This window comes from Achromobacter sp. NPDC058515 (assembly GCF_042721735.1).
Lineage (GTDB): Bacteria > Pseudomonadota > Gammaproteobacteria > Burkholderiales > Burkholderiaceae_B > Achromobacter.
In genome coordinates, this window is record NZ_JBHXNI010000005.1 from 1 (window position 1) to 56,178 (window position 56,178).

General features: G+C 67.1%; 53 protein-coding genes and 1 riboswitch (1 of these 54 only partly in view). Of the genes, 29 read left to right on the plus strand and 24 right to left on the minus strand.

What is annotated here, in order from left to right:
• Positions 1–207: 207 nt before the first annotated feature.
• A complete protein-coding gene (gene metH / locus ACFWP0_RS10770) occupies positions 208–3,981 on the minus strand; it encodes a methionine synthase (protein WP_377842331.1) in 3,774 nt (1,257 codons plus the stop codon).
• Positions 3,982–4,435: 454 nt separating this feature from the next.
• On the opposite strand from metH, the gene ACFWP0_RS10775 reads away from it, so the two are divergent.
• The 6 genes from ACFWP0_RS10775 (at position 4,436) to ACFWP0_RS10800 (ending at position 11,422) form a co-directional block, all read left to right on the plus strand.
• Positions 4,436–6,481, plus strand: a complete 2,046-nt coding sequence (locus ACFWP0_RS10775; RefSeq protein ID WP_377841887.1) for a TonB-dependent receptor — start codon at positions 4,436–4,438, stop codon at positions 6,479–6,481.
• A gap of 53 nt (positions 6,482–6,534) precedes the next feature.
• A complete protein-coding gene (locus ACFWP0_RS10780) occupies positions 6,535–7,437 on the plus strand; it encodes a cobalamin-binding protein (protein WP_377841889.1) in 903 nt (300 codons plus the stop codon).
• Positions 7,438–7,582: 145 nt separating this feature from the next.
• Complete coding sequence (locus ACFWP0_RS10785; RefSeq protein ID WP_377841891.1) at positions 7,583–8,386, plus strand: thiazole synthase; 804 nt, start codon at positions 7,583–7,585, stop codon at positions 8,384–8,386.
• Positions 8,383–9,225 carry a bifunctional hydroxymethylpyrimidine kinase/phosphomethylpyrimidine kinase gene (gene thiD / locus ACFWP0_RS10790; protein ID WP_377841893.1) on the plus strand — a complete coding sequence of 281 codons (843 nt, stop codon included), beginning with the start codon at positions 8,383–8,385 and terminating at the stop codon, positions 9,223–9,225. Before ACFWP0_RS10785 ends, thiD begins: the two co-directional genes overlap by 4 nt.
• A 104-nt stretch (positions 9,226–9,329) precedes the next feature.
• On the plus strand, positions 9,330–10,010 hold the full coding sequence (locus tag ACFWP0_RS10795) for a protein-L-isoaspartate O-methyltransferase (protein ID WP_377841895.1): 681 nt from the start codon (positions 9,330–9,332) through the stop codon (positions 10,008–10,010).
• Between the two features lie 80 nt (positions 10,011–10,090).
• Positions 10,091–11,422 (plus strand): TolC family outer membrane protein, encoded by a 1,332-nt coding sequence (locus ACFWP0_RS10800; RefSeq protein WP_377841896.1) that lies wholly within the window; start codon positions 10,091–10,093, stop codon positions 11,420–11,422.
• A gap of 66 nt (positions 11,423–11,488) precedes the next feature.
• Here the strand turns inward: ACFWP0_RS10800 and rfaE2 are convergent, their stop codons facing one another.
• The 6 genes from rfaE2 to ubiE all read right to left on the minus strand — a co-directional run bounded on the left by rfaE2 (position 11,489) and on the right by ubiE (position 17,433).
• The gene (gene rfaE2, locus ACFWP0_RS10805; protein ID WP_377841897.1) at positions 11,489–11,977 is read right to left on the minus strand and encodes a D-glycero-beta-D-manno-heptose 1-phosphate adenylyltransferase; all 489 of its coding nucleotides are present in this window, start codon (positions 11,975–11,977) and stop codon (positions 11,489–11,491) included.
• 54 nt (positions 11,978–12,031) lie between these two features.
• Positions 12,032–12,910, minus strand: a complete 879-nt coding sequence (locus ACFWP0_RS10810) for a ferritin-like domain-containing protein (RefSeq protein WP_377841899.1) — start codon at positions 12,908–12,910, stop codon at positions 12,032–12,034.
• 182 nt (positions 12,911–13,092) lie between these two features.
• Entirely contained in the window at positions 13,093–14,646 is a 1,554-nt protein-coding gene (ubiB, locus tag ACFWP0_RS10815) for a ubiquinone biosynthesis regulatory protein kinase UbiB (protein WP_377841901.1), read from the minus strand.
• A 3-nt stretch (positions 14,647–14,649) separates the two neighbouring features.
• A complete protein-coding gene (locus ACFWP0_RS10820) occupies positions 14,650–15,288 on the minus strand; it encodes an SCP2 domain-containing protein (RefSeq protein WP_377841903.1) in 639 nt (212 codons plus the stop codon).
• Between the two features lie 181 nt (positions 15,289–15,469).
• Positions 15,470–16,477: a Tim44 domain-containing protein gene (locus ACFWP0_RS10825; RefSeq protein WP_377841904.1), complete on the minus strand. Its 1,008-nt coding sequence runs from the start codon at positions 16,475–16,477 to the stop codon at positions 15,470–15,472.
• Between the two features lie 179 nt (positions 16,478–16,656).
• Positions 16,657–17,433, minus strand: a complete 777-nt coding sequence (gene ubiE, locus ACFWP0_RS10830; protein WP_171665842.1) for a bifunctional demethylmenaquinone methyltransferase/2-methoxy-6-polyprenyl-1,4-benzoquinol methylase UbiE — start codon at positions 17,431–17,433, stop codon at positions 16,657–16,659.
• Between the two features lie 161 nt (positions 17,434–17,594).
• Between ubiE and phoB the strand changes: the two genes are divergently transcribed.
• From phoB to serA, 9 genes are all read left to right on the plus strand, one after another.
• Positions 17,595–18,293, plus strand: coding sequence for a phosphate regulon transcriptional regulator PhoB (gene phoB / locus ACFWP0_RS10835; RefSeq protein WP_006227196.1), 699 nt, complete (start codon positions 17,595–17,597; stop codon positions 18,291–18,293).
• A gap of 12 nt (positions 18,294–18,305) precedes the next feature.
• Positions 18,306–19,613: a phosphate regulon sensor histidine kinase PhoR gene (gene phoR, locus ACFWP0_RS10840; protein WP_377841906.1), complete on the plus strand. Its 1,308-nt coding sequence runs from the start codon at positions 18,306–18,308 to the stop codon at positions 19,611–19,613.
• 66 nt (positions 19,614–19,679) lie between these two features.
• Entirely contained in the window at positions 19,680–20,384 is a 705-nt protein-coding gene (locus ACFWP0_RS10845) for a heavy metal response regulator transcription factor (protein WP_377841909.1), read from the plus strand.
• Positions 20,381–21,781 carry a heavy metal sensor histidine kinase gene (locus tag ACFWP0_RS10850; RefSeq protein WP_377841911.1) on the plus strand — a complete coding sequence of 467 codons (1,401 nt, stop codon included), beginning with the start codon at positions 20,381–20,383 and terminating at the stop codon, positions 21,779–21,781. Before ACFWP0_RS10845 ends, ACFWP0_RS10850 begins: the two co-directional genes overlap by 4 nt.
• 70 nt (positions 21,782–21,851) lie before the next feature.
• Positions 21,852–22,337 carry a plastocyanin/azurin family copper-binding protein gene (locus ACFWP0_RS10855; RefSeq protein ID WP_377841913.1) on the plus strand — a complete coding sequence of 162 codons (486 nt, stop codon included), beginning with the start codon at positions 21,852–21,854 and terminating at the stop codon, positions 22,335–22,337.
• 1 nt (position 22,338) lies between these two features.
• Positions 22,339–24,117, plus strand: coding sequence for a copper resistance system multicopper oxidase (locus tag ACFWP0_RS10860; protein WP_377841914.1), 1,779 nt, complete (start codon positions 22,339–22,341; stop codon positions 24,115–24,117).
• Between the two features lie 12 nt (positions 24,118–24,129).
• Entirely contained in the window at positions 24,130–25,065 is a 936-nt protein-coding gene (locus ACFWP0_RS10865) for a copper resistance protein B (RefSeq protein WP_377841916.1), read from the plus strand.
• A 21-nt stretch (positions 25,066–25,086) separates the two neighbouring features.
• Entirely contained in the window at positions 25,087–25,545 is a 459-nt protein-coding gene (locus tag ACFWP0_RS10870; RefSeq protein WP_377841918.1) for a DUF411 domain-containing protein, read from the plus strand.
• 121 nt (positions 25,546–25,666) lie between these two features.
• Entirely contained in the window at positions 25,667–26,866 is a 1,200-nt protein-coding gene (serA, locus tag ACFWP0_RS10875) for a phosphoglycerate dehydrogenase (protein ID WP_377841919.1), read from the plus strand.
• Between the two features lie 153 nt (positions 26,867–27,019).
• On the opposite strand, the gene ACFWP0_RS10880 is transcribed toward serA, so the two are convergent.
• Complete coding sequence (locus tag ACFWP0_RS10880) at positions 27,020–27,886, minus strand: LysR family transcriptional regulator (protein ID WP_377841921.1); 867 nt, start codon at positions 27,884–27,886, stop codon at positions 27,020–27,022.
• A gap of 150 nt (positions 27,887–28,036) precedes the next feature.
• Here ACFWP0_RS10880 and ACFWP0_RS10885 point away from each other — a divergent pair, with 150 nt between their 5' ends.
• From ACFWP0_RS10885 to ACFWP0_RS10900, 4 genes are read left to right on the plus strand one after another with little or no spacing between them, the layout of a single operon-like run.
• Positions 28,037–28,468: a VOC family protein gene (locus ACFWP0_RS10885; protein ID WP_377841923.1), complete on the plus strand. Its 432-nt coding sequence runs from the start codon at positions 28,037–28,039 to the stop codon at positions 28,466–28,468.
• Positions 28,469–28,492: 24 nt separating this feature from the next.
• Positions 28,493–29,227, plus strand: coding sequence for a 5-oxoprolinase subunit PxpB (pxpB, locus tag ACFWP0_RS10890; RefSeq protein ID WP_377841924.1), 735 nt, complete (start codon positions 28,493–28,495; stop codon positions 29,225–29,227).
• Entirely contained in the window at positions 29,224–30,216 is a 993-nt protein-coding gene (locus ACFWP0_RS10895; protein WP_377841926.1) for a biotin-dependent carboxyltransferase family protein, read from the plus strand. The genes pxpB and ACFWP0_RS10895 overlap by 4 nt, the downstream gene beginning before the upstream one ends.
• A gap of 13 nt (positions 30,217–30,229) precedes the next feature.
• Positions 30,230–30,997: a LamB/YcsF family protein gene (locus tag ACFWP0_RS10900; protein ID WP_377841927.1), complete on the plus strand. Its 768-nt coding sequence runs from the start codon at positions 30,230–30,232 to the stop codon at positions 30,995–30,997.
• A 3-nt stretch (positions 30,998–31,000) separates the two neighbouring features.
• On the opposite strand, the gene ACFWP0_RS10905 is transcribed toward ACFWP0_RS10900, so the two are convergent.
• Both ACFWP0_RS10905 and ACFWP0_RS10910 read right to left on the minus strand, forming a co-directional pair.
• On the minus strand, positions 31,001–31,702 hold the full coding sequence (locus ACFWP0_RS10905; protein ID WP_377841930.1) for a GntR family transcriptional regulator: 702 nt from the start codon (positions 31,700–31,702) through the stop codon (positions 31,001–31,003).
• A 138-nt stretch (positions 31,703–31,840) separates the two neighbouring features.
• Positions 31,841–32,479 carry a trimeric intracellular cation channel family protein gene (locus tag ACFWP0_RS10910; RefSeq protein ID WP_377842332.1) on the minus strand — a complete coding sequence of 213 codons (639 nt, stop codon included), beginning with the start codon at positions 32,477–32,479 and terminating at the stop codon, positions 31,841–31,843.
• A gap of 223 nt (positions 32,480–32,702) precedes the next feature.
• Here ACFWP0_RS10910 and ACFWP0_RS10915 point away from each other — a divergent pair, with 223 nt between their 5' ends.
• Positions 32,703–33,572, plus strand: a complete 870-nt coding sequence (locus ACFWP0_RS10915) for a universal stress protein (RefSeq protein WP_377841932.1) — start codon at positions 32,703–32,705, stop codon at positions 33,570–33,572.
• 79 nt (positions 33,573–33,651) lie between these two features.
• On the opposite strand, the gene ACFWP0_RS10920 is transcribed toward ACFWP0_RS10915, so the two are convergent.
• The 10 genes from ACFWP0_RS10920 to ACFWP0_RS10965 all read right to left on the minus strand — a co-directional run bounded on the left by ACFWP0_RS10920 (position 33,652) and on the right by ACFWP0_RS10965 (position 44,474).
• Positions 33,652–34,785 (minus strand): efflux RND transporter periplasmic adaptor subunit, encoded by a 1,134-nt coding sequence (locus ACFWP0_RS10920; RefSeq protein WP_377841935.1) that lies wholly within the window; start codon positions 34,783–34,785, stop codon positions 33,652–33,654.
• A gap of 151 nt (positions 34,786–34,936) precedes the next feature.
• Positions 34,937–36,421, minus strand: coding sequence for a TolC family protein (locus ACFWP0_RS10925; RefSeq protein WP_377841936.1), 1,485 nt, complete (start codon positions 36,419–36,421; stop codon positions 34,937–34,939).
• On the minus strand, positions 36,414–37,745 hold the full coding sequence (locus ACFWP0_RS10930) for an ABC transporter permease (RefSeq protein ID WP_377841938.1): 1,332 nt from the start codon (positions 37,743–37,745) through the stop codon (positions 36,414–36,416). Before ACFWP0_RS10930 ends, ACFWP0_RS10925 begins: the two co-directional genes overlap by 8 nt.
• On the minus strand, positions 37,726–38,622 hold the full coding sequence (locus ACFWP0_RS10935; protein ID WP_377841939.1) for a hypothetical protein: 897 nt from the start codon (positions 38,620–38,622) through the stop codon (positions 37,726–37,728). The genes ACFWP0_RS10930 and ACFWP0_RS10935 overlap by 20 nt, the downstream gene beginning before the upstream one ends.
• 61 nt (positions 38,623–38,683) lie before the next feature.
• Positions 38,684–39,145, minus strand: coding sequence for a hypothetical protein (locus ACFWP0_RS10940; RefSeq protein WP_377841940.1), 462 nt, complete (start codon positions 39,143–39,145; stop codon positions 38,684–38,686).
• Positions 39,146–39,230: 85 nt separating this feature from the next.
• Positions 39,231–39,938, minus strand: a complete 708-nt coding sequence (locus ACFWP0_RS10945; protein ID WP_377841942.1) for an ABC transporter ATP-binding protein — start codon at positions 39,936–39,938, stop codon at positions 39,231–39,233.
• Between the two features lie 429 nt (positions 39,939–40,367).
• A complete protein-coding gene (locus ACFWP0_RS10950) occupies positions 40,368–41,615 on the minus strand; it encodes a muropeptide transporter (protein WP_377842334.1) in 1,248 nt (415 codons plus the stop codon).
• 106 nt (positions 41,616–41,721) lie between these two features.
• Positions 41,722–42,336 carry a methionine biosynthesis protein MetW gene (gene metW / locus ACFWP0_RS10955; protein WP_377841944.1) on the minus strand — a complete coding sequence of 205 codons (615 nt, stop codon included), beginning with the start codon at positions 42,334–42,336 and terminating at the stop codon, positions 41,722–41,724.
• A complete protein-coding gene (locus tag ACFWP0_RS10960) occupies positions 42,333–43,592 on the minus strand; it encodes a homoserine O-acetyltransferase (protein ID WP_377841945.1) in 1,260 nt (419 codons plus the stop codon). The genes metW and ACFWP0_RS10960 overlap by 4 nt, the downstream gene beginning before the upstream one ends.
• Positions 43,582–43,663: riboswitch (SAM riboswitch) on the minus strand. It overlaps the preceding gene by 11 nt.
• A gap of 55 nt (positions 43,664–43,718) precedes the next feature.
• Positions 43,719–44,474, minus strand: coding sequence for a GntR family transcriptional regulator (locus ACFWP0_RS10965; RefSeq protein ID WP_377841947.1), 756 nt, complete (start codon positions 44,472–44,474; stop codon positions 43,719–43,721).
• A gap of 181 nt (positions 44,475–44,655) precedes the next feature.
• Between ACFWP0_RS10965 and ACFWP0_RS10970 the strand changes: the two genes are divergently transcribed.
• The 5 genes from ACFWP0_RS10970 (at position 44,656) to ACFWP0_RS10990 (ending at position 49,326) form a co-directional block, all read left to right on the plus strand.
• Complete coding sequence (locus tag ACFWP0_RS10970) at positions 44,656–44,937, plus strand: UxaA family hydrolase (RefSeq protein ID WP_377841949.1); 282 nt, start codon at positions 44,656–44,658, stop codon at positions 44,935–44,937.
• A 28-nt stretch (positions 44,938–44,965) separates the two neighbouring features.
• Complete coding sequence (locus ACFWP0_RS10975; RefSeq protein WP_171665882.1) at positions 44,966–46,141, plus strand: UxaA family hydrolase; 1,176 nt, start codon at positions 44,966–44,968, stop codon at positions 46,139–46,141.
• Between the two features lie 151 nt (positions 46,142–46,292).
• On the plus strand, positions 46,293–47,306 hold the full coding sequence (locus ACFWP0_RS10980; protein ID WP_377841950.1) for a Bug family tripartite tricarboxylate transporter substrate binding protein: 1,014 nt from the start codon (positions 46,293–46,295) through the stop codon (positions 47,304–47,306).
• A gap of 45 nt (positions 47,307–47,351) precedes the next feature.
• Complete coding sequence (locus ACFWP0_RS10985; protein WP_377841952.1) at positions 47,352–48,287, plus strand: hydroxyacid dehydrogenase; 936 nt, start codon at positions 47,352–47,354, stop codon at positions 48,285–48,287.
• A 31-nt stretch (positions 48,288–48,318) separates the two neighbouring features.
• Positions 48,319–49,326: an Ldh family oxidoreductase gene (locus ACFWP0_RS10990; RefSeq protein ID WP_377841954.1), complete on the plus strand. Its 1,008-nt coding sequence runs from the start codon at positions 48,319–48,321 to the stop codon at positions 49,324–49,326.
• Between the two features lie 12 nt (positions 49,327–49,338).
• Here ACFWP0_RS10990 and ACFWP0_RS10995 read toward each other — a convergent pair whose 3' ends face one another.
• Positions 49,339–50,235 (minus strand): AEC family transporter, encoded by an 897-nt coding sequence (locus ACFWP0_RS10995; RefSeq protein WP_377841956.1) that lies wholly within the window; start codon positions 50,233–50,235, stop codon positions 49,339–49,341.
• 188 nt (positions 50,236–50,423) lie between these two features.
• Here ACFWP0_RS10995 and ACFWP0_RS11000 point away from each other — a divergent pair, with 188 nt between their 5' ends.
• A complete protein-coding gene (locus ACFWP0_RS11000; protein WP_377842335.1) occupies positions 50,424–50,639 on the plus strand; it encodes a LuxR C-terminal-related transcriptional regulator in 216 nt (71 codons plus the stop codon).
• Here the strand turns inward: ACFWP0_RS11000 and ACFWP0_RS11005 are convergent.
• Positions 50,629–51,168, minus strand: a complete 540-nt coding sequence (locus ACFWP0_RS11005; RefSeq protein WP_377841957.1) for a hypothetical protein — start codon at positions 51,166–51,168, stop codon at positions 50,629–50,631. The two genes, ACFWP0_RS11000 and ACFWP0_RS11005, sit on opposite strands and share 11 nt — an antisense overlap.
• 45 nt (positions 51,169–51,213) lie before the next feature.
• Here ACFWP0_RS11005 and ACFWP0_RS11010 point away from each other — a divergent pair, with 45 nt between their 5' ends.
• The 3 genes from ACFWP0_RS11010 to ACFWP0_RS11020 all read left to right on the plus strand — a co-directional run bounded on the left by ACFWP0_RS11010 (position 51,214) and on the right by ACFWP0_RS11020 (position 54,326).
• Positions 51,214–52,122, plus strand: coding sequence for an alpha/beta hydrolase (locus ACFWP0_RS11010; RefSeq protein WP_377841959.1), 909 nt, complete (start codon positions 51,214–51,216; stop codon positions 52,120–52,122).
• Between the two features lie 32 nt (positions 52,123–52,154).
• The gene (gene gshA, locus ACFWP0_RS11015; RefSeq protein ID WP_377841960.1) at positions 52,155–53,726 is read left to right on the plus strand and encodes a glutamate--cysteine ligase; all 1,572 of its coding nucleotides are present in this window, start codon (positions 52,155–52,157) and stop codon (positions 53,724–53,726) included.
• A 78-nt stretch (positions 53,727–53,804) separates the two neighbouring features.
• A complete protein-coding gene (locus ACFWP0_RS11020; protein ID WP_377841961.1) occupies positions 53,805–54,326 on the plus strand; it encodes a lipocalin family protein in 522 nt (173 codons plus the stop codon).
• Between the two features lie 39 nt (positions 54,327–54,365).
• Here ACFWP0_RS11020 and ACFWP0_RS11025 read toward each other — a convergent pair whose 3' ends face one another.
• Positions 54,366–55,310 (minus strand): succinylglutamate desuccinylase/aspartoacylase family protein, encoded by a 945-nt coding sequence (locus tag ACFWP0_RS11025; protein WP_377841963.1) that lies wholly within the window; start codon positions 55,308–55,310, stop codon positions 54,366–54,368.
• Positions 55,311–55,340: 30 nt separating this feature from the next.
• Positions 55,341–56,178: the 3' portion of a Bug family tripartite tricarboxylate transporter substrate binding protein gene (locus ACFWP0_RS11030; RefSeq protein WP_377841964.1), read on the minus strand. Its footprint extends 152 nt past the window's final position; the window shows 838 of its 990 coding nt (coding positions 153–990); its start codon lies beyond the right edge, outside the window; the stop codon is at positions 55,341–55,343.

Below are 56,178 nucleotides of genomic sequence, written 5' to 3' on the forward strand. Positions count from 1 at the left end.
ATGCAACCCCCCCCCCAAAATTTTCCCCCGTTGGGTAAAATTTCGCCCCGGTCTATCTTTAGACCAGCAGTGTTTGACCGATCCCGCCTGCCTCGCCAATTTCAAAGATCAGACGATCGGCGGCCCATCTGAGCCCCCGAACAATGAAAAAGCGGCCGAAGGGGATCCCCCCTTCGGCCGCTTTTTATCCGGGCTCACCCGCGTGGATCACCCCAGGTTCGGCGCCAGCGTGCGCTTCAAGTCCTCGATGCTGCGGCCGCTGCGCCGGGCGTAGTCCTCAAGCTGGTCTTCGCCGATGACGCCCACGTTGAAGTACTGCGACTGCGGGTGGCTGAAGTAGAAGCCCGACACGCTGGACGCCGGGTACATGGCATAGCTGTCCGTGAGCATCATGTCGATGTCCTCGCCGTCCAGCACGCGGAACATGTCCGTCTTCACGACATGTTCCGGGCAGGCCGGATAGCCCGGCGCCGGGCGGATGCCCACGTACTTCTCGGCGATCATGTCCTCGCTGGACAAGGCCTCGTCGGGCGCATAGCCCCACAGGTCCTGCCGCACGCGCGCATGCAGGCATTCCGCGAAGCCTTCGGCCAGCCGGTCGGCCAGGGACTTCAGCATGATGCTGGAATAGTCGTCCAGCGCCTTCTCGAATTCCGCTTCCTTCTTCTCGATGCCCAGGCCCGCCGTGACGGCGAACATGCCGATGTAGTCCAGCTTGCCGGAAGACTTGGGCGCGATGAAGTCGGACAGCGACTTGTTGCTGACGCCCTCGCGCTTGGCGCCCTGCTGGCGCAGGTTGCGGTACGTGAACAGCACCTCGCTGCGCGTCTCGTCCTTGTAGATCTCGATGTCTTCGTCGTTGACGCTGTTGGCCGGATAGAAGCCGACCACGCCGTTGGCGGTGAGCCAGCGGCCTTCGACGATGCGCTTCATCATGGCCAGGCCGTCGGCGTAGACCTTGCGCGCCTGCTCGCCCACGACCTTGTCGTCCAGGATGGCGGGGAACGGGCCGAACAGGCTCCAGGTCTGGAAGAACGGGCCCCAGTCCACGTACTTCACGACCTCGGCCAGGTCGTAGCTCTTGAAGGTGCGGCGGCCGATGAACTTCGGGCGCGGCGGCGTGTAGTTGTCCCAGTCGATCACCGGACGCGAGGCGCGCGCATCGGCCAGCGGCAGGATGGGCGCCGCCTTGCGGTTGGCGTGGCGGCGGCGCACCTCTTCGTATTCCTCGGCCAGCTCGGCCAGGTACTTTTCCGATTGATCCGACATCAGGTTGGTGGCCACGCCCACCGAACGGCTGGCGTCCGGCACGTAGATGACGGGGCCGTCGTAGTTGGGCGCGATCTTCACGGCCGTATGCACGCGGCTGGTGGTGGCGCCGCCGATCATCAGCGGCAGCTTGCGGCTGCGGAAGTACTCGTCGCGCTGCATCTCGGAGGCCACATACGCCATCTCTTCCAGGCTGGGCGTGATCAGGCCGGACAGGCCGACGATATCGGCGTTCTCTTCCTTGGCCTTCTCCAGGATCTGCGCGCAGGGCACCATCACGCCCATGTTCACGACTTCGAAGTTATTGCATTGGAGGACCACCGACACAATGTTCTTGCCGATGTCGTGCACGTCTCCCTTGACCGTGGCGATGACGATCTTGCCCTTGGCGCGCACGTCGCCGCCGGCGGCCGCGATCTGGCGCTTTTCTTCCTCGATGAAGGGGATGAGGTGGGCCACGGCCTGCTTCATCACGCGGGCGGACTTCACCACCTGCGGCAGGAACATCTTGCCCTCGCCGAACAGGTCGCCCACCACGTTCATGCCGTCCATCAGCGGGCCTTCGATCACCTCGATCGGGCGGCCGCCGCGCGCGGCGATCTTCTGGCGCACTTCCTCGGTGTCTTCCACGATGAAGGCGGTGATGCCGTGCACCAGCGCGTGCGACAGGCGCTGCTCGACGGAGGCAGCGCGCCAGGCCAGGTCTTCCTCTTTCTTGGCGCCCGAGCCCTTCACGCTGTCGGCGAACTGCACCAGCCGCTCGGTGGGCGTGCGCTCGTCGCCGGGCTCGGTCTTGCCGACCGGCTCGGGGCGGTCCAGCACCACGTCTTCCACCAGGTCGCGCAGCTTCGGGTCCAGGTCGGCGTACACGCCCAGCTGGCCGGCGTTGACGATGCCCATCGTCATGCCTTCCTTGACCGCGTAGTACAGGAACACGGTGTGGATGGCCTCGCGCATCGGCTCGTTGCCGCGGAACGAGAAGCTCACGTTGGACACGCCGCCCGAGATGCGGGCGTGCGGCAGGTTCTCGCGGATCCAGCGCGTGCCTTCGATGAAGTCCACCGCGTAGTGGTTGTGCTCGTCGATGCCGGTGGCGACCGCGAAGACGTTGGGGTCGAAGATGATGTCTTCCGGCGGGAAGCCCTCTTCCTCGACCAGGATCTTGTAGGCGCGTCCGCAGATTTCCTTGCGGCGCTCCAGCGTGTCGGCCTGGCCCAACTCGTCGAACGCCATCACGACCACGGCCGCGCCGTAGCGGCGGCACAGGCGCGCATGGTGGCGGAAGGGCTCCAGCCCTTCCTTCATGGAAATGGAGTTCACCACCGGCTTGCCCTGCACGCACTTCAGGCCGGTCTCGATGACTTCCCACTTGGAGCTGTCGATCATGACCGGCACGCGGGCGATATCGGGCTCGGAGGCGATCAGGTTCAGGAAGCGGTGCATGCAGGCCACCGAATCCAGCATGGCCTCGTCCATGTTGATGTCGATGATCTGCGCGCCGTTCTCGACCTGCTGGCGGGCCACGGCCAGCGCCTCGTCGTATTTCTCTTCGCGGATCAGGCGGGCGAACATCTTGCTGCCCGTCACGTTGGTGCGCTCGCCCACGTTGACGTAGAGCGTGTCCTCGTCGATGTTCAAGGGCTCAAGGCCGGACAGGCGGGTCTTGACCGGGATGTCCGGCACGACGCGCGGCGTCAGCGCCGTGACTTTCTCGGCGATCGCGCGGATGTGGTCGGGCGTGGTGCCGCAACAGCCGCCCGACATGTTCACCAGGCCCGCGCGGGCAAATTCTTCCAGCAGGGCCGAGGTGTCGGCCGGCGTTTCGTCAAAGCCGGTCTCGGCCATCGGATTGGGCAGGCCGGCGTTGGGATAGACGCAGACATAGGTGTCGCAGATCTTGGACAGCTCGGCCACGTAGGGGCGCATCAGCGCGGCGCCCAGCGCGCAGTTCAGGCCAATGGTGACCGGACGCGCGTGGCGCACCGAGTTCCAGAAGGCCTCGACCGTCTGGCCCGACAGGATGCGGCCGGAGGCGTCGGTCACGGTGCCCGAGATCATCACCGGCAGACGGATGCCGCGCTGCTCGAACACTTCCTCGGTGGCGAAGATGGCCGCCTTGGCGTTCAGCGTGTCGAAGATGGTTTCGATCAGGACGATGTCGATCCCGCCGTCCAAGAGGCCGTTGAGCTGTTCGATGTAGGCGACGCGCAGCTCGTCGAAGGTGACGTTGCGCGCGCCCGGGTCGTTCACGTCGGGCGAGATCGACGCCGTCTTGGGCTGCGGGCCCAGGGCGCCGGCCACGAAGCGCGGCTTGTCCGGCGTGCTGTAGGCGTCACAGGCCTCGCGCGCCAGCTTGGCCGACGCCAGGTTCAGCTCGTAGGCCAGCTCCGGCAGGTCATAGTCGCCCTGCGCGATGGTGGTGGCGCCGAAGGTGTTGGTCTCGATGACATCCGCGCCGGCTTCCAGGTACTGGCGGTGGATCTCGGAGATCACGTCGGGCCGCACCAGGGACAGCAGCTCGTTGTTGCCCTTCACGTCCTTGCCGTGGTCGGCGAAACGCTGGCCGCGGAAGTCCGCTTCGCCCAGCTTGTAGCGCTGGATCATGGTGCCCATGGCGCCGTCCAGGATCAGGATGCGCTTGCCCAGCAGGCGGGCGAATTCGCCTCCCTGGGTATAGGCTTCGGGCGGGTAAGGCAGGCGTGGATACGACACGATCAGGTCCGGCAAGGGGTTGGCCACGGCAGCGCGAATGTGGCTAAAAAGCGAAAAACGCTGAAAAAACAAGCCCTGATCGTAACAAATTGGGCTCTGCCGTGCCTCGCGGTGATACAGTTTCGGCCCCGAACCGGTGCTTTCGGCGCAACGGGCTGGCAAGAACGCAACACTTGCCCGCCGCGCGCGAAAGATAAACGGGAAACAGGAAGATGCCCGCCAGGGCCGCCGCGCCGCCCACAAGGCGGCGCAAGAGGTCCCGGCGTCCAGCCTGTGCTGCCCCCGCAACGGTCCCCATGCGCGCAATGCGCCCATGGCAGCCCGATACCGGCCAGTTCGCTCGTCAGGATGCTCATTCAACGCCGCCGGCCGCCCCATGGCCCGCCGCGATGCCTGGGCGTCCTCCCCATCGTGATTGACCTGCGGGGTCGCGGGTCGCATCGAGGTTATGTAGATGAAAGTCCGCTCCATCCGCCGCTACGCCGGCGCCCTGCTCTGTTCCGCTCCGGCCATCGCCGCCGCCCAGCAAGCCGCCCCCGCCACTCCCGAACTCGACAGCATCACCGTCACCGCCCAGCGCGTGCCGACGGACGGCCGCACGCTGCCGGTGTCCATCTCGGTCATCACCGCGCAAGACATCGCCGCCAGCAGCGCCCGCACCATGCAGGACCTGCTGTCGACCCAGGCCGGCATCCATCTGATCAACACCAGCAGCTCCAGCGACAACGCCATCGTCGACCTGCGCGGCTTCGGCATCACCGGCGCGAGCAACACGCTGATCCTGATCGACGGCGTGAAGCAGAACACCAACGACCTGTCGGCGCCCAGCCTGGGCGTGGTGCCGCTGGACCAGGTGGAACGCGTTGAGATCGTGCGCGGCAGCGGCTCCGTGCAGTACGGCGGCGGCACCACCGGCGGCGTGATCAACATCATCACCCGCTCGGGTTTCTCCAAGGAGCCGGTGACCGCGCGCGCCACCGCCACCTTCGGCAGCTACGGCCTGCGCCAGTACGACGCCGCCGTCGCCATGAACAACGAAAAGGTCGGCGTCGACGCCTACATGCAGTCGCTGCACTCCGATGGCTACCGCGACAACAGCGGCGAGCGCCGCGAAGGCGGCGGCGGCGGCATCACGTTCCGCCACGACGACGGCTCGATCCGCCTGTACGGCCGCACGACCACGCAGAAGCTGGAACTGCCGGGCCCGCGCTCGGTCAACCCGACCACGGGCGTGAACGAGTTCGAGGACGACCCGCGCGGTTCGAAGAACGACATCGACTACGTCAAGACCACGACCACCACGTTTGGCCTGCAGCTCGAACAGGCGATCGGGGCCGGCACGCTGTACACCGACCTGTCCACCCGCGAAAAGAAGCTCAACGGCCTGTCGTACGACGGCTTCGGCGACACGCTGCGCGACCAGAAGCTGGAAGAAAACATCGCCAGCGTGCGCTACCGCCTGCCGATCAACGGCGGCCACAGCCTCGTCTTCGGCGCCGACGCGCAGGAATCCAAGACCACGGCCAACCAGAATGCGTACTACGACTTCGAACCGTCGAAGTGGCAGTCTCGCCAGCACCAGTACGGCCTGTTCGCCGAAGGCCAGATCCGCGCCACCGACAGCACCTACGTGACGATGGGCGCGCGCCGCCAGTACGCGTCCGACGACCTGGACGTGATCACCGGCTCGGGCACCGCCTCCGACCACAGCAACCACCTGACCGCCTGGCAGTTGGGCGTGCGCCAGGACCTGTCCGCCGGCTTCGGCGTGTACGGCAAGGTCGGCCGCAGCTTCCGCCTGCCCAATGCCGACGAACTGCTGTCCGTCCAGTCGCCGCTGTCGCCCCAGACGTCCACCGACAAGGAACTGGGCGTGACCTGGCAGTCGGACACGAGCAGCGCCCGCCTGTCGTACTTCCGCTATGACCTGACCAACGAAATCCAGTACAACCCGCTGGCCGACGGCATGTGGGGTCCGGGCACGGGCGCCAACACCAACCTGGATCCGACCCGCCGCCAAGGCATCGAACTGGAAGGCCGAACCGCCGTTTCCAGCAGCGTGACCCTGGATGCCAACGTGACCTGGATGGAAGCGCAGTTCCGCTCCGGCACCTACGCCGGCGTGGACCTGACGGGCAAGACCGTGCCGCTGGCCCCGAAATGGCTGGCCAACGCCGCCGTGACCTGGCGCCCCACCGACGCCTTCCTGTGGAACGTGTCGGCGCAATACGTGGGCAAGTCGCGCATGGACAACGACCAGGCCAACCAGTTCGACAAGGAACTGGACGCCTATGTGCTGTTCAACACGAAGCTGGCTTACAAGTTCACCCGCAACATCGAAGGCGCGGTGGGCGTGAACAACATCTTCGACCGCCAGTACGCCACCTACGGCATCCGTGGAGGCAACGCGTCGTTCGAAATGCTGGGCCCGGTCGCCAACTACAGCCTGTACCCCGCGCCCGGCCGCAATTTCTACGCGTCCCTCACGCTGCGCTACTGACCGTGGCATTCCGATATAGTCGGCCTTGCCCGCCGACCCTATCGAGACTCCGCATGACACCCGACCGCGCCCTGACAACCGCCGGCCTGGCGCTGATACTGGCGCTGGGCTCGGCGCTTGCCCGGGGCGCGCCGGCGGGCGGGACGACCATTCAGGTCCAGGACGACCGCGGCCGCGGCGTCGTCCTGGCCGCGCCCGCCCGGCGCGCCGTCACGCTGGCCCCGCACGCCACCGAACTCGTCTACGCCGCCGGCGCGGGCGACCGTCTCGTCGGCACCGTGCGCGGCAGCGACTACCCTCCCGCCGCCCGCGCGCTGCCCGTCATCGGCGACGGCACGCAGCCCGACGCCGAACGCGTGGCCGCCGCCCGCCCCGACCTGCTGATCGCCTGGCAGCCCTCCGCCGCGGAGCCGCTGGCGCGCGTGATGGAAAAGCTGGGCATCCCCGTCTTCTACAGCGATCCGCTCACGCTGGACGCCATACCCGGCGCCGTCGAACGCATGGGCGTGCTGTTCGGCACCGAACGCGAGGCGCGCGCCGCCGCGCAGGACATGCGGGCGCGGCTGGACGCCCTGAAGGCGCGCTATGCCAGCCGCCGGCCGGTCCGCGTCTTCGTGCAGGCCGGCCTGGACCCCATCTTCACGCTGAACGACGCCAGCATCGTCAGCGACGCGCTGCGCATCTGCGGCGGCGTCAACGTCTTCGGCCAGGCCGTCGTCGTGGCGCCCCAGGTCACCCTGGAAGGCGTGCTGGCCGCCCGTCCCGAGGCCGTGCTGGCCGGCGTGAGCCGGCCGGAAGACACGCGGAAGAACCTGGCCGCCTGGCAGGCCATGGGACTGCCAGCCGCCCGCCAGGGCCACGTGTACGGCGTCGACGCCGACGCGCTGTACCGCCCCGGCCCGCGGCTGATCGACGCGGCCGAGGCCATCTGCGCCGACCTGGACCGCCTGCGCTGACGCGCCGGGCGCCATCTTCAATTAGTGGAACGCCGCATTTCACCGGCCGCCCCTGCCGCGGGGCGTCGTGCTTTATGATTCGTGCAACGAACAGCCAGTCCCCGCGGGCCTCGCATCGTGCGCACCCGCCCTTTGAAACACCGCCATGACCACACAAGACACTCTCACCATCGCCGGCCGCGCCTACTCGTCGCGCCTGCTCGTCGGCACCGGCAAGTACAAAGACTTCGAACAGACCCGCGCGGCGCTGGACGCCAGCGGCACGGAAATCGTCACTGTCGCCATCCGCCGCACCAATATCGGCCAGAACGCCGGCGAGCCGAACCTGCTGGACTACGTCCCGCCGTCCAAGTTCACGCTGCTACCCAACACCGCCGGCTGCTACAGCGCCGACGACGCCGTGCGCACCCTGCGCCTGGCTCGCGAGCTGCTCGACGGCCATGACCTCGTGAAGCTGGAAGTGCTGGGCGACCCGCACACCCTGTTCCCCAACATGCCCGAAACGCTCAAGGCCACCAAGACGCTGGTGGACGAGGGCTTCAAGGTCATGGTCTATTGCACCGACGATCCCATCCAGTGCCGCATGCTGGAAGACATGGGCGCCGTCGCCGTCATGCCGCTCGCCTCCCTGATCGGCTCGGGCATGGGCATCCTGAACCCCTGGAACCTGCGCCTGATCATCGACCAGGCCCGCGTGCCGGTCGTGGTGGACGCCGGCGTGGGCACCGCGTCGGACGCCGCCATCGCCATGGAACTGGGCTGCGACGCCGTCCTGATGAACACCGCCATCGCCGCCGCGCGCGACCCGATCCTCATGGCCAGCGCCATGAAGAAGGGCGTGGAAGCCGGCCGCGAGGCCTTCCTGGCCGGCCGCATGCCCAAGAAGCTGTACAGCGGCGCGCCCAGTTCGCCCACCGAAGGGCTGATCACCGGCGGCCCGGCCAAATGAGCTCCCGCCAGCAGCCCGCCAGCGGGCGTCCCATTCCCAACGCGCTGACCATCGCGGGGGTCGACCCGTCCGGCGGCGCCGGCATCCTGGCCGACGTCAAGGCCATGAGCGCCCTGGGCGCCTATGGCTGCGCCATCATCGCCGCCCTGACCGCCCAGAACACCAAGGGCGTGACCGGCATCTCGCCGGTGCCGCCCGCCTTTGTCGGCCTGCAGATCGACACGCTGTTCGCCGACGTGCGCATCGACGCCGTCAAGGTCGGCATGCTGGGCCAGCGCCAAGTCATCGAGGTGGTGGCCGAGAAACTCGCCAAGTGGGCCCCGGCCCATGTGGTGCTGGATCCGGTCATGGTCGCCAAGAGCGGCGACCTGCTGCTGGAAAACGACGCCGTGGGCGCCATGCGCGAAGCCATGCTGCCCCAGGCCACCCTGCTCACGCCCAACCTGCCCGAAGCCGGCGTGCTGCTGGAAGAGCGGCCGGTCGAGACCGTCAAGGAAATGCGGCGCGTGGCCGAACGCCTGCGCAACAAGCTGGCGCATGCCGGCGAGCGCTGGGTGCTGGTCAAGGGCGGCCATCTGCCCGGCAACGAGACCATCGACCTGCTGCACGACGGCGACCGGATGATCGAACTGCCCGGCCACCGCATCGAAACGGCCAATACCCACGGCACGGGCTGCACGCTGTCGGCGGCGCTGGCCGCGCTGCTGCCCCAAATCGGGGACGTACCTGAGTCCGCCAAGCGCGCCAAGGCCTACCTGACCGAGGCCATCCGCCATGCGGAGCGCCTGTCGGTGGGCTCGGGCCACGGTCCGGTGCACCACTTCCACGCCTGGTGGTAGCGGGGCGCCGGCGCGCCTGAAACATCTGCGGGCCGGCCGAGCCGTCACAGGACGCTACGAATCGGTACAATGGTCAGTTGATTCCTCTGTTTTTTCTGACCGTCATGAACGCTTCGACCCTGCCCGACGTAGAACAAGCCCGCTTCAATATGGTGGAACAGCAGATCCGCCCGTGGGACGTCCTGGACGCCAACGTGCTGCAAGCGCTGTTCGATGTGCGCCGCGAACAATTCGTTCCGCCGGCCCTGCGCGCGCTGGCATTCTCCGACCTGGAGCTGCCGCTTGAGATCAACGCGGTCAATACGCGCCAGACCATGCTCGCCCCCAAGGTCGAGGCCCGCCTGGCGCAAGACCTGCACTTGACCAAGTCCGACTGCGTGCTGGAGATCGGCACCGGCTCCGGCTACCAGGCCGCCCTGCTGGGCTATCTGGCGCAACAGGTCACCTCGGTCGAGATCGACAGCCGCCTGGTGACGTTCGCGCAGCAGAACCTGCAGATGAACAATGTCACCAACGTCAAGGTTGAAACCGGCGACGCCCGCAACGGCTGGGGCTCGACCGAGTACGACGCCATCCTCGTCACGGGTTCCGTGCCGGTCGTGCCGGACGCGCTGAAGTATCAGCTGCGCGTGGGCGGCCGCCTGGTCGTGATCGTGGGCCAGGCTCCTGTCATGACCGCCTGTCGCATCACCCGCACCACCGCAGCCAGCTTCGAAACGGTGAACCTGTTCGAAACGGTCATCAAGCCGCTGCGCGGCGTGGCCGTGTCCCAATTCAAGTTCTAAACCTCCAACCCCGCCGCCCCGCAACCGGCCCCTGACAGGGCCGGCGATCCGCCCCGCGGCCCGGCGTATCGTTAAAAATCATGCGTGTCCGACTGCTTACGGCTTTACTGGTTTTTACCTGCGCCGCAAGCGTCGGCCCCTTGACCGCCTCCGCCCAGAACCTCATCCAGGTCTGGCAGGCCGCGCTGGGCAATGATTCCGCCTACGCCGCCGCGCGCGCCAACTACCGGGCCGGCCTGGAAAAAGAACCCCAGGCCCGTTCGCTGCTGCTGCCGCTGATTTCCGCGGAAGCCGGCGGCGCCTACCAGGAAACCCGCAGCACCCGCGGCCTGGCCTACGCCTACAGCGGCGGGCGCGGCGTCTGGGACCTGGCGCTGACCCAGCCGCTGTTCGACTGGGGCCGCTGGCAGAACTACGAGCAGTCCAAGCTCATCGTCGCCGACGTCGAAGTGCAGTTGCAGCAGGCCTTCCAGGACCTGCTGCTGCGCGTGGCGGACGCGTATTTCAACGTTCTCTACGCCCAGGACACGCTGACCGCCACCGAGGCCGAGAAGGCCGCCGTGGGCGGGCAGCTCGAGTCCGCCAAGCGCAACTTCGAGCTGGGCAACGCCACCATCACCGACACCTACGAGGCGCAGGCGCGCTACGACCTCGTGGTGGCCCAGGAACTGCGGCTGCAAAACGACCTGGACGTGCGCCGCGACGAACTGGCCAAGATCATCGGCACGCAGCCCGGCGCCCTGTCCGAGCTGCCCTACGGCGTGCAACTTCCCGCGCCGCAGCCCGCCCGCGTCGCGGACTGGAGCAACCAGGCGGAGTCGTCCAGCCTGGAGGTGCTGCGCGCGCAGCTGCTGACCCGCATCGCCGGCCGCGAGATCCAGATCGCCAAGAGCGGCCACTACCCCACCCTGAACCTGCGGGCCACCAGCGGCAGCGCCAGCGACGCCGTCATGCGCAACGCGGCGCCCGGCAAGCCCATCGACAATACGGTCGGCGTGGTGCTGTCGATTCCGCTGTACGCGGGCGGCGGCGTGTCCTCGCAGGTCACGGAAAAGGTTCAGCTGGAACAGAAGGCCCGGTACGACTTCGAAACGGCGCGCCGCCAGGCCATCCAGGCCGCCCGCCAGTACTACACCGGCGTCACCAGCGGCCTGGCCCGCATCCAGGCGCTGGAGGCCGGCGAAAAGTCCAGCCGCGCCGCCGTGGAGGCCAACCGCACGGGCTACGAGGTGGGCGTGCGCATCAACCTGGACGTCCTCAACGCCCAGCAGCAGCTCTACGCCACCCAGCGCGACCTGGCGCTGGCGCGCTACAGCACCGTGCTGTCCGGGCTGCGCCTGAAGGCCACCAGCGGCATCCTGGCCGAGAGCGACCTGGAAGCCATCAACCGGCTGCTGCGCGAGCCGCGCTGAAGGCGGTCAACACTGGCAATGAAAAAGGCGGCCTCGGAGCCGCCTTTTTTTGCATCCCAACCGCCCTCAGGCGCCCTGGATCTTCTTCACCAGCGCCGTGGTCGACCGCTCGAACTCGAAGGGGATCGCCACCGCGCGGCCGCCCCAGGTCTTGACCAGCGCGGTCTCGGGCAGTTTTTCCATGTCGTAGTCGCCGCCCTTGACGATCAGGTCGGGCTTGAGCTCGCCGATCAGGGCCTCGGGAGTGTCTTCGTGGAAGGACGTGACCAGGGCCACGCAGCCCAGCGCGGCCAGCAGCGCGGCGCGGTCTTCCATGCGGTTCAACGGGCGCTCGGCGCCCTTGCCCAGGCGGCGCACCGACTCGTCGGTGTTCACCGCCACGACCAGGGTGGCGCCCAGCTGGGCGGCCTGGTCCAGGTACGTGGCATGCCCCCGGTGCAGGATATCGAACACGCCATTGGTGAACACCAGCGGGCGCGGATAGCGGCCGGCGGCAACGGCGGCGACGCATTCGTCGCGGGACAGGACCTTGGATTCGAAACGGGCGGCGGACATGCGGCGATTATATCCGCGGGGCCGCCAGAGAGACGGCCCCGGGGCGCAGGCGGATCAGGCGCCGCCCAGGATGATCTTCTTTTCCTTGGGCACGACCAGCGCCGTCATTTCCTTGCGGTAGCGGTTCAGGTCCTTCACCGTTTCAAAGCTGCGGTCCATCAGCTTGGACAGGATGTGCAGGATGCGGCTGGCGACCTTCTGCTCCCAGATGCCGTCAAAGCGGATCTGCGTGTCCAGCCAGTGCTCCAGCCAGCCCGGCTCGGGCAGTCGCGACTGCACCGTGTCGTTGGGGAACAGGTCCTTGTTCACATGCAGGTTGGTCGGGTGCAGGGCTTGCTGCGTCCGGCCCGCGGAGGCCATCAGCACGCCGATCTTCGAGAACGCCAGGCGAGCCTGCTCGCTGGTGTCCTGGCCGCGGTCGTGCAAGGCCCGGCGCATGTACTGCAGGTAGGCGCCGGCGTGGCGGGCCTCGTCCTGCGCGACGGTCTTGTAGATGGCCTTGATGACGGGTTCCGTGTGCCATTCGGCGGCGCGGCGGTACCAGTGGTTCAGGCGGATTTCGCCGCAGAAGTGCAGCATCAGCGTTTCCAGCTCGGGAGCCGCGTCGAATTCGAAGCGCACGTTGTGCAGCTCTTCCTCGGTGGGCACCAGGTCCGGGCGGAAGCGGCGCAGGTATTCGATCAGCACCAGGGAATGCTTCTGCTCTTCAAAGAACCACACCGACATGAACGCGCAGAAATCGCTGTCGCCGCGGTTGTCGCGCAGGAACATTTCGGTGGCCGGCAGCGCCGCCCACTCGGTGATGGCGTTCATTTTGATCGTGTGCGCCTGCTCGTCCGAGAGCTTGCTGCGGTCAAAATCACCCCAGGGGATGTCATGCGCCATGTTCCAGCGCACGGCTTCCATGGTCTTGAAGAGTTCAGGATAAAGCATGTTCTGCCCTTGTATTCGTCCCGCTTGTGGGGCTTTGAAAATTAATGAATGGCGCGCGCGTCATATCGGCATGGGCGCTGCATTTCATCCACCGCAGCGCTATTTTTCGCCGTCTCCCGCGAAGCTATGATGACCGTTTCATGAATGAAACATGACAAGGATCGTCTAAATCATCGCGCCGCCTATCGGGTCAGGGCCCATATCGCGACCCCGACCGCCAGTGCCAGCACCCCAACCAGCGCTGCAACCAGCCGGTTGTTCTGCTCCTGCGCCCGCCGCAGCTGAACCATCTCGGCCAGCAAGGCGGGCGAGACATTGGGGCGGTTCAGGTTGTCGTGAATCAGCCTGGGCAGGGCCGGCAGCATTTGCGACCACTGCGCAGCCTCCTTTTCCAGGCTTTGGCGCAGCCCCTTGAATCCTACACGCTGACGCATCCAGCGTTCCAGATAGGGTTTGGCGGTCTTCCAGAGATCCAGGTTGGGATCGAGCTGGCGGCCCAGTCCCTCGACGTTCAGCAGCGTCTTCTGCAGCAGCACCAGCTGCGGCTGGATCTCCACGTTGAAGCGGCGCGAGGTCTGGAACAGCCGGAGCAGCACCTGCCCCAGCGAGATCTCGGACAGCGGCCGGTCAAAGTACGGTTCGCAGACGGCGCGCACCGCGCCCTCCAGCTCTTCCTCGCGCGTGTCGGCGGGCACCCAGCCCGACTCGATATGCAGCTGGGCCACGCGGCGGTAGTCGCGGTGGAAGAAGGCCAGGAAATTCTGCGCCAGGTAATTCTTGTCGAACTCGGACAGCGAGCCCACGATGCCGAAGTCCAGCGCGATATAGCTGCCCAGCGTGCCCGGGCGGTCCGACACGTAGATGTTGCCCGGGTGCATGTCGGCGTGGAAGAAGCCGTCGGTGAAAACCTGCGTGAAGAAGATCTCGACGCCGGTGCGCGCCAGCGTCGGGATATCGATGCCGGCTTCGCGCATGCGCTCGACCTGGCCCACCGGCATGCCGTACATGCGCTGCATGGTGAACACGGTGGAGGCGGTGTATTCCCAGATCACCTCGGGCACGATCAGCATGTCGCCGCGGCCCGATTCCGGGCCGAAGTTGCGGCGCAGCTGGCTGCAATTGGAGGCCTCGCGCACCAGGTCCAGCTCGTCGTGCAGGTACTTGTCGAATTCGGCCACGACCTCGCGCGGCTTCAGGCGGCGGCCGTCGGCGCCCAGGCGCTCGATGATGCGCGCCACGATCTTCAAGAGAGACAGGTCTTTCTCGATGATGCTCAGCATGCCCGGACGCAGCACCTTCACCGCAACCTCGCGGCCGTCGTGCAGCACCGCGAAGTGAACCTGGGCGATCGAGGCCGAGGCCACGGGATCCACGTCGAATTGCGCAAACAGCTTTTCGGGGGGAGCGCCCAGGGCCGCCTCGATGCAGGCGGCCGCCTGCGCGGACGGGAACGGCGGCACGCGGTCCTGCAGCAGGGCCAGTTCGTCGGCGATATCGGCTGGAATCAGGTCGCGGCGGGTGGACAGCACCTGTCCGAACTTCACGAAGATGGGGCCCAGCGATTCCAGAGCCAGGCGCAGGCGCCTTCCGCGCGGGGTGCGCGGCCGGGTGCCCAGGCGAATGACGCGCAACAGGCAGGTGGCCAGCGGGTGATTCAGGCTGGACAGCACCAGCTCGTCCAGGCCATAACGCAGCGAGACGACGATGATGCGAAGCAGGCGCAGCAAGGGGAACATGGATCAGGCGCCCCGCTTTGCGCCGGCCGTGGCCAGCCGGGTTTGCAGCGCGGCCGCGGAACGGGCCAGCGCGTCGGCGCGGGCATTGAGCTCCGCCAGGTCCAGGCGCCATTGCTCCAGGGCCGGGCGCCCCACCAGCACGCCGCTTTCTTCAGACAGGTATTCCGACACGTTCTCGGCCAGGCGCAGGCTGGCCGTGCGCGCGCCGCCAGCCACCGCGCGGGCACCGCCCACGATGCGCAGCGCGGCGATGTCGCCCACCACGCGGGCCAGCGCGTCCTCGGGGTCCCAGCGCAGCTGCTTGGACAGGTCGGCCACCACCTGGGCCAGCGCCGCATCGCCGGAGATATGCGTGGCTTCGGCGAAATCCGGCGTCTCGCGATTGGCGCCCAGGCGCGGCAGCGGCAGCTTTTCAGGCGCGACCGTCAGGGTCACGTCGGGCACCACGGCTGGATCGGCCTGGTCCGCCAGCCCCTCGCTGTCGATCGACAGGCCCAGGGTGAATCCGCCCATCGCGAAGCGCACCGTTTTGCCGGCGTGCCGCGCCAGGCGCTCGCGCGCCCAGTCCTCGCGCCGCAACAGGGCGTTGAGCGCGCTTACAGCCAATCGCGAGGGCGTGGGCAGGAACGAAAAAGGCAGCATGACGGTTGCAACGGCCCGGCGGACGGGGTTGCCGAAGTTGATGGGTAAATCGGGAGTGTAACGGGTTAGATGGGAGCGTGTTTTGCGAGGGGACATGGAAAAACCGGCCCTTGAGGGGCCGGTTCAAGCGGATGCCTCGCGGCACCCGCAACGGAGGACAGGTCTGCCCGGTCCGCCAGGCTCAGCTGGCGTAGTCCACCGGGATCTGCTGGATGCCGGCCAGCAACCAGCCGCCATTGGCCGGCTTGAACAGGTTCCAGACTTCTTCGAAGCGGAAAGCCTCGGCGCCCGGAGCCTCGCGCAGCATGCCCGAGAAGCGCACGCTGGCCAGGTGGCCGTCGGAGACCGTCTCGATGCCCAGCATTTCGGCGTTCAGCAGGACCACTTCGGTCTTGTTGGGAGCCGCGCCGCGCTCGGCCAGCTGGGGCTTGAGCTCGGTGATCAGGTCATCGGTCAGGAAGTCGCGCAGGCCATCGGTGCTGCCGCTGTCCCAGACGGCCTGGATACGGACGAACTGTTCCTTGGCTTGCTTCAGGAAGTTCGGCGTATCGAAATCGCCGGGTACGAACCAGTTGTTGTCCTCGCCTGCCTTGGGCAGCGCGGCCGGGGGAGCCACCGGAGCGGCGGCGACCGGAGCCGCGGCGGCCGGGGCGGCGGCGGCCGGCTTCAGCGCTTCACGCCATGCAGGCTGCTGTTGCTGGCCCGGAGCATTGTTGGCTCCGCCGAATGCGCCCTGCGTGGCAGCGCGCGGCGCACCGCCGCGCAGGCGGCGGACGATGAACATGATCGCGAAGACGACCAGGCCGATCAGCAGCGCGGACGACAGGAACTCGAGGAACGCGCCAGACAGGCCCATGCTGGAGAGCAGCGCGGCGATGCCAAGGCCCGCGGCGATGCCGGCGATGGGGCCGAGCCAGCGCGAAGCGCCGCTCTTGGCGGCAGCGCCCGCGGCGCCGGCCGTAGCCGCGCCGGCGGCTGCCGGGGCGGCGGTGGCGCCTGCCGTGTTGTTGGCGGCGGCCGGAGGCGTGGTGGCCTGGCGCTGCTGGGTCACATTGGAGGATTGACGGCCGACGCTGCCGCCGCCGCCCGCACGACGGGCTTCGGCGTCAAACGACGCCGTCACCAACGCCGCGCCGGAAATGGCGATGAGCGCCGCGGCGACAAACCGCGAAAGACAGAATTTGGTCATAGGTTTGCTCCCTCGTACTCGCGCCCCCGCTGCCCCGAGCAGCAGGAGGGTCCCACGAACCGCGGGACCATCTGCGCGACTTTTCTTACAGTAATCTGAATGACGTAAGAATAACGGACAAGCCGCCGCCCCACAAGTTCCCCGTGGGAGAGCGAAATGTCCCGTGGACGGCTCCGCGGTCAGCCCAGGCGCACGCCTTCATGCAAGGCGGCGATGCCGGCCGTCAGGTTGAAGTACTGCACCCGTTCCAGGCCGGCCGTGCGCAGCATGTCGGCCAGGGTTTCCTGGTCCGGGTGCATGCGGATGGATTCGGCCAGGTAGCGGTAGCTGGCCTCGTCGTTGGCGATCTTCTTGCCCAGCCAGGGCAGGACGTTGAAGGAATACCAGTCGTAGGCCGGCGACAGGGGCTTGGCCACGCGCGAGAATTCCAGCACCAGCAGCTTGCCGCCCGGCTTGAGCACCCGGGTCATTTCGGCCAGGGCGCGGTCCTTGTGGGTCATGTTGCGCAGGCCGAAGGCCACGCTGACGCGGTCGAAATAGCCTGAAGGGAACGGCAGGCGCTCGGCGTCGCACACGGCGGTGGGCACCAGCAGCCCGGCGTCGGTCAGGCGGTCGCGGCCCACGCGCAGCATGGAATCATTGATGTCGGTGAGCCAGACCTCGCCCGTGGGGCCGGCGCGCTTGGCGAATGCCCGGGCCAGGTCGCCCGTGCCCCCGGCGATGTCCAGCACCTTCATGCCGGGGCGGATGGCGGCGCGGCCGATGGTGAAGGCCTTCCAGACGCGGTGCAGGCCCGCCGACATGAAGTCGTTCATGACGTCGTAGCGCTGGGCGACCGAATGAAAGACTTCGGCGACTTTGCGGGCCTTTTCGCTTTCCGGCACCGATTGGAAGCCGAAGTGCGTGGATTGCGAGGCGGAATCCGCGGATTGTTGCGATTCGGAGGGGTTTTGCATGATGAATTCCCGATATATCGTTCAATGGTAGCCTATCGGGCACCGGGGCGCGGCCGGTCGACGCGTCCTATTACACGCGCCGGTCACATACCTGAAATATTGCGGCCATACTATCGCAATGTTCGCGCCGCGCCGGCGCTCCGAAGTGTGCCAAATTCGACATGTCCAGCACCATCCTCGTCGTCGAAGACGAACCCGCAATCCAGGAACTGATCGCCGTCAACCTGTCCTTCGCCGGGCACAAGGTGCTGCGCGCCTTCGACGCCGACCAGGCCCAGACGCTGATCCGCGCCGAACTCCCCGATCTGATCCTGCTGGATTGGATGCTGCCCGGCACGTCGGGCCTTGCCATGGCGCGCAAGCTGCGCAACGACGAGCGCACCCGCGCCGTCCCGGTCATCATGCTGACCGCCAAGGGCTCCGAGCAGGACAAGGTGGACGGCCTGGAAGCCGGCGCCGACGACTACATCACCAAGCCCTTCTCGCCCAAGGAGCTGATGGCCCGCATCAAGGCCGTGCTGCGCCGCCGCGCGCCCCAGCTCACCGACGACGTGATCGACGTGGGCGGCCTGAAGCTCGACCCGGTGACGCACCGGCTGTCCGGCAACAGCCAGTCGCTGCAGATCGGCCCCACTGAATTCCGCCTGCTGCACTTCTTCATGACGCACCCCGAGCGGGTTTTCTCCCGTTCACAGCTCCTGGACCAGGTCTGGGGCGACCACGTCTTCGTGGAAGAGCGCACGGTCGACGTCCACATCCGCCGCCTGCGCAAGGCGCTGGAACCCAGCGGCCACGACGCGCACGTGGAAACGGTCCGCGGCAGCGGCTACCGGTTTACGGCACAGCTCCCGACGCGGTAAAACTCCCGCACGATGATCTGGCTGCGCACACTTTTCCTGGTCGCCCTGTGGGCGGTGGTTGCATTACTGGCGCAATGGCTCATTGGAGATCCGGCGGGCTGGCTGGTGTTTTCAGCCGCGCTGGCCGCCATGCTGCTCTGGCGCAGCTGGCGCCTGACCCTGGTTTCCCACTGGGCCAACCATCCCGACACCGCTCCTCCCGCTTCCGTCGGGCCCTGGGACGACATCCTCGCCCCGCTGTACCGCTACACCCGGGCCCGCGCCCGCGAACTGACTGAAACCCGCGACACCATGCAGGGCATGCTGGCGGCCGCCCAGGCGCTGCCGGACGGCGCGGTGACCCTGAACGAGGACTTCCAGATCGACTGGTGCAACCGCATGGCGCGCCAGCATCTGGGCCTGCGCCTGCCCGCCGATCGCGGCCACAACCTGCTGAACCTGCTGCGCGCGCCGGAATTCGTGGAATACGCGCATCGTCCGTCCTGGCCCGAGCCCATCCTGGTGCGCCTGGGGCAGCAAGGCCAGGAACGGCTGATGATGATGCAGCTGACCTCCTACGCCAGCAATCAGCGCCTGCTCATCACCCGCGACGTGACGCAGATCGAGCGCCTGGAAACCACGCGCCGCGACTTCGTCGCCAATGTCTCGCACGAACTGCGCACGCCGCTGACCGTGCTGGCGGGCTTTCTTGAGACGCTGCGCGACATGCCGACCGATGCGCTGCCCCCGGAGCAGCGCGCGCAGTACATCGACATGATGCACGAGCAGGCGCAACGCATGCAGGCCATCGTGGAAGACCTGCTGACCCTGTCCACGCTGGAATCTTCCCCGGGCAGCGACCCGCGCGCCGTCAACATGGGCGCGCTGCTGCAAAAGGCGCGCCAGCAGATCGAGGCGCTGTCGGGCGGCCGCCATGTGCTGGAATGGCACATCGACGAAAGGCTGGACGTGCTGGGAGCCGAGACCGAGCTGACCTCCGCCCTGTCCAACCTGCTGACCAACGCCGTGCGCTACACGCCCGACGGCGGCACCATCACCGTGCGCTGGGCGCGCGAGCCCGACGGCGGCGCCCGCTACAGCGTCCAGGACACCGGCATCGGCATCCCCGCACGCCACCTGCCCCGCCTGACCGAACGCTTCTACCGCGTGGACCGCGGCCGGTCGCGGGCGGTCGGCGGCACCGGCCTGGGGCTGGCGATCACCAAGCACATCGCGATGCGCCACGACGCCGAATTGCTCATCACCAGCGAGCCGGGCAAGGGCAGCGTCTTTGCCTTGCGGTTTCCGCCCGACCGCATCGCCGTCGACGAAGCGGCCTGATCCTTTTCCGCGCGGCCGACGCCGCATCCGCGCCGTCCGGGCGGCGCGGATGGTAAATTTTTGGCCATGCGCATCCTGGTCATTGAAGACGAACCCAAACTGGCCGACTACCTCAAGAAGGGACTGTCGGAGCAAAGCCATGTCGTGGACGTGGCGCGCGACGGCGTCGACGGCCGCCACCTCGCGCTCGAAGGCGCCTACGACCTGATCGTGCTGGACGTGATGCTGCCCGGCGTGGACGGCTTTGAGATCCTGGCGTCGGTGCGCGCGCGGAAAGACACCCCCATCCTGATGCTCACGGCGCGCGACGCCGTGGAAGACCGGGTGCGCGGCCTGGAGGGCGGCGCCGACGACTACCTGGTCAAGCCCTTCGCGTTCTCGGAACTGCTGGCCCGCGTGCAGGCGCTGCTGCGCCGCGGACGCTCCCAGGAGCCCACCCTGCTGCGGCTGGCGGACCTGGAACTGGATCTGGCGCGCCGCCGCGCCCAGCGCGGCGGCCAGCGGCTGGACCTGACCGCCAAGGAATTCAGCCTGCTGGCGCTGCTGCTGCGCCGCCAGGGCCAGGTGCTGTCGCGCACCACCCTGGCCGAACAGGTCTGGGACATGAATTTCGACAGCGACACCAACGTCATCGACGTGGCGGTGCGGCGGCTGCGGGGCAAGCTGGACGACCCCTACGACACCAAACTGCTGCACACCGTGCGCGGCATGGGCTACGTGCTGGAATCGCGCCCCGCGGACGGCCGCCCGACGGGTGGCCGCCCCGCATGAAGCCGCCCGGCATGCGGTCCATGCAGGGGCGGCTGACCCTGCTGCTGGGCGCCATCGCCCTGCTGGTGTCCAGCCTGGCCGGCGCCACGCTGTTCTGGGCGCTCAAGCGCGAGGTGGAGCGCCAGGAGATCACCGAGGTCAGCGGCAAGCTCGAACTGATCGACCACCTGATCGACATGCAGAACAGCGCCAGCGGCCTGCAAGACCTAGCCGCCACCTTCGACGAGATGCGCGCGGGCCAGGGCCAGCTGGGCATCTGGATCGTGGATGCCCAGGGCAAGGTCGTCTACGGCGGAGCCGCCCCCGAAACGCTGGAGTCGGCGGATGGCAGGCAGGTCGTGCTGCAGACGCAGGACGGCGGCCGCATGCGCGGCCTGCGGGTCGCCATGAACGACCGCATCCTGCCGGGCGCGGAGCTGACCGTGGCGGTCAGCACGCGCACCAGCTCGCAGTTCCTCTACGCTTATGGCACCGCCCTGCTGCTGATCTGCGCGCTGTGGGTGGGCGCCACGGTGGTGCTGGCGGCCTGGGCCGTGCGCCGCAGCATGGCGCCGGCGCGCAGGCTTTCCGAGCAGGCCGCGCGCATCCAGCCCGACAACCTGGCGCGGCGCCTGCCGCTGGAAGACACCGACCGCGAGCTGCATGAACTGGTGCGCTCCTTCAACCGCACGCTGGACCGGCTGCAGGCGGCCTACCAGCAGATGGAGGGCTTCAACGCCGACGTGGCGCACGAGTTGCGCACCCCGCTGGCGACCCTCATCAACGGCACGCAGGTCATGCTGTCCTCGCCGCGCGACGCGGCGGAGCTGCGCGACGCGCTGGAATCCAACCTGGAAGAGCTGGAAGACCTGAAGACCCTGGTCAACGACATGCTGTTCCTGGCGCGCGCCGACCGCGGCGAACGCGCCGCCGACCTGGCGCCGGTGTCGCTGGCCGCCGAGGCGCGGCGCGTGGCGGAGTATTACGAAGCCACCCTGGAGGAGCACGGCGTGCAACTGCGCTGCGAGGGCGACGCCACCGTGGCCGCCAATCCGGGGCTGGTTCGCCGCGCGCTGGCCAACCTGATTTCCAACGCCATCAAGGCCACGCCCCGGGGCCGCGAGATCGTGCTGGCCTGCTCGGCGTCGCCCGCCGGGGCGCGGGTGGAGGTGCGCAACCCGGGCGCGCCCATCCCGCCCGCCGACCTGCCCCGCATCTTCGACCGCTTCTTCCGGTCCGGCCAGGCCCGCGCCCCGCGCAGCGAAGGCCACGGGCTGGGGCTGGCCATCGTGCGCGCCATTGCGCGCATGCATGGCGGCGAGGTCGACGCCGCGTCGGACGCCTACGGCACCGTGGTCGGCATCACCCTGCGGGGGCCGGACGCCCCTGCCGGCTCCGCGAACATTACAGAAACGTAATCTGCGCGACAGGATCGGGTCACCCCGATTTTCCTAAAGTGCCTTCACGGTCACTCCTTCAAGGATTCACGTGAACAGCACTCTGCTACGCATCGCCCAAGCCGCCACCCTGGCCTTTACGCTGTCCGCCGGCGCCGCCTATGCCGCGGGCGGCCATGCCGGCCACGCCATGCCGGCCGCTTCCGCCCCTATCGGCAAGCCGGGCGACGCCGCCCGCGTCGCCCGCACCATCGACGTCGACATGTCGGACGCCATGCGCTTCACGCCCGCGAGCATCGAGGTCAAGGCGGGCGAGACCGTGCGCCTGAACGTGCGCAACTCCGGCAAGATCCGGCATGAGCTGGTGCTGGGCACCGACGCCGACCTGAAATCGCATTACGACATGATGATGAAGGACCCCGGCATGCGGCACGAGGAAGCCAACGCCGTGTCGCTCGAAGCCGGCAAGAGCGGCCAGATCGTGTGGCGCTTCGACAAGGCGGGCACGGTGTCCTTCGGCTGCCTGGAGCCCGGCCACTACGCCGCCGGCATGAAGGGCCTGGTGTCGGTGCTCTGACATGACGACATCCCCTACCTCTACCCGCCGGCGCTTCGTGCAAGGCCTGGCCGCCGGCGGCGCGCTGGCGGCGCTGGGCGGCTGGCGCGCGGCGCTGGCGCAACGGCATGCGGCGCCCGCGGCCGAGTTGCGCGGCACCGAATTCCACCTGGAGATCGGCGAGACCCCCGTGAACTTCACGGGCGCCGCGCGCATCGGCACCACCGTGAACGGGCAATTGCCCGCGCCGCTGCTGCGCTGGCGCGAGGGCGACACCGTCACCCTGCACGTCGCCAACCGCCTGCGCGAACAAACCTCCATCCACTGGCACGGCATCCTCCTGCCCACGGAGATGGACGGCGTGCCGGGCCTGAGCTTTCCCGGCATCGATCCCGGCCAGACGTTCACCTACCGCTTCGACGTGCGCCAGAGCGGCACGTACTGGTATCACAGCCATTCGGGCTTCCAGGAACAGACCGGCCTGTACGGCGCCATCGTCATCGATCCCCGCCGCCGCGACCCCATCGCCTCCGACCGCGACTACACCGTGCTGCTGTCCGACTGGACGGACGAAGATCCGATGCGTCTCTTCAACAAGCTGAAGGTGATGCCCGACTACTACAACCGCATCCAGCCCAGCATCCAGAGCCTGGCGGCCGATGCGCGGGAAAAGGGCTGGCGCGGCGCGCTCGCCGAACGCCTGATGTGGGAGCAGATGCGCATGAACCCGTCGGACCTGGCGGACGTGTCCGGCTCGACCTACACCTTCCTTACCAACGGCGTCACGCCGGCGGGCAACTGGACCGGCCTGTTCAATCCCGGCGAGCGCGTGCGCCTGCGCTTTATCAACGGGTCGGCGATGACGTACTTCGACGTGCGCATCCCCGGCCTCAAGATGACCGTCGTGGCCGCGGACGGGCAGGATGTGCGTCCGGTGGAGGTCGAGGAGTTCCGCATCGGCGTGGCCGAAACCTACGACGTGATCGTCGAACCGGCGGACGAGCGCGCCTACACCATCTTCTCGCAAGCCATGGACCGTTCGGGCTATGCGCGCGCCACGCTGGCGCCGCGCGCCGGCATGCAGGCCGAGGTGCCGGCGCTGGACCGCGTGCAGCTGCTGGGCATGATGGACATGGGCATGGCCCACGGCATGGGCGGCGGCCACGACATGGCGGGCATGCAGGACGGGGCCGCGGCGGGCGCGATGAACCACGCCGCCATGCCGGGCATGGATCACGGCGGCGCCCACGGGTCCGGCGCGGAACAAGGCGGCATGGTCGAGGCCGCCCACCCCTATGCCGCCGAGCGCGGCGTGGGCAACTCGATGCTGCCCGACGTGGTGTCGACCCGGCTGGACGATCCCGGCGTCGGCCTGCGCGACAACGGCCGCCGCGTGCTCACCTATGCGGACCTGCGCTCCGTGCGCGAACCGGACGACAACCGCGCGCCCTCGCGCGAGATCGAGCTGCACCTGACGGGCAACATGGAACGCTACATGTGGTCGTTCAACGGCGTGAAGTTCTCGGACGCCAAGCCCATCGTGCTGCGCTACGGCGAACGTGTGCGCTTCGTGCTGGTCAACGACACGATGATGACGCATCCGATCCACCTGCACGGGCTGTGGAGCGACCTGGAGTCGCCCGACGGCGCGTTCCAGGTGCGCAAGCACACGATCACGCTCAATCCGGCGCAACGCCTGAGCTATCGCGTCAGCGCCGACGCACGCGGGCACTGGGCCTACCACTGCCATCTGCTGTATCACATGGAGGCCGGCATGTTCAGGGCGGTCGTGGTGGAGTAAGCGATGAAACCGATGAATCCCCGACACACGCTGCTGGGCGCCTGCGCCCTCGCAATGCTGCTGGCCGGCTCCGCCGCCTGGGCGCAATCCGCCGGCGCCATGGATCATTCCGGCATGCCGGGCATGGACCATGGGGCCATGGGCCACGGCCCGGCTCCGGCGCCCGCCATGGACCACTCCGGCATGGATCACGGCGCCATGAACCATGGAGCCGCTCCGCCCGCCGGCGCGCCGCCCGTCGGCAGCCTGCCGGCCAGCGATGGCGAAGGCGAGCGCGGCTACGACAGCTATGGCATCCACCCCCACATGATGGACAACGCGCGCACCTGGCAAGTGCTGTTCGACAAGTTCGGCGTCGCGCGCAACCGCGACGGGCAGAACTCGCTGGAATGGGACGGCCGCTTCTGGTTCGGCACCCCCACCGACCGCCTGCTGATCAAGACCGAAGGAGAACGCGAAAGCGGCGGCGGCTCGGACGGCAAGGTCGAGGCCTTCTGGAGCCATGCCGTGTCGCCGTTCTGGGACCTGCAGCTGGGCGCGCGCCGGGACGTGGGCACGGGCCCCAAGCGCAACTGGGCCGCGATCGGCATCGAAGGCGCGCTGCCCTACAACATCGAACTGGAAACCACCGCCTATGCGGGCCCGTCCGGCCGCACCGCGCTGGCGCTGAAGGCGGAGTACGACCTGCTCCTGACGCAGCGGCTGATCTTCACGCCGGAGCTGGAAGCCAGCCTCTACGGCAAGAACGATCCCGAGCGCGGCATCGGCTCGGGCCTGTCCCAGGGATCCCTGTCGCTGCGCCTGCGCTATGAAGTCACCCGCGAGTTCGCGCCCTATATTGGCGTATCCTTTGAACGCAAGTTCGGCCAGACCGCCCGCTACGCGGCCGACGCCGGCGCCAGCCGGTCCCAGACCGCCGTCATGGCGGGCGTCCGCTACTGGTTCTGACCTTTATCCGCACGGAGCATCATGAACATTTCCCGCCTTACGCGCCGCCTGATTCTCGCCGCAGCCCTGTCCGCCCCCGTCTTTGCCGTCGCGCAAACGCCCGTCAAGATGGAGGTCTGGAAGACGCCCACCTGCGGCTGCTGCGAGGATTGGGTCAAGCACATGCGCGACAACGGTTTCGCAGTCACCACGCATGACGTCCAGGACACCGGCCCCATCCGCCGCAATGCCGGCATGGCGGACTATGGTTCCTGCCACACCGCCATGGTGGACGGCTACGCCGTCGAGGGCCACGTGCCGGCCAGCGATGTGCGCCGGCTGCTGCTGGAAAAGCCGGATGCCGCCGGCCTGGCCGCCCCGGGCATGCCGTTGGGGTCTCCCGGCATGGACGGCCCGGAATACGGCGGCCGCAAGACGCCGCACGACGTGGTGCTGGTGGACAAGCAAGGCGGAGCCAAGGTCTTCCAGGCCTACCGCTAGGCGCCTGCGCGGGGGTGAGTTGAAACAATTCATCCCCACCGCTTCAATGGCTACTCCTTGCACTGCAGCAAAAATGCGCCACAATAAATAAAACGCGTTTCTCACCCACTCCCTGGCAGTCATGGCACAAATCGTCCTGTTCGAGAACATCCATCCGAGCGCCCGCGCCGTATTCGAAGCCGCCGGCTACACCGACATCGTCACGCACGCCGCAGCCTTGCCGCCGGCGAAATTGCACGACGCCCTGCGCGGCGTGCAAGTGGCGGGGATCCGTTCTCGCACGCACCTGGATGCCGCCGCGCTGTCCGGCAACCCCGACCTGCGCGTCGTGGGCTGCTTCTGCATCGGCACCAACCAGGTGGACCTGGACACGGCGATGCAGCGCGGCATCCCGGTATTCAACGCCCCCTTCTCCAACACCCGCTCGGTGGCCGAGCTGGTGCTGGGCGAAGCCATCCTGCTGCTGCGCCGGATTCCCGAAAAGAACGCCCGCGTGCACCTGGGCCACTGGGACAAGACCGCCTCGGGCGCCTTCGAAACCCGCGGCAAGACGCTGGGCATCGTGGGCTACGGCAACATCGGCTCGCAGATCAGCACTCTGGCCGAAAGCCTGGGGATGCGCGTCATCTATCACGACGTGGAAGCCAAGCTGCCGCTGGGCAACGCCCGCCCCGCCGGCACGCTGAACGATCTGCTGGAACAGGCCGACGTCGTGACGCTGCACGTGCCCGGCGGCAAGTCCACCGAAAACATCATGAACGCGGAAACGATCGCGCGCATGCGCCGCGGCGCCATCCTGATCAACGCCTCGCGCGGCACGGTCGTGGATATCGCGGCGCTGCACGCGGCGCTGAAGTCCGGCCACCTGGCAGGCGCCGCGCTGGACGTGTTCCCCACCGAGCCCAAGGGCGCGGACGAACCGCTGGCCAGCCCGCTGATCGGCATGCCCAACGTGATCCTGACGCCGCACATCGGCGGCAGCACGCAGGAATCGCAAGAGAACATCGGCCGCGAAGTCGCCGAGAAGCTGGTGCGCTTCCTGCAGGCCGGCACCACCAAGGGCGCCGTCAACTTCCCGGAACTGCCGTTCCTGGAGCAGGCCGGCGGCACACGCATCCTGCACGTCCACCGCAACGCGCCGGGCGCGCTGGGCGCGCTGGACAACCTGATGGCGCAGCACGGCCTGAACATCGTCAGCCAGACCCTGCAGACCCGCGGCCAGATCGGCTACGTGATCACGGACGTGGAAGGCGAGGTCGACGACATCGTGATGGCCGACTTGCGCAACCATCCGATCACCGTGCGCTGCGACCGGCTGTAAAAAAACAAGAGCCCCCTCGGGGGCTCTTTTGTTTTGGGGCCGGACAAGGTGTCAGACACCGGACAAGGTGTGACAAGGTGTCTGACACCGGGACAAGGTGTCTGACACCGGGACAAGGTGTCTGACACCGGCCGGCCGGCGGCGAGCGCTGCTTCAAGGCTCGGCCGCGGCGTTGAGCAGGCATTCCGCGATCTTGTCCCGCACGCTGCCGGCATCGAACGGCAGGCGGCCGATGATGCCGATCTCGCGGTGAAAGGCCGCCTCGCCCAGGGACGCCAGGCGCAATCCCGTCATGTCCAGCCGCCGCAGCCGAGGCAGCAGCGCCACGCCCAGGCCCTGCCGCACCATGCCCGCGATCGCCTCGATCTCGTCGAGCTCGACGGCCTCGTGCACGTGGATGCGGTGCTTCTTCAGGAAGATATCCACCACGCGCCCGCCGAACGACGCCCGGTCGTAGCGGATGAAGGGCTGCGTCGCCAGCAGTTCGCGCCACGGCGCGGGCGCCATGGATTCCGGCATGGCCAGCACCACCGGCTCGCGCATCAGCGGCAGCCAGCCCAATTCGGGCGGCAAGGCAAAGGGCGGGCGGATCAGCACGGCCAGATCCACCTCGCCGGCGTCCACCTGGCCCAGCAGCGACAGCGACACCCCGGGCACGATGCGCACGCGCACCTCCGGGTAGACGGCGCGGAACTCGCCCAATGCGCGCACCAGCAGGTCCTGCTGCACCGAGGCGATGGCGCCGATGCGCAGCAAGCCGCTGACGTGGCCCGCCCCCGCCGTGGTGACCATGCGCTCGGCCATGGCGACCAGCTCCTCGGCCTGCGGCAGCATCTCGCGGCCATGGGCGTTCAGCACCGCCGCCCGCGCGCCGCGATCGAACAGTTCGATGCCCAGGTATTCCTCCAGGCGCTTGATCTGGGCGCTGACCGCGGACTGCGTCAGCCCCAGGTGGGCGCCGGCCCCCGTGAAGGTGCCGTCCCGCGCCACGGCCAGGAAGGTCTTGAATTCTTTGATCACGATCAATATTTTTGATGCTAAGACACAAAAAATATCGTTTTTCAATCAAAAAAACAATACCTAAACTACGGGCTGGTGCTAAGGCCGTCCAGTCTTGCGACGGCCCGCATTCTGATCGATCATCTTCTTTTGCCTGACCCGGAGCCTTTCATGACCGCTCAAACCAACCTGCCGCCGTTCCACCTGGCCTTCCCGGTCCGCGACCTGGCCGAAGCCCGCGCCTTCTACGGCGAAAAGCTCGGCTGTCCCGAGGGCCGCAGCTCGCCCGACTGGATCGACTTCAATTTCTACGGCCACCAGATCGTCGCTCACCTGTCGCCCAGCGAATGCGGCCACAACGCCACCAGCGCCGTGGATTCCCACAATGTGCCCGTGCGCCATTTCGGCGCCGTGCTTTCCATGGAACAATGGGAAGCCATGGCCAAGCGCCTGACCGACGCCGGCACCGAGTTCGTCATCGAGCCCTACATCCGTTTCAAGGGCGAAGTAGGCGAACAGGCCACCATGTTCTTCCTGGATCCGTCGGGCAACGCGCTGGAATTCAAGGCGTTCAAGAACATGGATTCGTTGTTCGCCAAGTAATCCGTCTCTACAGGTTTCGTGCCGTTGAACGCAATTTCAGCCCTCCCTTCTCCGGCCGAAACCCGCTGGCGCATCCTGCCCCAGGGTGACCGCTGCCTGATCATTTCCTTCGGCGACCAGATCGACGCGTCCGTCGGACGCACCTGTCTGGCCGCGGCCCGCAAGCTGCGCGACGCGCGGCTCGCGGGCGTGACCGACGTGGTGCCCTCCTTTGTCGCGGTGGCCGTGCATTACCGGCCCGGCGGACACGGCGACGGCCCCACCCATGCCTCGCTTTCCGAACGCATCCAGGCCCTGCTGGCCGACGGCATCCCCACGGACGCGGCCGGCGGGCGCGAGGTCGACATCCCCGTCTGCTACGGCGGCGAGCACGGCCCCGACCTGGACGACGTGGCCCGCGCCGCCGGCCTGACCCCGGAAGGCGTCATCCAGCTGCACAGCCAGCCCCGCAGCATGGTGTTCATGCTGGGATTCGCGCCTGGCCACGCCTACCTGGGCGTGCACGACGAAAAACTGAACATTCCGCGGCGCCCGTCGCCGCGCACGGCGGTGCCCATGGGCGCCGTCGCGGTCGCCAACCGGCAGACCGTGATCTACCCGAACCGCCTGCCCGGCGGCTGGAACATCATCGGCGCCACGCCGCTCGTCATGTTCGACCCGGCGCGCGAACCCGCAGCCCTGCTCCAGCCTGGCGATTCGGTCCGATTCGTACCCATCGGCCCCGAAGAATTCGACCGCATCCGGGGAGCCCGGCCATGAGCATGACCGTGATCAAGCCGGGCATGCTGTCCAGTTTCCAGGACCGCGGCCGCGAAGGCTACCAGCACCAGGGCATCCCGGCCGCGGGCGCCATGGACGAGCGCGCGCACCGGCTGGCCAATGCGCTGGCGGGCAATGACGGCGACCCCGCCACGCTGGAAATCACGCTGGCCGGGCCCACCCTGCGCTTTGACGCGACGGCGTGCTTCGCGCTGGCCGGCGCCGACCTGGGCGCCACGCTCAACGGACAGGACATCCCCCAGCACCGGCCGCTGATCGCGCGAGCCGGCGACATCCTGGCCTTCGGCGCCCGGCCCGCCACGGGCGTGCGCGCGTATCTGGCCGTGCATGGCGGCTTTGCGCTCCCGCCCGTGATGGGCAGCGAGGCCACCTACCTGCGCAGCGGCTTCGGCGGCTTCCAGGGACGCGCGCTGGCCAAGGGCGACGAGATTCCCCTGCGCCGGCCGCTGGCCGGCGGCCGCGACCTGGACGCGCTGCAAAAAGACCTGTGGAACGTGCGCGTGTACCTGCCGGCGGCATTGGGCAACAAGCGCCGCGAAACCATCCGCTTCCTGCCCGGCATGCACTGGCCGGAATTCTCGCCGGCCAGCCGGCGGGCGTTCACCGAATCCGAATTCCGCATCAGCCCGCAGTCCGACCGCATGGGCTACCGCCTGCAGGGTCCGGCGCTGTCCATGAGCCAGCCGCGCCAGATGCTGTCGGAAGCCGCCTGTTTCGGCACCGTGCAGGTGCCCTCGGGCGGCGAGGCCATCATTCTCATGGCAGACCGGCAGACCACCGGCGGCTATCCCAAGATCGCGCAGATCGCCACGGTGGACCTGCCCGCCCTGGCGCAATGCGCACCCGGACAGACCCTGCGATTCCAGCAGGTCGAACTCGAAGAAGCGCAGCGCCTGGACGGCGAGCGCGAACGCGCCTTCGCGCAATTGCGCGACGCGCTGGCGCCGCTGCGCGCGCTGCTGGCCTAGAAAGGGAACCGCTATGAACACCCGCATCGATATGAACTGCGACATGGGCGAAAGCTATAGCGCCTGGACCATGGGCAACGACGCCGCGGTGCTGCAGTACGTCAGCTCCGCCAACATCGCCTGCGGCTTTCACGGCGGCGATCCGGCCACCATGCGCAAGACGGTGGCCGCGGCGCTCAAGCAGGGCGTGGCGCTGGGCGCCCACCCCAGCCTGCAGGACCTGGCGGGCTTTGGCCGCCGCGTCATCCAGATCAGCCCCGACGAGGCCTACGACATCGTGGTCTACCAGATCGGCGCACTGGCCGGCGTGGCGGCGTCCCAAGGCGCGCGGCTGCATCACGTGAAGGCGCATGGCGCGCTCTACAACATGGCGGCCAAGGACGAAGGCCTGGCGCGAGCCATCTGCCAGGCGGTCAAGGACGTGGACGCCTCGCTGATCCTGTATGGCCTCGCGGGCAGCAAGCTGATCGGCGCGGCGCGCGCCATCGGCCTGGCGGCCGCCAATGAGGTCTTCGCTGACCGCTCCTACCAGGACGACGGCTCGCTCACGCCGCGCACGCGCGCCGGCGCCATGATCGAAGACGTCGACCTGGCGGTGGCGCAGGTCGTGCGCATGGTGCGTGAAGGCCTGGTGCGCTCGGTGGACGGCAAGGACGTGCCGGTGCAAGCCGACACCCTCTGTATCCATGGCGACCAGCCCAATGCACTGATTTTCGCCAACGGCATCCGGCGGGCCCTGGAACAGGCGGGCATCGAGGTGCGCACGCCTCCCCGCGGCTGACGCTCAGGCCCGCGGGTAGCGCGGGGCCTGCTCTTCGGCGTCCTGCAGCGCGGCGTCGCGGTAGGTCCGCAGGATCTCCGGCAGCACTTCCACCACGTAGCTGCGCGTCAATTCGGCCGCGCGCTCGAAATCGCGGTTGCCCAGCGCCAGGATGATGCCGTGCGTATAGTTCGGGACCGTGTTGGCCTCCATGGACTGCCGGGCCAGCAGGTAACGCAGCGGCTCGACCTGTTCGTAGAGCTTGCTCAGCATGCTGGTCAGCGGCGTGTTGCCCGTGTAGCGGGCCCCGGCCAGATAGAACTCGCGCGAGGCGGCAATGAATCCGCGCACATCGCGCCTGGCCAGCGCCGCGACGATCGCATCGTGGCAGCTGCGCAATTCGGCCACCAGCGGCGCAACATCGTGCATCTCGGCCACCTGGCGGATGCAGTACGCCTCCAGTTCCGCGCGCAGCATGTACAGGTGGCGGATCTGGGTTTCGGTATAGAGGGTGACCCGGAAGCCCTTGCGCTGGATATGCGTAACCAGGCCGCTCAGCTCCAGCAGGCGCAGGGCTTCCCGGATGGGGCTGCGGCTGGTGCCGAAACGCTGCTCCAGTTCTTGTTCCCGCAGCGGTTGCCCGGGCCTGATAGTGCCGTCCACTATCAACTCACGAATCTGTTCCTGTAGGAAATATGGAATCGTGGCGGGCGCTTTGACGTCCAATCGGCTCCCCTTTTACTGCTTGATGCATGGTATGAGACAGGGGAAAGATACTAGAAATCTATTGAAACACAAATAGGAATATTGTTTCACAATCCGACGACCGGTCCGAAAGGGGCCCGCCCGCCGCCGAATCGGGCGTCAGTCCCAATCGTCGCGGTACACGAATTTGGGCATTTGCCAGTTAAAGCGCAACGCCAGCAGGCGCATCGCGAGACCCGCGGCCAGCGCGATGGGCACGGAGGCGTTGGCCGACAGGCCCAGCGCCTGCGCGCCCAGGTACAGCGCCCCCGTCACCAGCGACACGCTGGCGTACAGCTCTTTGCGGAACAGCAGCGGCACCTCGTTGCAGAGCACGTCGCGCAGCACCCCGCCGGCGCAGCCGGTGATCATGCCGCTGATCAGCACCACGGTGATCGGCAACTGCATCATTTGCGCCACCTGGCAGCCGATGACGGTGAAGGCCACCAGCCCGAGCGCGTCGGCCAGCAGGAACACGGTGCGCAGCCGCCGCATGACCGGCGCGATCAGCGCGGTCAGGATCGCCGCGCCGGCCGTCATCCACAGGTACTCCGGGTGGACCACCCAGGTCAGCGGATAGTGCCCCAGCAGCACGTCGCGCAGCGACCCGCCGCCCAGCGCGGTCACGCACGCAATGATGCAGACGCCCATCCAGTCCATATCGCGCCGCCCCGCGGAAAGGGCCGCCGTCATGGCTTCGGCCACGATGGCGACGAGGTACAGCGTATGCAGCAGAGCGGGCGAGATATCGGAGAGCATGGGGCGGGCGCGGGTTGAGGCAGGTCCCATTGTATTGAGCCTTGCCGCGGCCCGCGCCCATTGCCTGCCGGCGCGCCATCCCGTACCCTCGTTCTTGCGTTGACATCGATCAAGCCCCGTTCCGTTTCGCGGCGAGACAATGGGGACATGCCCGACTGGGCGGTAACAGCCAGGCAGCGCGGACGCGGGAGCCGCCGATCTGGCCACAACCGGGAGATAACGTATGACACAGCAAACTGGCCCCATCCTGTTGGCCACCGACCTGAGCGCACGGGGCGACCGTGCCCTGGATCGCGCGTTGCAGTTGACGAAGGAACTCAACACCAAGCTGATCGTGCTGCACGTCATGGAATCCCATGCCACGCCCGCGCGCCTGACCACGCCGGTCTGGCGGCGGCTGTCGACGGACCACAAGGGCCTGGCCGAGCGCGAGCTGGCCGAAGACCTGGAGGCCGCCGACGTGCCGACCGAGGTCGTGGTGGTCAAGGGAGATCCGCTCGCCCGCATCATGGAAACGGCCGATAGCTATGGTTGTTCGCTGATCGTCACCGGCATCGCCCGCGACGAAACGCTGGGCCGCCTGCTGCTGGGCACCACCGTGGAAAAGCTGGCCCGCCAGGCGCGCCAGCCGGTGCTGGTGGTGAAGAACCGCCCACGCAAGCCGTACCGCGACGTGCTGGTCGCGACCGACTTCTCGGCCGGCTCGCGCGAGGCGCTGCGCGCCGCGCTGCGGCTCGTGCCGAACGCCGAGCTGACCCTGTTCAACGCCTACGAAGTGCCCTTCCAGGGCGTGACCAAGCCCGATGACGCCGTCGTCAACAGTTTCTACAAGACCGCGGAACAATGCGCAGAGCGGTTCATCGCGGAAACGCCGGAGCTGCCCAAGGGAGTGCCGCCCAAGGTCGTGCTGGAAGCCGGCCAGCCGGAGACCGTGCTGTCCGAATACTCGTTCAACCACCGTTCCGACCTGGTCGTAACGGGCACCCACGGCCGCACGGGCATCCTGCGCACCGCCATCGGCAGCGTGGCCGAACGGCTGCTGGAAGCCCTGCCCAGCGACGTGCTGATCGTCAGGCTCGCTGGCGACGAATAATCCGGGCAAACGAAGAAGGCGGCGCTTGCGCGCCGCCTTCGGACTGCTGATAAACCCCAGGTTTTTCGGGCCAGGGGGTTTAACCTGTGGGCACAAGCACATAGCCCGCCTGCAAGCCTTGTATTTCAATACCCTGGATGATGGCCCGGCCCGGCGTGACTACCGTTTTCGATGGCGCGGCGTCAGGGGTTGCGCGATACATGACGTAGGTTGCTCCTTCATCGTCCGTGCGCAGGGCCTGGGGCGGCACCACAATGCCTTGATCATTCCGGTACAGGATGACCGCCAGACGGGCGCTCATGCCGAGCCTGGCCTGTCGCGCAGCCCCGGCCTGCGGCGCATCAACTGAAATCACGACGTCATAGTGGGCGGCGGCACCCGGCGCGCCTGCCGCGTTGCCTTGCACCGCGATGGTGGCGATACGGCCAGCCAGCGTTTGACCGGGAAAGCCGTCGCCTGTGATTTGAACCGGCATCCCTTCGAGCAATTGATGCAGATCGGCTTCTTCCACTCTGGCGAGCACCTGGATGCGATCCAAGCCGATCACCGTCAGCAACGGTGCCCCTTGGGTCACCTGCAAACCCGGCTGGACGATGATGGCCTTGCTGCCGTCTTGCGGTGTTGGCCGAACAACCACGCCTGCAAATGGCGCCTTGAGATCCTGCCGTTCACGTTGTTTCGTCACGGCTTGATAGCGTGCCTGCGCGTTGGTCAGCTCCATTTCAGCAATCTTCAGCCGCATGCCTTTCCCGCGCGCTTCGGCGGTGCGCAGCTCGTCCCCGGCGATGAGAAAATCCTGTTGCTGTCTGCGCACTTGCTGCGCGAGCGTATCGACTTCCATGCGGGCGACAATGCCGCGCTCGAACAGCGCCCGCGTGTCGCGCAGGTTTGCCTGGGCTACATCCAGTGCCGAGCGGGCATTCTGTACGGCGTGCCGGGCACGGAAAACTTCCGGGCTGTTGTCCCAGTTGCGCAGTTGATGAGCTTCCCGTTGTGCCTTGAGCAGCTCTGCCTGCGCCTGGCGCACCTGGATTTCGATCTGTCCTGTGTCCATGCGCAGCAGCGTCTGGCCCGCCTCGATGGCCTGGCCTTCCTGCGCCAGCACTTCGCGGATGACACCCTCGAACGGGGCGGACAAAGTCTCCTGCCGCGCGGCCTGAATACGCCCGATCATTCCCAAGTGCTGTTCGACCCGTTGAGGTCGCACCAGCATCCAATTAGCCTGTTCAGCCTGTGACGGCGCGTCGCCGCCATCCCTCCCGGACTCCCACCGCACTACTGCCACCACCAGAAGCAGCACCAAGAGCGCCGACGGGATGGGCCGGCGGCGGACAGGCGCAAAGAGACGGTCTGGCAGACGGCATCTAGTCATTAAGTGCTATATCCCACCTTTGCAGCGTGGTGCCCAGCGTGTGATCCAGTTCAGCCTGCGCGGTCAGGTAGCTGATGAGCGCATTGAGCCGTGCATTCTCGGCATTGCGCAGATCGCCTTCGAAGCTCAGCACCTGGAAGTTGCTGGAGCGGCCCACGGTGAGTTTTTCACGTTCAATGTCCAGCTTCCGGCGGGAGAGGTCGCGCGCCCGTTGGGCGATTTCGTACTGCCGCCAGCGGGCGCCGATATCGCGCACAGCGTTCATCACGTCGCGCTCCAGTTGCTGACGAGCGTTCGACAACTGGATTTCCTGATTGCTGAGATTGACTTGCGCCCGCACTTCGGCCTGGCGTGTGCTCAGGTCGCCAATGGGAATTTCCACTTGTATGCCCACATAGTTTTCCCAGGTGCGCGCAGTGCCCGTCAGCGTGTTGCGATCGCGCACCTGACGGGCGCCGCCCACCAGCGAAACATCCCAGAGACGGTCATTTTTCGCCGCCGCCAGATTGATGGCGGCCTGTTCGCTGGCGATGAACTGCGTAAGGAAGTTGGGCTGCGATGCCGCGGCTTGCAGCAGGGCTTGCGCGGCGTTAACGTCCACCCGTCGGGCCTGCAGAGCCTCGGTCGCCACGATAGGCGTGTTCAGATTCAGGGCAAGCAACTGCAACAGGGCGAGCCGCGCCGCATCCAGCTGATTGCGGGCGTCTTCATGAGCCAGTTCCCGCGAGGCGACCTCGGCTTGCGTCTGCACAATCTCGAACTCGGCCATGCGGCCGGCCGCGATCATGGCGCGGTTGACCTCGACCAGCTGACGGGCGCGCCCCAGTGATTCCTGCGAGATTTTCAGCTGTTCCTGGGCCTGCAGCAGCACGCGGTAGGATGCGATCACCTGTGTAATGGTCTGCGAGACGGTGGATTTCAGGTTGAGGCGGTTAGCCTGTTCGGCCAGCCGCGCGAGGCGCACCGGCGCTGTCGAAATGTCCTTGCCTGCGCGCCGTAGCAGTGGCTGGATCACCGAGATATTGGCCCCGTCATTACGCGACAGCCCGGCCTCATCGGCCTGGGTGTGGCGATACGTCCATCCCAGGCTTACGCGGGTGCCATGCTGCGTCAGCAGTGTGGTTGTGGGCGTTACGGCGCCCTGCCGGTAGCGGTCATCCTGATTGCGGTTGGACAGGTAACTGCCGCTGAGCATCAGCTTGGGTGTGAAGCGGTCTTCGGCCACGCGCAGGTCGAACTTTTGGGCAATGCGATCCAGATAGGCGCTGCGGATCGAACGGTTGTCGCGCAGCCCCAGGTAGATCGCATCGCCGAGCGTCAGGTCGATGGCTTTCGCATTAAGTGAAACGCTGTCCGGAGCCGGCGACGGCTGGCCTTGGCGGGTAGCCTGGGACGGGCGCAACTGCCCATCCGTCCGCCCTTGGGCGGCGACAGGCACCACCCACATGAGCGCGATAAGGATATGCGCTCTACGCATCGCGCAACGCCTGTACAGGGGTAAGGCGTGCCGCCGCCATTGCGGGCGACAGGCCAAAGAACAAGCCGGTTGCGATAGCGCTGCCAATGCCCAGCGGCAGAGCCGCGGGCGACAACGCAAACGATGACCAGCCCGAGTAATGAACAAAGACCCATGCTGCGATCAGGCCGACCGCCGAACCTGACAGCGCACCCGCGGCGGACAACACGACGGCTTCCAGCAGGAAGAGCCTGGCAATGTCCTTGGGGCGAGCGCCTAGCGCCATTCGAACGCCGATTTCACGGCGTCGCTCGGCTACGTTCATCACCATGACGTTCATGATGCCGATGCCGCCCACCAGCAGCGCAACGCCACCCAGGCCAGCCAGCAACCAGGAGAACAGGCGTGACTGTCGCGCCATGCCATCCAGCAGTAAGCGAGGGACTTGCACGCTTACGTCGAAGTTTGGCATCTTGTCTTCGAGCCAGTGCCGAGCGCGGGAAGCGGTCTGTGACAGCGTGCTGCTGTTGGCGTTGCGAAGCAGTACGCTGGTGATCTGTGGGGCAGGAATGATGCGCCGCATGCTTTCCATGGGCAGCAGAATGGCGTCGTCCGGAGAAACGGGAAGCAGAGGATTCTGGCCTTCGGGCTGCAGGATCCCGATGATCTGGAACAGGTAGCCCCCAATTTGGATAGTGTCGCCTAGTGCGACCTGAACGCCAGCGTTCTCCCACTCGTTCACGACATTCGCACCCAGCACGGCATGGGTGCTGTGCGTATCGTATCTACTCAGGAAACGCCCCCGCGCCAGGCCGAGATCCAGCACGCCAGGAAGCTCTGCGCCACTACCGAGCGTGATTGCGCTCAGGACGTGCCCTTTGAGCCTGACTTCCATGCTTGTTGGAATCACAGGGGCGGCCGCGGTTATGTCGGGCACAGCCCTGCGCAATGCGCCGATATCCAGTGTGGCGATGTTGGGAAGCGCCTCGCTGCGGCTGCCAGTGGGCATTCGCACGTTCGCCACAAGCAGGTCGCTGCCCATGCCTTTGAAAACGCTCATGGCTTCGCGCTGGGCATTGTGGCCGATGTTCAGCAATGCCACTACCGCCATGCAGCCGACCGCGATCCCCAGCAGTGCCAGGACGGCTCGGCGTCCCAGCAGGCGAAGGTTCTCCAGCGGCTCGCGCAGCAGTTGCCGCCATGAGGGGCCGTAGCCTGACTGCGGGGAAGCGACGGTTGTGCCGGCATGCCGGACGCGTCTCGGGCGGACTGAGCGCGGCCCGGGCATGCCAGCGTCACGCAGTGTCAGGCGACGAAGGGGCGAATCACGATTTCGCCAAGACATTTAAGAAGTCGATGGTGCGCATTCGCGCCACCTCAATCGCAGTCAGAAGACCCTCCGCCAGGCCATGTTTATCCGCGGCAACTTTTACGGGCTTCCCATTGATCATCTGAAAACCATTCTTGCGCCCGGCTTCCGTGATATGGAAGACGTCATCGATATTGACGAAATCCGGTTCGCTCGGCGGCCTGACGACTTCGCTGGACAGTTCCACAAAAAAGTTCTCCTTGCCCTCGCTCTCGTAGGTTGCGAACCTGCTATCGAAGAGGTCTTCCGGGGACACGCCGCGCTTGCCGAACTTGTTGACAACTTCCTCCAAGAACTGGAAGTTGGCGCGATGGCTGAACGAATAGCCAGGGTCAAGCTCGAAGCGCAGAAAGCCTGCGTCCAAGCGGCTGCTCGCCATGGCATCGCCGTCCAAGATGCGGTTCGCCGTCGCAGCGTCCTTCCCGGTGAAATGGAAGGTTTGAGCACGGCCAGCCTCGTCGAACATGCCGCCGCTGTTCGCATTTCCTGCAACTCGGTTGAACATGCGGTAATGGCCAAGGTCGGCAGCCAGATCATCGACGTATCGCAAGTCCACACCCTGCTGATAAGCCTGGCCATAAAGATCAGCCAGCATGTCGCGATCGGCGGCGGTCAGGAAGTGGCGGGAAGACAGGCCAATGTTGTCATTGGTAAGCGTCGTTTCCCAGCGGGGTTCCGCGCTTTCCGAGCCGAATAGCCGCAACAGCATGATGCTGCGGCCGCTGAACGTTGCCACGCTGGATAAGGGTGCCTGTTCGGCCTGTGGAGGGCCGGCAACGGGTTTGGTCATGCCCGGCCGCGTTGGCGCAATTTCCTGAATCCGGATGTAGCCGGCATATTCTTGAATTTTCATGCTGACCTTGAACCTCAGGTTCTACCCGAACTGACTCGGGCAGTCGGTTGACGCAACTTACTCAGTAGCTGTACTCCCAGGTCGCGCTTTCCTCACCGCTGGGATGCAAGTTTCCGGACTGACCCGTAACCTTGTGCGTGATCATCAACTGGGCGCCGGCGCCAAACCGCAGATCATTGAATTGGGACGTCGAGCCGGTTGAGCCGCTCAGTACCTGAACGCACCGTGCCGGCGAGCTCTGGTAGGGTTCGGAATAGCAGAGCTCGGTCGTGTCGGAGGTCGCCTGCGGATATGCAGCAATCTGGTATCTCACCAGGGTCAACGTCTTCGTATTATTCAGCGTGCCTGGCGGAAATGCGGTGGTGCCCGCAATAAAAAGGTTCTGGTCCAAGCCTTCCCCGTTTGAATATACAAAGATGATTTTCCCGGCCGCTGACTTTGTGATTTGGCCGGTCTCCGCGTGGACGGGCAATGCCATGGCCAGCCCCAGGAACAGAGAAAGCGAAAGATGCTTTTTTTTCATTTTTTGGTCTCCGAATGGCCCTACGTAATCAAGTGCGGTTTGGCACTGCGCACTGGCTGGAAGCACCGCGCGAGAGCTTCCTAATCTATTGATTGCAATACCCTGGAAATCGGATTCGGCCGTCCACGACCTGGAGGCAGCGCGCCATGCGCCCGGCAAGCCCGCTGTCATGCGTTACAAGCACCAACGTCGTGCCGCATTCCCGGTTCAGCGACAACAGCAGATTGATAATGTCCTGAGCGGTCTGGCTATCAAGGTTGCCGGTGGGTTCGTCGGCCAGCAACAGTGCCGGATCGCCGACCAGGGCGCGGGCGATCGCAACGCGCTGACGTTGCCCGCCCGACATATCAGCAGGACGGTGGTGGCGGCGATTGGTTAGGCCTACTCGTTCCAGCTGCGCCTGTGCCGCTTGCCGGGCTTGCTGCCGCGGCACCCCGCGATGCAACAGAGGCAGTGCCACATTGTCCAACGCATCGAGCCGCGGCAGCAGATTGAAACTCTGGAATACGAAGCCGATGATCCTATTGCGCGCTATCGCACGTACCTCGGCACTGGCGCGAGACATATCCTCGCCCGCAAGCAGCACACGCCCCGAGGTGGGTTCGTCCAGAAGCCCGATGAGATTGAGCAGCGTGCTCTTGCCCGAACCTGATGCCCCGACAATGGCGCAGCTTAGCCCCGCAGGGATAGAGAACGACACATCATGCAGTACGGCCTGAGTGGAAGCACCCGTCGCATAAGCGTGCGTGATGCCTTCCAGGCGGATCAGATCGGCATCGATGACTCCTGGCATCCTCCCTCCAGCGTGTTTGCCATCTCATTCTGTGGTGCTGCATCAGACTGCTTTTGCAGCTACGGCTCCGCGTCTACTTGCGCTTTCCCGCGTATTCCACGTTGCTTAACCGTTAATTTCCGGACTCAGTGTATTGAGATTTTTTTTATTTATATAAGTCGGATATGGAATGGAGTTATAGATAGATCCCATGCCTACAACATGGAATTTCTACATGCATCTGCCGGAGGATTCCACCGATTGGCGTCCGGCAATTTGTACGGATTCGCGGGCATGAACTGGATTCCGTAGCTTTACGGCAGCGCCACGTGTGGCGGCGGAGCGTCTGCCGCTCCGCGCCAAGATGAGATTTCGGATATGCCCGCGCATGAAGGCGGATGGCAAGTTGGGGCGCAACTTGCCCAAGGGGCAATCCAGGAAAAGGCGCCGCTACGCCTCGCCCTGTTTTTCCATGGTGTCGATGGTGCCGCGCAGGATCTTCAGCAGCACCAGCCCCGGCAGGGCGATCGCCACTGTCAGCAGGAAGAATCCTGGCCAGCCCATGTGCTCCACCAGCGGCGGGGTCAGCGGCCCCGCCAGATAGGTGCGGCCCACCGCCGACAGCGCCGACAGCAGGGCGAATTGCGTGGCCGAGAACCGCTGGCGGCACAGCGCCATCAGCAGGCCCACGAAAGACGCGGTGCCCAGGCCGCCGCACAGGTTCTCGATCCCGACGCCGGTCGCCATCAGCCAGATGTTCTTCGGACTGACCGCGATCAGCCAATACGCCAGGTTGGACACGGCCTGCAGCAGGCCAAAGGCCATCAGCGAGCGGTACAGCCCCCAGCGCGACATGAGCGATCCGCCGGCCAGCGCGCCGATGATGGTGGCCGCCAGCCCCAGCACCTTGTTCACGGTGCCGACTTCCGTGGGCGTGAAGCCCGCCCCGCGGATCAGGAAGGTGGTGGACAAGGCGCCGGCGAACGCGTCGCCCAGCTTGTACAGCACGATCAGCAGCAGGATCGCCAGCGCGCCGCGGCGCGTGAAGAATTCGTGCAGGGGCTCGGCGACTGCTTCTCGCAGGCTGCGCGGCGCGCGCGCCACGTTTTCCGGCTCGGGCGCCCCGAGCGTGGCCAGCGCGCACAGCAGCATCAGCCCGCCCATCACCATATAGGTATGGCCCCAGCCGATCCACTGGTCCGCCATGATCAGCGCCAGCCCACCCGACGCGATCATGGCCAGCCGGTAGCCCATTACCTTCACGGCCGCGCCGGCGCCGCGTTCCTCCTTGCGCAGCACGTCCGTGCAATAGGCGTCGAAAGCGATGTCCTGCGTGGCGGACAGGAAGGCCACCAGCACCGCCAGCATGGCCAGCGGCATCAGCGACGACGACGGCGACAGCACGCCCATCGCCATGATGGTCACCGCCAGCAGCAGCTGCGTCACAAGCATCCAGCCGCGCCGCCGGCCCAGCAAGGGCGGCACATAGCGGTCGACCATCGGCGCCCAGAGAAACTTGATGGTGTAGGCCGTGCCTACCAGGGTGAGGAAACCGATTTCCTGAAGCGGAACGCCCTCGACGGTGGCCCAGGCCTGCAAGGTGCCGCTGGTCAGGGCCAACGGCAACCCGCTGGCAAACCCCAGGACCAGCAAGGGGGCAACGCGGGGGCTGGTGTAGACGTTGGATACAGCGGTGATGACGGTCTCCTGAAACGTGGCCGGCGGCGCAACAGGCGCTGGCAGCGGGCTTGCGGCATTTTAGGGCGTGTTCGTCCGCCGCGTCAGGAGCAGGCGTGTCGGAATGTCAGGGCGATGCGAAGCGATACACCGCCAGGGTGCTGCGCCAGCTGGGGAACACCCGCACTTCCTTGCCTTCATTGAAGGTGGCGCGTTCCAGAATGCTCACGCCCACCTCGCCGGCCAGCTGCTCAAAGTCGCGCAAGGTGCACAGGTGGATGTTGGGCGTGTTGTACCACTGGTAGGGCATCTGGCCCGTCACCGGCATGCGGCCGCGCAGGATGGCCCAGCCGTGCGGCCAGTAGCCGAAGTTGGGAAACGACACCACGCCAAACCGCGCCACGCGCGCCATTTCCCGCAAGATGTGTTCGGTGCGGTGCATGGACTGCAAGGTCTGCGACAGCACCACGGTGTCGAACTGCTGGTCGTCGAACAGCGCCAGGCCGTCCTCCAGGTTCTGCTGGATGACCTCGACGCCGCGCCGCACGCAGGCGATCACGCAGGTGTCGTCCAGCTCCACGCCCGCGCCGCGCACCTGGCGGTGGTCGCGCAGGTGCGCCAGCAGCGCGCCGTCGCCGCAGCCCAGGTCCAGGACGCGGCTGCCGGGCTCGATCCAGCCCGCGATGCGCGCCAGGTCGGGCCGCAGCGCGCTGTGGGCATAGCGGGGAGTCACGGGGGTCATTCTGAGCATCCTTCGGTCAAGGCGGCGGCGCCCAGGCCAAGCTCGCGGGCGATGCGTTCGTAGTAGCCGCGAACCACGGCATGGTAGCGCGCGTCTTCCAGCAGGAACGCGTCATGGCCATGCGGCGCGTCGATTTCGGCATAGGTAACGGGGCTGGCGTTCTTGAGCAGCGCGCGCACGATCTCGCGCGAACGCTCGGGCGGAAAGCGCCAGTCGGTGGAGAACGACACCAGCAGAAAGTCGGACTTGGCGGGCGCCAGCGCGCGGGCCAGGTCCCCGCCCGTCATGCGGGCCGGATCGAAGTAGTCCAGCGCCCGCGTGATGAGCAGATAGGTGTTGGCGTCGAAATAGCGGGTGAACTTCTCGCCCTGGTAGCGCAGGTAGGACTCCACCTCGAACTCGACGTCGTAGCCGTAATGGTATGCGCCGTTCTCGGCGGGAGCGCGCTGCGCGCGGCCGAACTTCTCGGCCATGTCGTCATCGGACAGGTAGGTGATGTGGCCAATCATGCGCGCCACCGACAGGCCGCGGCGCGGCACGGTGTCTTGCGCGTAGTAGTCGCCGCCGTGGAAATCCGGGTCGGTGATGATGGCGCGGCGGGCCACTTCGTTAAAGCCGATGTTCTGCGCCGACAGGCGCGGCGTGCTGGCGATGACGATGCAGTTGGCCACGCGCTCGGGCAAGGTGATCGACCAGCTCAGCGCCTGCATGCCGCCCAGCGATCCGCCCATCACGGCCGCGAAACGCTCGATGCCGAAGTGGTCCGCCACCCGCGCCTGCGCGCGCACCCAGTCTTCCACGGTCAGCACCGGGAACGCGGCGCCCCAGGGTTTGCCGGTCTCGGGATTGATGCTGGCCGGGCCGGTCGAGCCGAAGCAGGAGCCCAGGTTGTTGACGCCGATGACGAAGAAAAGGTTGGTGTCCACCGGCTTGCCGGGGCCGACCATGTTGTCCCACCAGCCCACGTCGCTGGGGTTGTCCGCCGCCTGTCCCGCCACATGGTGCGAGGCATTGAGCGCATGGCAGATCAGGACGGCGTTGCTGCGCCGGGCATTGAGCGTGCCGTAGGTTTCCACGGCAAGTTCGTAGGCGGCCAGCGACTGGCCGCTGAGCAAAGGCAGCGGCTCATCGAAATGGATGAAAGTGGGAGCGACGAGGCCGACCGAGCCGGGATCAACGGCATCGGAAATCGTGACGGTTGCGGGAACGAACCCGCTGGCCGAATCACCGGCCAAATTCTGGGCAGGAGTGGTCATACGGACCTCTTTAGCTGGATTTATTGGAAGGCGCCCGCAAGCGGATCAGGCAAATCGGCGCCGAAAATTTGGTGCTGCGGCAAGAATTCTAGCACTGCTTGAAGGGCACGTCGGGGGCCCGGCGGCTCAGGCGCCGGCCTCCCAGGGTTCCTGGCCCAGATATTCATAGCGTCCGGTGTTCACGCGCGAGACGCGCCACTCCACCGGCTGGCGGTTGTACGAAAAGGCGACCCGGCGGATCTCCAGCAGGGCGGCGCCCTCGGGCACGCCCAGGCAGCGCGCGTGCGTGCGCTCGGCAAGGCACGTCCGCAGGCGCTCGTCCGTGGCGATGACATTCACGCCGAAAACGTCCTGGTACAGGGCGTACAAGGTGCTCGCGCGTTCGCGCAGATGCGCCTCGGTGAGCCCCGGGAAGCGCGACTCGGGCAGGCAGACGTCGTCCGCCATGACCACGTCGCCGTTAAGCGACAGCACGTTCAGGAATTCGTACACATGGGCGCCCGCCGCCAGGGCGAGCTTTTCGCGCGCGACGGCCGACGCCTTGACGCGGCGAAAGCGCAGCAATTCGGTGGTGGGGTACGACTTGTTGCCGTCCTGCCTGACGATGCGGAAGAACTTGAAGAAGTGGTGGTTGCGCGTGTGCACCGCAACGTAGGTGCCCCGCCCTTGATGGCGGACCAGGATGTTCTCGGCGGCCAGGTCGTCGATGGCCTTGCGCAAGGTGCCGATCGATACGCCGAACCGCTCGGCCAGATTCTTTTCCGGCGGGATGGCCTCGCCCTGCTTCCACTCGCCTTGCGCCAGCGCGGCAAGCACGGCCTGCTTGACCTGCTCGTACAAGGGACTGCCCAAAGGCACAGTCGATGACAGGCTGGTGTTCATGGGTGCATCGCAATATTCATGGACCCCCAGTGTAGCGGTCCGGGCGTCATCCCCTCAAGTCATACAATTCATATATATGATTTAGTTGACATTGGAAAAACGCGGCCATAAGATTTCCTGGCCGTTGTGATCCGCGCCGCCCGCAGCACCTCGCGGCGCCCCTGACCAAGAGAGGAAGACAATGATTCACGCCGTATTGCACGATGCGAAGGACACGGTGGCGGTCGCCGTGGTGGAGGGCCTGACCGCCGGAACGGAGCTCAATGCCTGGATCATGGATGAGGACAAGATCATCCATGTGCGGGCCGCCCAGGACATCCCCATCGGCCACAAGGTGGCGATGAAAGAGATGGCGGTGGGCGACACGGTCTTCAAGTACGGCGTCGACATCGGCCGGGTGGTCGCGCCCATCAAGGCCGGCGAGCACGCCCATGTGCACAACATCAAGACCAAGCGCTGGTAAGCGTTCCCCCATCGCACAGGAAACCACCATGTCCATCATCAATGCCCAGACCACGTTCCAAGGCTATCGCCGCGACAATGGCCGCGTCGGCGTGCGCAATCACGTCATCGTCCTGCCCGTGGACGACATCTCCAACGCGGCGGCCGAAGCCGTCGCCAACAACATCAAGGGCACGCTGGCCCTGCCCCACCCCTATGGCCGGCTGCAGTTCGGCGAAGACCTGGAGCTGCACTTCCGCACGCTGATCGGCACCGGCTGTAACCCCAACGTCGCGGCGGTGGTGGTGATCGGCATCGAAGAAGGCTGGACCAAGCGCGTCGTGGACGGCATCGCCGCCACCGGCAAGCCGGTCATGGGCTTTTCCATCGAACTGCACGGCGACCACGACACCATCATGCGGGCCTCCCGCTGCGCCAAGGAATACGTGCATTACGCCACCGCGCTCACGCGCAGCGTATGCCCCATCTCGGACCTCTGGGTCTCCACCAAGTGCGGCGAGTCCGACACCACGTCCGGCTGCGGCGCCAACCCCACCGTGGGCAACGCCTTCGACAAGCTCTATGCGCTGGGCTCCACCCTGGTGTTCGGCGAAACCTCCGAGCTGACGGGCGGCGAGCACATCGTGGCCGAACGCTGCGCCAACGACGCGGTGCGCGAGCGCTTCATGTTCATGTTCAACCGCTACCAGGCCATGATCGACCGCTGGAAGACCAGCGACCTGTCGGAGTCCCAGCCCACCAAGGGCAATATCGCCGGGGGCCTTACGACCATCGAGGAAAAAGCGCTGGGCAACATCCAGAAGATCGGCAAGCAATGCCGCGTGGACGGCGTGATCGACAAGGCCGAGATCCCCGACGGCCCGGGCCTGTGGTTCATGGACTCGTCCTCGGCCGCGGCGGAAATGGTGACCTTGTGCGCCGCATCGGGCTATGCCGTGCACTTCTTTCCCACCGGCCAGGGCAACGTCATCGGCAACCCGATATTGCCGGTTATCAAGATCTGCGCGAATCCGCGCACGGTCCGCACCATGTCCGAACACATCGACGTGGACACCAGCGGCCTGCTGCAGCGCGACATCGACCTGAACCAGGCGGGGGACAAGCTGCTGGAGTGCATGCTGGCCACCGCCAACGGCCGGTGGACCGCGGCCGAGGCCCTGGGCCACCGTGAATTCGTCCTGACGCGGATATTCGAAAGCGCATAGCCCGCCCCGCCGGCGCGTCCAGCAAAACGCGCCGGCAAGCCTCGCGGCGCCATCGCAGCATCACGAAAACACCAGCAGACCCGGGCGCAGACCGCGGCAGCATAGGCGTGTGCATTCCTACCCGGGCTCCACCCCCAAAGGAGGAAGACAGATGAGTAGCGAACCGCAATACCCCCTGCAGGACGCGCAGCGCCGGCGTCTGCTCGGCGCCCTGGGCGCCGCCGGCCTCTGTGCGCTCGCCCCGTGGGAACGGGCGCTGGCGCAGAAAGGCCCCTGGCCCGAGCGGCCCATCAACTACGTCGTGCCCTTTCCGCCGGGCGGACTGACGGACGTCGCCGCCCGGCAGGTGGGCAAGGCGCTGGGCGACGCCGAACGCTGGAACGTGGTGGTGGAAAACAAGCCGGGCGGCAGCGCGAACATCGGCGCCGCCCACGTCTCGCACGCCGCCCCCGACGGCTATACCTGGCTGGCCATCACCCTGTCGCATGCCGCCAACGCCACGCTGTTCGCGGGCAAGGCGGGCTATGACCTGACGCGCGACCTGACGCCGCTGGCGGGGCTGGCGTCTTCGCCCATCATGGTGGTGGTCAACGCCAAGAGCCCCATCAAGAGCATGGACGACCTGGCGCGCGCGGCCCGCGCCAAGCCGCTGGCGGCGGGCTCCAGCGGCAACGGCACGCCGCCCCACCTGACGCTGGCGCTGTACCAGAAGCTTACGGGCACGCCGCTCACGCATGTGCCCTACAAGGGCGGCGCGCCCTCGCTCACGGACCTGATCGGCGGGCACCTGGACGTGGTGTTTTCCAACTATCCCGAATCCCTGTCGCATGTGAAGAACGGTTCGTTGCGCGCGCTGGCCATCACCACGCGCGAGCGCAGCGCCGAGCTGCCCGACGTGCCCACGGTGGCGCAGGCCGGCCTGCCGGACCTGATCGTCGAGAACTTCACCGGCGTGCTCGCCCCCGCCGGCACGCCTCCCGAACTGATCCAGCGCATCGGCGGCGCCATCGTGAAACAGGTGTCGCAGCCCGCCATGAAGCAGGCCCTGCTGCAGCTGGGATTCGTGCCGCAGCCGCGCGGGCCCGACGAGTTCGGCGCCTACCTCAAGTCCGAGGTGGACCGCTGGGCCAAGATCATCCGCGACGCCAACATCCAGATCGCCTGACGCGGCAAGCCCCCGAATCCCGCCCATCAATAAAGGAGTCCGCGGATGCGAGTTCTTATTTCGGAGTTCATGGATGCGCCCGCCGTCGATGCCTTGCGGCAACGGTTCGACGTGCGCTACGCCCCCGACATGGTCGAGCAGCGCGGCGCCTTGCTCGAAGCCGCGGGCGACGCCGACGCCCTGATCGTGCGCAACCGCAGCCAGGTAAACGCCGAACTGCTGGCGGCGGCCCCGCGCCTGCGGGCGGTGGGCCGGCTGGGCGTGGGGCTGGACAACATCGACCTGCCCGGCTGCGCGGCGCGCGGCATCCAGGTGGTGCCGGCAACCGGCGCCAACGCCCGCGCGGTGGCCGAGTACGTCATCGGCACGATGCTGGCGCTGTTGCGGGGCGCCTACGCCGCCACGCCCGACGTGGCGGCGGGACGGTGGCCGCGCGCCGCCCTGTCGCAAGGCCTGGAGGCGCAAGGCCGCACCCTGGGCGTGGTGGGCTTTGGCGGCATCGGCCGGCTGGCCGCCCAGCTGGCGCGCGGCCTGGGCATGCGCGTCGTGGGCAGCGATGCGGCGCTGCCGCCCGGCCATCCGGCCTGGGAGGAAACCGGGGCCGCGCCGCTGTCGCTGGATGCGCTGCTGGCGCAGGCCGACGCGGTGACGCTGCATGTGCCGCTTACCGCTGACACCCGGCATCTGCTGGATGCCGCCCGCATCGGCCGCATGCGTCCGGGCGCCATCCTGATCAACACCTCGCGCGGCGGCATCGTGGACGAAGCCGCGCTGGCGGCGGCGCTGGCCTCGGGCCGCCTGCGCGGCGCGGCGCTGGACGTGTTCGAGCAGGAACCCTTGCCCGCCGGCAGTCCGCTGGCGAACGCCCCCAACCTCATCCTCACCCCGCACATCGCCGGCCTGACGCAGGAAGCCAACACCCGGGTTTCCGACATGGTGGCCGCCGGTGTGACAATAGCGCTTACCGGCGGCGCCCGATGACGCGCGGCGCGCGCTCCCTGACAGGAAGGATATGGCTCACATCTATCTGGACGAACTCCAACACCTGGCGGCCGCCGGCCTGGCCGCGGCCGGCGCCAACCCGGCCATGGCGGACAGCACCGCCCGCGCCCTGGTCTTTGCCGAAAGCCAGGGCATCAGTTCCCATGGCCTGTCGCGCGTGCCCTTCTATGCCGGCCACCTGCGCGCGGGCCGCGCCATCGGCTCGGCCGTGCCGCGCATCGTGCACGAGCGCGGCGGCGCGGCGCTGATCGACGCCGGCTCGGGCCTGGCCTTTCCCGCCTGCGCCATGGCCGTCGAGCAGGCCGCGGCGCGCGCCCGCGAACATGGCGTGGCGTTCGTCGGCGTGGCCAACAGCCATCATTTCGGCGAGGCCGCGTACCACCTGGAGGCCTTGGCGGATGCGGGGCTGGTGGCGCTGGCGCTCAGCAACTCGCCCGCCGCCATGCCGGCCTGGGGCGGCAAGCGCCCGCTGTTCGGCACCAACCCCATCGCGGCGGTCTTTCCCCGCCGCGGCGGCGCGCGCCTGGTGATCGATCTGTCGCTGTCGCAGGTGGCGCGCGGCAAGCTGATGATCGCCGCCCGCGACAACCAGCCCATTCCGCTGGGCTGGGCGCTGGATGCTAACGGCCAGCCCACCACCGATCCGAAAGCCGGCCTGGCGGGCAGCATGCTGCCCGCGGGCGGCGTCAAGGGCGCGATGCTGGCGCTCATCGTCGAACTGCTGGCCTGCGCGCTGACCGGCGCGCACTTCGGCTTTGAGACCGAGTCGTTCTTCGTGGACGAAGGCGGTCCGGCGCGGCTGGGGCAGGCCTTCATGGCCATCGACCCGGGCGCGCTGGCCGGCAACAACGCTTATCTGGATCGGGTCGAAACCCTGGTGGATGCCATGCTGGAAGACGAAGGCGTGCGCCTGCCGGGCGAGCGCCGCCGCAAGCTGCGCGACGAGGCCGTCGCGCACGGCGTGGACATCCCCGACCCGCTGATGGCGCAGCTGCGGTCGATGGCCGGCGCGGGCTGACCGGCCCGCGCCCTACCTCGCGTGGGAGAACCACAGCATCAGGGGCGCCAGCAGCAGGAATACCACGGTGGACACCAGCACGGCGCCCGCCGCGGTGTCTCCCAGCGGGGTATAGCGCCTGGCGTACATGTAGCTGACCACGGCGCAAGGCATGGCCATCTGCAAGGTCAGCGCGCCGGCCAGCACGGGCTCCAGGTCCAGCGCCCACGCCACCGCGTACCCCGCCGCCAGGCCCACGATCAGCCGGATCGCCGCCACCTTGGCGCCGTCGCGCATCCCGTTGGAAGGAATCAGCGCCAGGGCGTGGCCCAGGCTCAGCAGCATCAGCGGCACCGTCACCGCGCCCAGCATGCGCGCCGTCTCCACCACCCATTCCGGCACCGGGATGTGCAGCATGCGCATCGCCACCGCCACGACGGACGCCAGCAGGATCGGGCTCTTCCAGCTTCCCTTGGTGTTCACTCCCGGCAGCAGCCGCACGGCGAGGGTGTGCATGACGAAGGAATTCACCGCAAAGAACGCCACTGCCACCGACAACCCCGCATCGCCGAACGCAAGCTGCGAAATCGGCAGCCCCAGGTTGCCCGCGTTCGGCAGGAACGCGGTGGGCAGCAGGGTGCGCACCGGCAGCTTCCAGACCTTGAGCAACAGCGCGCAAAGCACCGCGCACAGCAGCAAGGCGATCAGGGTCGCCATGGCCACGTCGGCCAGCGCGCGGTCGTCCAGGTGGGTCGTGACAAAGGTGTGGAACACCAGGGCGGGCGTGGTCACCGAGGTCACCAGCGTGGTGATGAAGCTGCCGCCGAAGGGCAGATCGCGCTTGCCCCAGAACAACCCGATCCCCACGCAGAAAAGCAGGGGCAACATCAGCACGATGGCCGAAAGATAGAACTGCGCGATGGCCAACATACGACTATTCCGTCAGAGATAAAGAGATTGATGCGTCACGGCATCATTGCTTGCCCTGCTGGCGGCGAGGACCGCAGCATGAGGCCATTGTTCATTGAAGGGCGCCCTGCCCCGCCGCCATGTCCGCCATCGCCCCGCGCTTCCCATCCCCCGAGCCGTCCGCCGCCGCAAGCCGCGACGCCCTGCCCTTGGCCGCCAGGCCCCTGTCCGAACGCCAGGCCGCGTGCCTGCATTGGTCGGCCGCGGGCAAGACCAGCTGGGAAACCTCCCGCATCCTGGGCCTGAGCGAAAGCACGGTGAATTTCCACTTGCGCAACGCCTGCGCCAAGCTGGGCGTGCGGGGCCGGCGCGCCGCGGTGGTCGCAGCCCTCAGGTTGGGGCTGCTGGGTCCCGTCAAGGCTTGACGACCACCGAACGCAGGAATTCGCGCGCGCGTTCGGCGGGCAGGCTTTCCTGAGTGCCGGCGGCCACCGCCTCGATCAGCATAGTGTCGGTCACCCAGACCTTGGCGCGCAGCAATCCGGGCTTGCCCATCGCCTTGCCATGCACCTCGATTTCCTGCCCGTACGCCGGCCATTCCGTCGGCGGCGGCGCCTGCATGTTGGTGTAGAGCGAACGCATCAGCGCCATGCCCAGCGCCTGCCTGGCCACCGGGTCCGCGGCAATCTCGGGCGGCAGCGGGGCCGACCCCACGGCGAAGACCGCTTCGTCCACGGTGGCGCTGGCCAGGGTGAAGCGCAAGGTGTGGGTATCGAGCTTCAAGTCGCGGGTATCCGTCATGACGCGGGCAGGAAAGGCCGCGCGCACATGGCCGTCGGCCACGTCCATTTCGCGCCAGTTGTAACTGGGCGAACACGCAACCAGCAGCAGGGCCAACCCCACAAAGGCAGCGGTTTTCTTGAACATGCAACGAAACAGCGATGAAATCGTCATTACCCGAGGACCCGGACGGTCTATTCAATTCGAGGAAGCCAGAAATTGTCGCCGATTTCGATGACCCCCGCGCCCGACGGCACGCCGTTGGCCAACTATGCGTGGCCTGCCGCCCCCAATGTGCCCCCGCCTGTAACCGGCCCGGGCTCCCCCAGTATCTACCTGCTGCACGGACTTAGCGAGCACGCCGGGCGCTATGACCGGCTGGCGCGCTGGCTGACCGCCCGCGGCTGGACCGTGGGCGCGCACGACCATCGCGGCCATGGCCGCTCCGGCGGAAGGCCCGCAACCCTGAGCCAACAGGAAGACCTGGTGACCGACGCCATCGGCAGGCTCCAGGCCTGGACGCAGGCGCAAGGGCGCCCGCCCATCCTGCTGGGCCACAGCCTGGGCGCCCTGGTGGCGGCGCGGATCGCCCTGCGCCGCCTGGCCGAACTGGACGGCCTGGTGCTCAGTTCGCCGCCGTTTGTTGTCAATGTGCCACTGTGGGTGCGCCGCACCCTGACCTGGATGTCCCTGCACGCGCCGAACCTCCAAGTGCCGCACGGGCTGGCGGCCGCCCGGATCTCCCACGACCGCGCGGTCGTGAAGGCCTACCGCGCCGATCCGCTCGTGCGCCGCCGGATGACGGGCCGGCTGGCCCGCTTCGTGGACGAGGGCGGGCGGGAATCCCTGCGCGAGGCCCATCTGCTGCCCTGTCGCACCCTGCTGATGGTGGCGGGCGACGACTCCATCGTGGCCGCCGAAGGCAGCCGCCAATTTGCCCAGCGGGCGCCGGCGGAACTGCTGACGCTGCGCTGGTACGACACCGCCTGGCACGAGATTTTCAATGAAACCGCCCCCATCGCCGATCCGGTCTATGCCGACCTGGACGAGTGGCTGGCCCGGACGTCCCAGGCATTGTCCCTGTCCCCAGTATTGGTTCCCTCGGCACAGGAGGCCGGCACCCCGTAAAATCCGGCGACAGCCCCAAACGAGAAGAATCCGTGACTGATACCGCCGCCAACCGCCTCTCCCGCCTAGAGGCCAACCGCTCGCTGCTGACCCAGACCCTGCGGGGCATCGAGAAAGAAGGCCTGCGCGTGGACGAACAGGGCATCCTGTCCCGCACGCCGCACCCTGCCGGCCTGGGCTCGGCGCTGACCAACGAGCACGTCACCACCGATTATTCCGAATCCCTGCTCGAACTCATCACGGGCACGCATACGGACGTGGACGCGCTGCTGGCCGAGCTGACCAACACGCACCGGCATGTCTACAGCGTGCTGGACCATGAACTGATCTGGAATCAGTCCATGCCCGCCACGCTGCCCTCCGAAGCGGACATTCCCATCGCCTGGTACGGCAAGTCCAACACGGGCATGCTCAAGCACGTGTACCGCCGCGGCCTGGCCGAGCGCTACGGCAAGACCATGCAGTGCATCGCCGGCGTGCACTACAACTTCTCGCTGGCCGAGGACCTGTGGTCCGTGCTGGATACGCGGCCCGGCTCGGTGCAAGACCGCCGCTCGCGCGGCTACATCAGCCTGATCCGCAATTTCACCCGCTATTCCTGGCTGTTGATGTACCTGTTCGGCGCGGCGCCGGCGCTGGCCAGCGATTTCCTGCGCGGCCGCGAGCATCCGCTGGAAACCCTGGGCGACCACACGCTCTACCTGCCCTACGCCACCAGCCTGCGCATGAGCGACCTGGGCTACCAGAACAAGGCGCAGTCGCAGCTCAAGCTTTGCTACAACGACCTGGACACCTTCCTCGGCCGCCTGTACGACGCCGTGTCGCAGCCCTGGCCCGACTACCAGAAGATCGGCACGCATCGCAACGGCGAGTGGATCCAGCTCAACACCAACGTGCTGCAGATCGAAAACGAGTACTACTCCAGCATCCGCCCCAAGCGCGCCACCGGCCGCTGCGAGCGCCCCATCACGGCGCTTGCCGAGCGCGGCGTGCAGTACGTGGAAGTGCGCTGCCTGGACATCGACCCGAACTCGCCCGTGGGCATCGACGCCGCCACCAGCCGTTTCGTCGACGCCTTCCTGTTGTTCTGCACGGCCTCCGACAGCCCGTTCTTCCCCGCCAACGGCTATTGCCAGCGCAGCGCCGACAACTTCTCGGTCGTCGTCAAGGAAGGCCGCAAGCCCGGCCTGATGCTGGACCGCGAAGGCCAGCCTGTCGGCCTGGCGCAATGGGCCCACGAGCTCCTGGACCAGATCGCCCCCTACGCCGCCCTGTTCGACTCCGCCCTGGGCGGCAGCGCCTACGCCGAGGCGCTGGCCGCGCAACGCGCCAAGCTGGACCAGCCCGACTCCACGCCGTCGGCCCGCCTGCTCGCCTCGCTCAAGGACAGCGGCCTCTCGTTCCACGACTACTCGCTGGACCTGAGCCGCAAGCACGCGGATGCGCTGCGCGCGCAGCCCCTGCCCTCGGACCTCGCAACGGCCTACCAAGAGGCCGCCGTGCAGTCCGCCGCCGAGCAACGGCGCCTGGAGCAATCGGACACCGAGGATTTCGACACCTACGTGGCCCGCTATCACGCCGCGCTGAAGGCCCCGCGCAAATAAGGCGTATCGTTGAGGTTTGGTTCGCGCGGGCCCGCCCGGCCGTGCGGGCCACATCAGTCAGATCAGGAGGTTTTTCCCATGCGCCGCACCGCAACATTTTTGCTGGCCCTGGCCGCCAGCATGGCGGGAACCGCCCATGCCGCGCCGCCGCCCATGCAAACCGTGCCGTCGGTGGACCTGAAGCGCTACGCGGGGATGTGGTACGAAATCGCGAATTTCCCGATGTTCTTCCAGCGCAACTGCGTGGGAGACACCACCGCCGAATACACCGCGCATGCCGATGGCACGGTCGGGGTGAACAATCGCTGCCGCACCAAGGACGGCGACATCGATTCGGCCTCGGGCACCGCCACCGTGGTGGAAGGCAGCAACAACGCCAAGCTTGAAGTCTCGTTCGCCAAACCCTTCAAGGGCGACTACTGGGTGATCGGCCTGGACCCGGAATACCGCTGGTCGGTCGTCGGCACGCCGGACCGCGAGTATTTGTGGATATTGTCGCGCTCGCCGCAAATGACGAAGGAAGAACTGGACAAGGCGCTGGCCGCCGCCACCGCGCAGGGCTATCAGCTCGACGAACTGCGCTACACGCCCCAGAAATAGCGGAAAGGCGCGCCCCCGGGGCGCGCGCACGCGCGAATGTCAGCCGGCGTAGTCCCGCGCCAGCCTCACCACGGTGACGCCGGGCTTTAACTGCCGCAGCGACGGCATGATCAGCGTGCAGCGGTCGTAGGGCGTCAGGATGGGATTGCCGTCCGCCCACCCGATCACCGCGCCCGCCTCTTCGAACGTTTCCAGGCCCGTCCAGGGTTGCGAGAAGCGCACGTCCATGGACGGCGCCACCACCGCGTCCGTCACCTCCAGCACCCGCTGAGCGGCCGGATCCGGCAACAGCCAGCCCGACGGCAGGTCGGATGCATCGATCACCCCCGACTCCAGCAGCATGCGCGCCGCCATGTCGCGCGCCACATCGCGCGAGGCCAGCTCGCCATGAAAGCCGCATTCGATCAGCAAGGCGCACGCGTCTTCGCGCGACGGATCGCCGAACTGGGCAAAGTCGCGCATGCGCACGCCGTCCTTGTGGCCGGCGTCCACGATCACGTGCTGCGGCGCCTTCAGCCGCCGCGCCAGCGCAATGTTGCGCGGCAAGACGCCGGTAAGCAGCAGGGGCGCGCCGGGCTCGTGCATGGAATGCAGGTCCAGCAGCCAGTCCGCGCGCTGCACCCAGGGGCGCAGCGCGGCGCCGCGCTGGCGGTCCGGCGTCGTGGGATTGTCCAGGCGTTCGGCGCTCCAGACGCGGTTCATGTCTTCCTGCACGAAGCGCGAGGCGTCGTGATTGGCATGGTCGAAGCGGTCGAACGCATCCAGGTTGCAGAACGCAAGCGTCAGGCTGCCCCGGCGCGGGCGCACGCCCGCGGCCAGCAGATCCTTCAAGGCCCAGGCGCCGCACAGCTCGTTGCCGTGCACCAGCGCGGACACCATGAGCGCCCGCCCCGGCACGCCCGAATCAAAATGCCACACGCCCGGCGTGCCGGTATTGCCGGCGCGTTCGGCGCTCAGGTCGGGAACGGGGAGCTTGAATTCCATGGAGAGGTCCGCTTGTCTGCTAACTGGCGATTACTGGGCTTCGATCTTGGCGGCCTTGACCAGCGCGCCATACTTCTTGGTTTCTTCGGCCTGATAGGCCACCGGGTCCAGGCCCGGCTTGGACAGCACGCCGCCGGCTTCCTGCATCTTGGCGCGGAACTGCTCCGACTTCAGCGTGTCGGCAAGCGCGGTGCGCAGCTTGGCGGCCACGGGTTCCGGCAGGCCGGCCGGTCCGTACAGCGCGAACCAGACGCTGATGTCCACGGACTCGAAGCCCGGGGTCTCCGCCAGCGCGGGCAGGTCCGGCGCCACCGGCGAACGGGTCTTTTCCGTCACGCCCAGGGCCACGATCTTGTCCCCGCGCACTTGCGGCAGGCCCGAGGACAGCACCAGCATGCCGTAGTCCAGCTGGCCGCTCATCAGGTCCGTCACCAGGGGCGCCACGCCGCGGTAAGGCACGTGCTCGGCGCGCGTGCTGGTGGACTGGTTGATCATCTCGCCCGCCAGATGCAGGGTCGTGCCCACGCCCGACGAGCCGTAATTGAAGCTGCCCGGCGCGGCGGCGCGCAGCTTCTGCAGGTACTCGGCGGCGGTCTTCACGCCCGAATTCTTGCTTGCGGCCAGCAGCATGGGCTGCGAGGCGATCACGCCCAGCGCCGAAAAATCCTTCACGCTGTCGTACTTGACCGCGCTGTTGATCATGCGGGCAATCACCATTTCGTTGGTCGAGCCCAGCAACAGCGTGTAGCCGTCCGGCGCGGCCCGCGCCACGCGCTGCGCGCCGATCGTGCCGCCGGCGCCGCCTACGTTCTCCACCACGACGCTCTGGCCCATGCGCTTTGCCAGCTCTTCGCCGAACAGGCGCGCG

What these genes read in the sequence shown, in the direction of transcription:
- ACFWP0_RS10775 (WP_377841887.1), top strand. Translation starts at nt 4,436, where the DNA reads ATGAAAGTCCGCTCCATCCGCCGCTACGCCGGCGCCCTGCTCTGTTCC.
- ACFWP0_RS10780 (WP_377841889.1), top strand. Translation starts at nt 6,535, where the DNA reads ATGACACCCGACCGCGCCCTGACAACCGCCGGCCTGGCGCTGATACTG.
- ACFWP0_RS10785 (WP_377841891.1), top strand. Translation starts at nt 7,583, where the DNA reads ATGACCACACAAGACACTCTCACCATCGCCGGCCGCGCCTACTCGTCG.
- thiD (WP_377841893.1), top strand. Translation starts at nt 8,383, where the DNA reads ATGAGCTCCCGCCAGCAGCCCGCCAGCGGGCGTCCCATTCCCAACGCG.
- ACFWP0_RS10795 (WP_377841895.1), top strand. Translation starts at nt 9,330, where the DNA reads ATGAACGCTTCGACCCTGCCCGACGTAGAACAAGCCCGCTTCAATATG.
- ACFWP0_RS10800 (WP_377841896.1), top strand. Translation starts at nt 10,091, where the DNA reads ATGCGTGTCCGACTGCTTACGGCTTTACTGGTTTTTACCTGCGCCGCA.
- rfaE2 (WP_377841897.1), bottom strand. Translation starts at nt 11,977, where the DNA reads ATGTCCGCCGCCCGTTTCGAATCCAAGGTCCTGTCCCGCGACGAATGC.
- ACFWP0_RS10810 (WP_377841899.1), bottom strand. Translation starts at nt 12,910, where the DNA reads ATGCTTTATCCTGAACTCTTCAAGACCATGGAAGCCGTGCGCTGGAAC.
- ubiB (WP_377841901.1), bottom strand. Translation starts at nt 14,646, where the DNA reads ATGTTCCCCTTGCTGCGCCTGCTTCGCATCATCGTCGTCTCGCTGCGT.
- ACFWP0_RS10820 (WP_377841903.1), bottom strand. Translation starts at nt 15,288, where the DNA reads ATGCTGCCTTTTTCGTTCCTGCCCACGCCCTCGCGATTGGCTGTAAGC.
- ACFWP0_RS10825 (WP_377841904.1), bottom strand. Translation starts at nt 16,477, where the DNA reads ATGACCAAATTCTGTCTTTCGCGGTTTGTCGCCGCGGCGCTCATCGCC.
- ubiE (WP_171665842.1), bottom strand. Translation starts at nt 17,433, where the DNA reads ATGCAAAACCCCTCCGAATCGCAACAATCCGCGGATTCCGCCTCGCAA.
- phoB (WP_006227196.1), top strand. Translation starts at nt 17,595, where the DNA reads ATGTCCAGCACCATCCTCGTCGTCGAAGACGAACCCGCAATCCAGGAA.
- phoR (WP_377841906.1), top strand. Translation starts at nt 18,306, where the DNA reads ATGATCTGGCTGCGCACACTTTTCCTGGTCGCCCTGTGGGCGGTGGTT.
- ACFWP0_RS10845 (WP_377841909.1), top strand. Translation starts at nt 19,680, where the DNA reads ATGCGCATCCTGGTCATTGAAGACGAACCCAAACTGGCCGACTACCTC.
- ACFWP0_RS10850 (WP_377841911.1), top strand. Translation starts at nt 20,381, where the DNA reads ATGAAGCCGCCCGGCATGCGGTCCATGCAGGGGCGGCTGACCCTGCTG.
- ACFWP0_RS10860 (WP_377841914.1), top strand. Translation starts at nt 22,339, where the DNA reads ATGACGACATCCCCTACCTCTACCCGCCGGCGCTTCGTGCAAGGCCTG.
- ACFWP0_RS10865 (WP_377841916.1), top strand. Translation starts at nt 24,130, where the DNA reads ATGAATCCCCGACACACGCTGCTGGGCGCCTGCGCCCTCGCAATGCTG.
- ACFWP0_RS10870 (WP_377841918.1), top strand. Translation starts at nt 25,087, where the DNA reads ATGAACATTTCCCGCCTTACGCGCCGCCTGATTCTCGCCGCAGCCCTG.
- serA (WP_377841919.1), top strand. Translation starts at nt 25,667, where the DNA reads ATGGCACAAATCGTCCTGTTCGAGAACATCCATCCGAGCGCCCGCGCC.
- ACFWP0_RS10885 (WP_377841923.1), top strand. Translation starts at nt 28,037, where the DNA reads ATGACCGCTCAAACCAACCTGCCGCCGTTCCACCTGGCCTTCCCGGTC.
- ACFWP0_RS10895 (WP_377841926.1), top strand. Translation starts at nt 29,224, where the DNA reads ATGAGCATGACCGTGATCAAGCCGGGCATGCTGTCCAGTTTCCAGGAC.
- ACFWP0_RS10900 (WP_377841927.1), top strand. Translation starts at nt 30,230, where the DNA reads ATGAACACCCGCATCGATATGAACTGCGACATGGGCGAAAGCTATAGC.
- ACFWP0_RS10910 (WP_377842332.1), bottom strand. Translation starts at nt 32,479, where the DNA reads ATGCTCTCCGATATCTCGCCCGCTCTGCTGCATACGCTGTACCTCGTC.
- ACFWP0_RS10915 (WP_377841932.1), top strand. Translation starts at nt 32,703, where the DNA reads ATGACACAGCAAACTGGCCCCATCCTGTTGGCCACCGACCTGAGCGCA.
- ACFWP0_RS10920 (WP_377841935.1), bottom strand. Translation starts at nt 34,785, where the DNA reads ATGCTGGTGCGACCTCAACGGGTCGAACAGCACTTGGGAATGATCGGG.
- ACFWP0_RS10925 (WP_377841936.1), bottom strand. Translation starts at nt 36,421, where the DNA reads ATGCGTAGAGCGCATATCCTTATCGCGCTCATGTGGGTGGTGCCTGTC.
- ACFWP0_RS10930 (WP_377841938.1), bottom strand. Translation starts at nt 37,745, where the DNA reads ATGTCTTGGCGAAATCGTGATTCGCCCCTTCGTCGCCTGACACTGCGT.
- ACFWP0_RS10935 (WP_377841939.1), bottom strand. Translation starts at nt 38,622, where the DNA reads ATGAAAATTCAAGAATATGCCGGCTACATCCGGATTCAGGAAATTGCG.
- ACFWP0_RS10940 (WP_377841940.1), bottom strand. Translation starts at nt 39,145, where the DNA reads ATGAAAAAAAAGCATCTTTCGCTTTCTCTGTTCCTGGGGCTGGCCATG.
- ACFWP0_RS10945 (WP_377841942.1), bottom strand. Translation starts at nt 39,938, where the DNA reads ATGCCAGGAGTCATCGATGCCGATCTGATCCGCCTGGAAGGCATCACG.
- metW (WP_377841944.1), bottom strand. Translation starts at nt 42,336, where the DNA reads ATGACCCCCGTGACTCCCCGCTATGCCCACAGCGCGCTGCGGCCCGAC.
- ACFWP0_RS10960 (WP_377841945.1), bottom strand. Translation starts at nt 43,592, where the DNA reads ATGACCACTCCTGCCCAGAATTTGGCCGGTGATTCGGCCAGCGGGTTC.
- ACFWP0_RS10965 (WP_377841947.1), bottom strand. Translation starts at nt 44,474, where the DNA reads ATGAACACCAGCCTGTCATCGACTGTGCCTTTGGGCAGTCCCTTGTAC.
- ACFWP0_RS10970 (WP_377841949.1), top strand. Translation starts at nt 44,656, where the DNA reads ATGATTCACGCCGTATTGCACGATGCGAAGGACACGGTGGCGGTCGCC.
- ACFWP0_RS10975 (WP_171665882.1), top strand. Translation starts at nt 44,966, where the DNA reads ATGTCCATCATCAATGCCCAGACCACGTTCCAAGGCTATCGCCGCGAC.
- ACFWP0_RS10980 (WP_377841950.1), top strand. Translation starts at nt 46,293, where the DNA reads ATGAGTAGCGAACCGCAATACCCCCTGCAGGACGCGCAGCGCCGGCGT.
- ACFWP0_RS10985 (WP_377841952.1), top strand. Translation starts at nt 47,352, where the DNA reads ATGCGAGTTCTTATTTCGGAGTTCATGGATGCGCCCGCCGTCGATGCC.
- ACFWP0_RS10990 (WP_377841954.1), top strand. Translation starts at nt 48,319, where the DNA reads ATGGCTCACATCTATCTGGACGAACTCCAACACCTGGCGGCCGCCGGC.
- ACFWP0_RS10995 (WP_377841956.1), bottom strand. Translation starts at nt 50,235, where the DNA reads ATGTTGGCCATCGCGCAGTTCTATCTTTCGGCCATCGTGCTGATGTTG.
- ACFWP0_RS11005 (WP_377841957.1), bottom strand. Translation starts at nt 51,168, where the DNA reads ATGACGATTTCATCGCTGTTTCGTTGCATGTTCAAGAAAACCGCTGCC.
- ACFWP0_RS11020 (WP_377841961.1), top strand. Translation starts at nt 53,805, where the DNA reads ATGCGCCGCACCGCAACATTTTTGCTGGCCCTGGCCGCCAGCATGGCG.
- ACFWP0_RS11025 (WP_377841963.1), bottom strand. Translation starts at nt 55,310, where the DNA reads ATGGAATTCAAGCTCCCCGTTCCCGACCTGAGCGCCGAACGCGCCGGC.